Below are 56671 nucleotides of genomic sequence, written 5' to 3'. Positions count from 1 at the left end.
GCTTCGAGTGGTGCCGCGAGTACAGCGCGTAGATCACGAGGCCGATCACGAGCCAGATGCCGAACGCGGCCCACGTGACGGGCTGCAGGTTCAGCATCAGGAACAGGCACGACGCGACCGCGAGGATCGGCACCACGGGCACGCCCGGGCAGCGGAACGCGCGCGGCAGTTCGGGGTGCGTGCGGCGCAGCACGAGCACGGCGATCGACACCATCGAGAATGCCGCGAGCGTGCCGATGTTGATCAGCTCGGCGAGCACGTTGAGCGGCACGAGCGCGGCGATCAGCCCGAAGAACAGGCCGACCAGCCAGGTCGTCAGGAACGGCGTCGCAAAACGCGGATGCACGCGCGACAGCGCGGCCGGCAGCAGCCCGTCGCGCGACATCGCGAAGATCACGCGCGTCTGGCCGTAGCTCATCACGAGGATCACGGTCAGCATGCCGAGCACCGCGCCGAGATCGATGAAGCCCGCCACCCACTTCTCGCCGGCGACCTGCAGCGCGTACGAGATCGGATGCGAGATGTTCGCGTACTGGGCCGACGGCACGATGCCGGTCGCGACCGCGGCGACCGTCACGTACAGCACCGCGCACACCGCGAGCGATGCGATGATGCCGATCGGCAGGTCGCGCTTCGGATTCTTCACTTCCTCGGCCGCCGACGACACCGCGTCGAAGCCGATGAACGCGAAGAACATCACGGCCGCCGCGCCGAACACGCCGTTCCAGCCGTGCGGCATGAACGGCTTCCAGTTCGCGGGCGTCACGTGGAACACGCCGACCGCGATCACGAGCAGCACGACCGACACCTTGATGAACACCATGATGTTGTTGATGCGGGTCGACTCGCGGATGCCGATCGACAGCAGCGTCGTGATCACGATCATCACGAGGAACGCGGGCAGGTTGAACCACGTGGTGACGCCTGGCACCGCGCCGGGCGCGGCCGTCAGCACGGCCGGCAGCGACAGCCCGAAGCCCTGCAGCAGCGACTGCAGGTAGCCCGACCAGCCGACCGACACGGCCGACGACGCGAGGCCGTACTCGAGCATCAGATCCCAGCCGATGATCCACGCGACGAGCTCGCCGAGCGTCGCGTACGAATACGTGTAGATCGAGCCGGCGACGGGGATCGTCGAGGCGAACTCCGCGTACGACAGCGCGGCGAGGCCGCACGCGATCGCGGCGATCACGAACGACAGCATCAGCGCCGGGCCGGCCTGGACGGCGCCGGTGCCGGTCAGCACGAAGATGCCGGTGCCGATGATCGCGCCGATGCCGAGGAAGGTGAGGTCGATCGCGCCGAGCGCTTTCTTGAGCCCGGCGGCTTGCGCGCCGGCGATCATGCGATCGACGTTTTTCTTGCGGAAGAGGGACATTGCGGATGAATCGCCGGCACGCGCGGGCACGGCGCGCCAACTAAGTGAAAACCCATAATTTTAGCCGATTTGGCGTGCCAGCCCCGCGGCGGCGCAGCGGCGCGCGGCGCAATCGTCCGATAAAACAAGCGTTTGTGCGCGAAACGGGCGCGGCTGGGTGCGGCGCGGCGTGCGCTGCTACGCCGGATCGGACGAATTCGGGTTGGCTGGGGATCAGGCGCCGGCCGCGGGCGCCATGTCGACGAGCCGGTTGCTCATCACGTAGAACGTGAGTTCCGCGTTGTTCGACAGCCGCATCTTCTCGAGCAGCCGCGACCGGTACACGCTCACCGTCTTCACCGACAGCGACAGCGTGTTCGCGATATCGGTGAGCCGCTTGCCCGACGCGAGCATGCAGAGCGTCTGGTATTCGCGGTCCGACAGCTTCTCGTGCGGCAGCGGTTCGTTCTCGAACGACACGTATTCGGCGAGCGCCTCGGCCATCGCGGGGCTCACGTACTTGCGGCCGGCCGCGACCTGCTGGATCGCGCCGATCATCTGCGCGGCGTTGACCGTCTTCGACAGGTAGCCGGCCGCGCCGGCCTTCAGCGCGCGCACCGCGTACTGGTCCTCGCGGTACATCGAGAACATCAGCACGGGCGCGCGCGTCGGCTTGCGCTTGAGGCGCTTGAGCACCTCGATGCCGTTCGTGTCGGGCAGCGAGATGTCGAGCAGGATCACGTCGAATTCCTGCTTGTCGACGGCGGCCATCGCGTCGCCGCCGCACTCGGCCTCGGTCACGTCGCGCGCGACGCCGCGGTCGATCAGCAACTGGCGGATCCCTTGCCGGACGATCGCATGATCGTCCACGAGCAGGATGTTCAGGCTCATCGCGACCTCACGAAAGCGACGTGCGGCGTGCCGCGCCGGGCACCGCGAGCAGCGAAGCCCATGCGAAGCGCGCGGTGACGCGCGTGCCGCGGCCGGTTGCCGGCGTGGCCGTCTCGAAGCTGCCGCCGAACGCCTCGCAGCGGGCGCGCATGCCGGCCAGGCCGTAGCCGCTGCGGCGGCGCCGGGCGAAACCGGTCCCATCGTCGGCGACACTCAGCGACAGATATGTGCCGTCGGTGATGATCCGGACGTCGACCGACGTCGCGCGCGCATGTTTCGCGACGTTCGACAGCGCTTCCTGCGCGACGCGGAACACAGCGAGCGCGCTGGTGCCGGCGAGCTGGGTCAGGCGGGCGTCGGCCGCGCACACGAAGCTCGTGCGCAGGCCCGTGCGCGCCGCATGGGTGTCGATCCACGACGACAGCGCGCCGACCATGCCGCCATCGAGTGCCGGCGTGTCGCGCTCGTCGATGAGCCGGCGATTCGCGTCGGTCGCGGCGTCGAGCGCCTGCTGCGCCAGCGTCAGCGCGCGCAGGCAGGCTTCCGGCGCATCGGCCGGCAGCCACGTTTGAACGTTTGCGAGTGCGAAGCGGGCGGCGGTCAATTCGGCGCCGAGCCCGTCGTGCAGCTCGCCGGCCAAATGGCGGCGGGCCGCTTCGTCGGCGGCGAGAAGCTGGGCGGAAAGTGCCGCGATCCGGGCGGCGGACGCGTCGCGCTTCGACGCTTCGTCGGCCATGGGCGGAGTAGCAGCGCGGCCGGGCATGCGCTGCCGTGACGGGAACGGGGCGTGGGCGCCCAAGGGCGCGTTAAGCGACGTATCCATGACTCTCCCTGCTGTCAGAAAGCGGTTCAGACACCGGCTGGCTGCGTGGGCTGGCTGCCGTTTCGATGACGGTCGCCGCCAGAGAATCGTTCCATGCCGAAGTAACAAAAGTTACGTCTTGTAACACTTGCATCCGACCCTTCCATACTCATCGGAACGACGACCACGCGGGCCGAATAATATCTCAAAATTTCCGAAAAGGTCATGTCGGGCGGTCATTTAAGGGTAAATGTGAATAATCGGAATGAAGGTGTTGTAGGAAAAACACTGACACCCGAACACCCGGCGATGACGTATCAAAATGTAACTATTTGAGATGGAATGGTCCCAGTTTGTTACGAATTCGCCAAGTAGGGACGAAAAAAAACCGGAGCTTTTGCTCCGGTTCTTGATGATGCGCAAATTGGGGGATCGATCAGTCCACGAATGCGCGCTCGATCACGTAGTGGCCCGGCGCGCTGTTCTTGCCTTCGACGAGGCCGGCCTGCTTCAGCAGCTCGGTCGTGTCCTTCAGCATCGCGGTGCTGCCGCACAGCATCACGCGGTCGTTTTCCGGCGAGAACGCCGGCACGCCGAGATCCGTGAACAGCTTGCCCGTCGCGATCAGGTCGGTGATCCGGCCTTCGTTGTCGAACGCTTCGCGCGTGACCGTCGGGTAGTAGACGAGCTTTTCCTTGATGATGTCGCCCAGGTACTCGTGGCCCGGCAGGTCGTGCTTGATGTAGTCCATGTACGCGAGCTCGCCCTTCAGGCGGCACGTGTGGGTCAGGATCACCTTGTCGAAGCGGTCGTAGATGTCCGGATCGCGGATGATCGACATGAACGGCGCGAGGCCCGTGCCCGTCGACAGCATCCACAGCGTCTTGCCCGGCAGCAGGTTGTCGGCCACCAGCGTGCCCGTCGGCTTCTTGCCGATCAGCACCGTGTCGCCCACCTTCAGGTGTTGCAGGCGCGACGTCAGCGGGCCGTTCTGCACCTTGATGCTGAAGAATTCGAGATGCTCTTCGTAGTTCGGGCTGACGATCGAATAGGCACGCGCGAGCGGCTTGCCGTCGACTTCGAGGCCGACCATCGTGAATTCGCCGTTGTTGAAGCGCAGGCTCGCCTCACGGGTGCAGGTGAAGCTGAAAAGCGTGTCGGTCCAGTGATGGACGGATTGAACGGTGGCGGTGTCGTATTTGCTCATGGCTTTGAAAACGGACGCGCGTGGCGAACGCGTGTAACGGGCCCAAAAACGGGCAAAAAAAACCGAGTGCGACGGCCCGATCGCGGATCGGCCGGCCGGCGCGTCGGACACGCGCCTTCTCGATGACAGACGTTTGAGGAACTCGTTATTTTACCCTGTTGACGCGGATCGCGGGCTTGACCCCCGCGGCTGCGCGGATTTGGCGCAACATATCCTTGCAACGGGCTTTCGGCGATGGGCCGCCCGTTTCGCGCCGAGGCCCGGACGCTCCGACGGCGCCGTGACTGAGAGGGCGCGGCCGTCCGGCGGGTTACTGCGGATCGAGGCGCAGGCGCGCGATGTACGGCAGGTGGTCCGACAGCCACGCGGCTTCGCCGGACGGCGCGCGCCATTCGAGCGGCGTCAGGCCGCGCACGAACATCTTGTCGAGCGCGAGCGCCGGCGAGAACGCGGGGAACGTGCGGCCCGATTCGCCGAGCAGCGTCGCGACCTCGGACAGCCCGATCTCGCCGAACAGCGCGACCGAATCGTTGCGCCAGTCGTTGAAGTCGCCGGCGAGCATCAGCGGGCCGTCGCCCGCGTTGCGCTCGATCCAGTGCGCGATCCAGTGCATCTGGCGCAGCCGCGCGGCGCGCGTGAGCGCGAGGTGCGCGCACAGCAGCGTGACCGGGCGTGCGCCCGCCAGCGTCGCGCGCGCGACCAGCAGCCCGCGGCGCTCGAAGCGGTGCGCGGAGATGTCCCAGCGGCCGCCGAGGTCGAGCGGATGCGGCGACAGGATCGCGTTGCCGTGCCGCCACGACGGCTTGAACACGTTCGGCCCGAGCGCGATCTGCCAGTCGAGCGCCTGCGCGATCTCGGTGGCCTGGCAATGCCACACGTCGTCGACCGTGTCGTCCATCGGCGCGCCGAAACCCGGTGCGAGCATCGGGCGCGGCATGCGGCGCGCCATCGCTTCCTGCAGGAAATACACGTCGGCGTGCATCGACTGCATCCAGTTGCGCATCGCGTTCCACGCGGTGAAGCCGAGCGGCGAGCGGCCCTTGTGCAGGTTCCAGCTGACGGCGGTGATTTCGTCGGGCGCGGCGTGCGGTTCGGCGAACGGCAGGGAGAGGGCATCGGCGGACATGAGGTTCAGTCCTTCGAGACGTGCGCGCGCACGCGGTAGACGAGATGCGGATGCTGCTCGACGAGCGTCCAGTCGGTCCAGGCGTCGCCGCCGACCGACAGGCCGGGGTGGCTCGCGACGATTTGCCGCGGCGACGCGGGCAAGCACGGATCGCCGCGCGTCGCGTTTTCGTCGTCGAGCGTTTCCTGCACGTCGAGCCCGAGCGACACGGTGTTCGCGTTGGCGTCGACGGCGAGCGGGGCGACCGTCACCGAGCGTGAGCGCTCGGTCGGCACGACGCGCGCGGCATTGCCGCAGCCCACCGGCACGGCGGCCGGATAGCGATGGGTATCGGTGCGGGACTGGCCCACGGTGGTGTTTTGCTGGAACGTGTCGATCGTCTGACCGTCGCGCACCACCTGGATTTCCCATGCGACGACGGCCGGCGCGGGGCTCTGCGCATGGGCGGCGAGCACGACGCTCGCAAGCAGGACGGCCAGGCCGTGTTTCAGCATGAAACGTCTCCGGAAACGCGGGATAGCGGGGAACGGACGCACATCTTACGCCCGATCGATTTCGGTCGTGATGTGACGGGACGTGCCGCGACAGGTTCGCAGCACGATGCGGTCCTGCTCGGCAGGTAAGGCCGCGTCATGCGTTTTCAAGCGAAAAAGCGCGTGAACTCGGCGACCCTCGCGCGCTCGGTGACGAGACGGTTCTCGATCGCGTCGGGGTCGGCATGGCCGAGCGCCATCCCGCAGACGAACTGTTCGTTCGGCGGAATGCCGAGGTGTTCGGCGACGATCCGGTGAAACGGCACGAACGCGGCCTGCGGGCAGGTATCGAGGCCGCGGGCGCGCGCGGCCGTCATCACGCCTTGCAGGAACATCCCGCAATCGAGCCACGCGCCACGTGTCATGACCCGGTCCAGCGTGAAGAACAGCGCGACCGGCGCATCGAAGAAACGGAAATTGCGCCTGTGCTGCGCGTGCATGCGCGCCTTCTCGTCGCGGCGGATGTTCAACAGGCCGTACAGATCCCAGCCGACCTTGCGGCGCCGGTCGATATACGGCGACACCCATTCGCGCGGGTAGTAGTCGTATTCGGCGACGTATTTCTCGTCGCGCGCCGGATCGTCGTAGGCCGCGGTGAGCGCGGCGGCGAGTGCGTCGCGCGTGGCGCCCGTCGCGACGTACACGCGCCATGGCTGGATGTTGGTGCCCGACGGCGCACGGCTCGCGGCTTCGAGGATCGCCTCGATCGTGTCGCGCGGCACGGGCGTCGGCAGGAACGCCCGGACCGAACGACGCGACTTGAGCGCGGCGTCGACGGCATCGACGGAACGGATCGCGTCGGAGTCGACGCGCGGAGAAGCAGCGGGGACGGACATCGGCAACCCTTCGGGCGAGGCGTCAGGCGAGGTGCGCGGCCGCATGCGCGCGGCGCGCGGGCGCCATCGGCGAGCCCGGCGCGAGCCTTGTGAACTTTCGATCATACGCCGCGACGCACGAGCGTGCAGCGGGCGCGCGCTGTTAGCAGCAGACGCGCCTGGCTGCTTGCTTGCATGGCGATGCGGGATCGCTACACTGAATTCGTAAGGGTCTGATGAGTGTGTGACGGCAAGTGCAGCGAGGCAGGTATGACGACGGCGATGGTGAAACAGGAACTGGCGGTGGCGTCCTTCAGCACGGTGTACGACCTCGAGCAGGTCGAGACGGCGCTGAGCGACCTGAACGAGAGCGCGAGCGACGCCCTGCGCTCGACCTACGAGAGGATGCTCAAGACGGGGAATCTGCGCTTCTGCGTGAAGCCGAACCGGATGCCGTCGTTCGACGCGCTCGGCGAAGCGTTGCCGAATTTCGGCGAGCCGCTCGATGACGTACGCAAGCAGATCGCGCTGTGTCTCGAAACGGACGACCGGCTCGAACTGATGCCGATCCTGCTGCTCGGGCCGCCCGGGATCGGCAAGACGCATTTCGCGAAGGCGCTCGCGCACCTGCTCGGCACCGCGTACCACTACGTGCCGATGAGTTCGCTGACGGCCGGCTGGATCCTGTCGGGCGCGTCGTCGCAATGGAAGAACGCGAAGCCCGGCAAGGTGTTCGACGCGCTCGTGAACGGCAGCTATGCGAACCCGGTGATCGCGGTCGACGAGATCGACAAGGCCGGCAGCGATGCGCAATACGATCCGCTCGGTGCGCTGTATGCGTTGCTCGAGCACGACACGGCGCGCGCCTTCGTCGACGAATTCGCGGAAGTGCCGATCAACGCGGGCAACGTGATCTGGATCGCGACCGCGAACGATGCGCACGCGATTCCCGAGCCGCTGCTCAACCGGATGAACGTGTACGAGATCGCGCCGCCCGATGCGGCCGGCGCGCGCCGGATCGCGCAGACGATCTACGACGAGATCCGCACGTCGCATGCGTGGGGGCGGCGCTTTCCCGATACGCTCGGCGACGATGCGCTCGACGTGCTGGCCGCGACGCCGCCGCGCACGATGCGCCGCGCGCTGCTGCACGCGTTCGGCGCCGCGCGGCTCGACGGCCGCGACGCGATCGCGCCGGCCGACATCCGCGCCGACGAAGGCGCGGCGAAGCGCCGGCCGATCGGCTTCTGACGCGGCCACGCGCGCACGGCAGCGCGTGCGCGCGTGGCGTTCGTTGCGCGGTGGGCCGTATCGCACGCGACGCGATGCGCATGCGTTCGGCAAGCGGGCGAACCGGGACGTACAATTCTTCTCTCCCCCTTCGACGCGCGAGCAGCGCGAAAAGCCATGGAGCAGACGGATTGTGTCGTGATCGGCGCGGGTGTCGTCGGTCTGGCGATTGCGCGCGAGCTCGCCGCGCGCGGGCGTGAAACGATCGTGCTCGAGGCGGCCGACGCGATCGGCACGGGCACGAGTTCGCGCAACAGCGAGGTGATTCACGCGGGGCTCTACTATCCGCGCGGGTCGCTGAAGGCGGTGTCGTGCGTGCGCGGGCGCGACCTGCTGTACGAATTCTGCGACACGCATCACGTGCCGCACCGGCGCACGGGCAAGCTGCTCGTCGCGACGAGCGCCGCGCAGGTGAAGCAGTTGAAGGCGATCGCCGCGCGCGCGGCCGAAAACGGCGTGCTCGACCTGCTGCCGCTCACGCGTGCGGAAGCGCAGACGCTCGAGCCCGCGCTCGAATGCGTGGAGGCGCTGTTCTCGCCGTCGACGGGCATCGTCGACAGCCACCAGTTGATGCTCGCGCTGCTCGGCGATGCGGAACGCGACGGCGCCGTGTGCGCGCTGCAATCCCCGGTCGAAGCGATCGACGTACTGCGCGGCGGGCGCTTCATCGTGCGCACCGGCGGCGCCGCGCCGGCCGAGATCGACGCCACCTGCGTGATCAACAGCGCGGGCCTCGGTGCGCAGGCGCTCGCGCGCCGCACGCGCGGCCTCGATCCACGCTGGGTGCCGCCGCTCTATCTCGCGCGCGGCAATTATTTCAGCCTGTCGCGCCGTGCGCCCTTCTCGCACCTGATCTATCCGATGCCCGATCGAGCGGGGCTCGGCGTACACCTGACGCTCGATCTCGGCGGGCAGGCGCGCTTCGGCCCGGACGTCGAATGGTGCAATTCGCTACGCTACGAAGTCGATCCGGCGCGCGCGGCCGCGTTCTACGCGTCGATCCGCGCATTCTGGCCGGGCCTGCCCGACGATGCGCTGCAGCCGGCGTACGCGGGCATCCGGCCGAAGGTCGCGGGGCCCGGCGAGCCGCCGGCCGACTTCATCGTGCAGGGCGCCGCGCAGCACGGCGTGCGCGGGCTCGTGAACCTGTTCGGCATCGAGTCGCCGGGGCTCACCGCCGCACTTGCGCTCGCGCAGCGCGTCGGCGACATGGTGTCGCGCGCGTGACGCACGGGCCGGCGCCGTGCGGGCCGGCCGAAACCCGTGTGAAATCCCTTATCTCCGGCATTTCGGCGCGCACATTTGTCCGCTTGGGCGTTATTCTGTCGAACGCCGTCGCGAGAACGGCTTTCAAACCGATAACGTTGGAGCGAGTCCCCCATGAAAACATCCCGTCGGAGTTTCCTGATCACGAGCATTGGTGCCGTGTCCGCGCTGGCGCTGTCGCGCGAAGCGCTGGCCGATGCGCCGATGCTGTCGGAAACCGATCCGACCGCGGCGGCACTCGGCTACAAGGCCGATGCCACAAAGGTCGACAAGACGAAGTATCCGAAATACGCAGCGGGCCAGGATTGTGCGGCCTGCATGCTGTACCAGGGCAAGAAGGGCTCGGCTTCGGGCCCGTGCGGCGCGTTCCCCGGCAAGCAGGTGTCGGCGAAGGGCTGGTGCAGCGCTTTCTCGAAGATGGGTTGAGGCCCGTGCGGCGTCGTGCGATGCCGCATTGTGGCGAAAACCGCAACACGCTCGCTGTCGTTCGATGGCGGGCGTTTTTTATTGCTTGAAAACGGTTCCGTCGCTTTCTACACTCGCTGCACACCAGCGCGCCGCGGCACCCCGCGCGCCGAACTGCCCGACACGGCGAATCCACGAGGACGAGGCACGCATGGCGACGATTGCGAATTCAACGAAAACGGCCCGGCCCGAGCGTGCGCTGAACCGGCGCGCGGTGGTGGCCGCCGTGATCGGCAATGCGCTCGAGTGGTACGACTTCACGGTGTTCGGCTTCATGACGGTCGTGATCGCCGAGCTGTTCTTTCCCACCTCCAGCGAATACTCGTCGCTGCTGCTCACCACCGCGACGTTCGGCGTCGCGTTCTTCATGCGCCCGATCGGCGGCATCGTGTTCGGGCTGTACGCGGACCGCGCGGGCCGCAAGGCCGCGCTGTCGCTCGTCATCCTGCTGATGACGGCCGGCATCTTCCTGCTCGCGATCGCGCCGCCCTACGCGGCGATCGGCATCGGCGGCCCGATCCTGATCGTGCTCGGCCGGCTGCTGCAGGGCTTCTCCGCGGGCGGCGAATTCGGCAGCGCGACGGCGCTGCTGATCGAAGCGGCGCCGTTCTCGAAACGCGGCTTCTACGGCAGCTGGCAAATGGCGAGCCAGGCGGGCGCGCTGCTGATCGGCGCGCTGGTCGGCGCGGCCGTCACGCGCGGGCTGTCGCCCGATGCGCTGCGCAGCTGGGGCTGGCGCGTGCCGTTCATCCTCGGGCTCGTGATCGGTCCGATCGGTTTCTACATCCGCCGCAATCTCGACGATTCCGAAGCGTTCCTGCATGCGCAGCAGAGCGCGCGCCGAGCGACCCTCGGCGAAGTGTTCACGCGCCACCCGCGCGAGGTGCTGTGCGGGTTCGGCTCGGTGATCGCACTGACCGTGACGATCTACGCGCTGATCATCTATCTGCCGACCTTCGCGGTGAAGCAGCTGCATCTGCCGTACGCCGAATCGTTCTACGCGGGAATCGTCGGCAATCTGCTGCTCGTGGTGCTGTCGCCGGTCGCGGGCGCGTGGTCGGACCGCATCGGCCGCAAGGGGCTGTCGTTGTGGTCGCTCGTGCTGACGCTCGCGCTGATGTATCCGCTGTTCGCGTGGCTCGACGCGGCGCCGAGCATCGGGCGGCTGATCGCGGTACAGGCCGTGCTGTCGGTGACGCTCGCGGGCTACTACGGGCCGTTCGGCGCGATGATCGCCGAGCTGTTCCCGGCCAACGTGCGCTCGACCGGGCTGTCGATCGCGTACAACGTCGCGGTGATGCTGTTCGGCGGCTTCGGCCAGTTCATCGTCACGTGGCTGATCAAGGTCACGGGCACGCCGCTCGCGCCGACCTATTACGTGATGGCGGGGCTCGCGTTGTCGATCGTCGCGGTCGCGTTCGTGCCCGCGCGCAGCGCCGATCTCGACGCGCCGGCGTGAGCGCATGACGGCTCGAATGCCGTCATCGCATCGTTTCGCGAAATGCAACGATGGCCGGCCAACGATGAAAATCGCATGCCGAACCTTCGTGTTCGCGTCTGAATTGTTTAGTCGTCGAACGAAACATGCGCGAGATGAGCGGAACGGACGCTCGCGCGCGTCTTCGCATCTTTCATTCGCGGCAGACATCGGCAAAAACCCGTGCGCACGCGTCTAGAAGAGTTTTTTCTCCAGCTTGTTGCAAAATCGCTAGCTCAAGTAATATCCGCGTACGCCGGCTCCCTGGCGGGGCCGGTTCCGATCTGGAGACCTGGAGGAAACATGGAATACAACCGTCTGTTGCACACCCTGCGTGTTACCGCCATTGCAGGCGTGGCAGCGGCATCGCTCGGCGTCGCGGGCTCTGCATTCGCACAGATCCCGAACAAAACGCTCGTCTACTGCTCAGAAGGCAGCCCGGCGGGTTTCGATTCCGCGCAATTTACGACCGGCGTCGATTTCACCGCCGCCACGTTCACCGTCTACAACCGCCTCGTCGAATTCGAGCGCGGCGGCACGAAGGTCGAACCCGGCCTCGCCGAGAAGTGGGACGTGTCGTCCGACGGCAAGGTGTACACGTTCCACCTGCGCCACGGCGTGAAGTTCCACACGACCGACTTCTTCAAGCCGACGCGCGAGTTCAATGCGGACGACGTCGTGTTCTCGTTCGAGCGCATGCTCGATCCGAACAACGCGTTTCGCAAGGCGTACCCGGTGTCGTTCCCGTACTTCACCGACATGGGTCTCGACAAGCTGATCACGAAGATCGAGAAGGTCGATCCGTACACCGTGAAGTTCACGCTGGCCGAGCCGAACGCGCCGTTCATCCAGAACATGGCGATGGAATTCGCGTCGATCCTGTCGGCCGAATACGGCGACCAGCTGATGAAGGCCGGCAAGGCCGCCGACATCAACCAGAAGCCGATCGGCACGGGCCCGTTCATCTTCCGCAGCTACACGAAGGACGCGACGATCCGCTTCGACGGCAATCCTGATTACTGGAAGAAGGGTGCGGTGAAGCTGTCGAAGCTGATCTTCTCGATCACGCCGGATCCGGGCGTGCGCGTGCAGAAGATCAAGCGCAACGAATGCCAGGTGATGAGCTATCCGCGCCCGGCCGACATCGCGACGCTGAAGGCCGATTCGAACGTCGACATGCCGTCGCAGGCCGGCTTCAACCTCGGCTATCTCGCGTACAACGTCGAGCACAAGCCGGTCGACAAGCTCGAAGTGCGTCAGGCGCTCGACATGGCGATCAACAAGAAGGCGATCCTCGAGTCCGTCTACCAGGGCGCCGGCCAGGCCGCGACCGCGCCGATGCCGCCGACCCAATGGTCGTACGACAAGAACCTGAAGATGGCTGCCTACGACACCGCGAAGGCGAAGGCGCTGCTCGCGAAGGCAGGCTTCCCGAACGGTTTCGAGATCACGCTGTGGGCGATGCCCGTGCAGCGCGCGTACAACCCGAACGCCCGCCTGATGGCCGAGATGATCCAGGCCGACTGGGCGAAGATCGGCGTGAAGGCGAAGATCGTCACGTACGAGTGGGGCGAGTACATCAAGCGCGCGCACGCGGGCGAGCAGGACACGATGCTGATCGGCTGGACGGGCGACAACGGCGATCCGGACAACTGGCTCGGCACGCTGCTCGGCTGCGACGCGATCAAGGGCAACAACTTCTCGCACTGGTGCTACAAGCCGTTCGACGAGCTGGTCCAGAAGGGCCGCACGACGACGGGCCAGGACGCGCGCACGAAGCTCTACACGCAGGCGCAGCAGATCTTCGCGCAACAGCTGCCGTTCTCGCCGATCGCGAACTCGACGGTCTATCAACCGGTGCGCAAGAACGTGGTCGACATGCGTATCGAACCGCTCGGCTATGCCCGCTTCGACGGGGTTAGCGTGAAGTAACACGCCTGTCGTAAGCTGTCGCGAAGACCGGCTAACTCATCCGGCGGCGGGAGGCCAAAAGCTTCCCGTCGCCGGTCGCACATTTCCCACAAGAAAATACGAGACGCATCATGTTCACATTCGTGTTGCGCCGCGTGGGGATGGTGATCCCGACCTTCATCGGCATCACCATCCTGGCGTTTGCGCTGATTCACCTGATACCGGGCGACCCCATCGAAGTGATGATGGGCGAGCGCGGCGTCGATCCCGCGATGCACGCGGAGGCGATGAAACGCCTCGGGCTCGACGAGCCGCTGCCGCTGCAGTATCTCCACTACATCGGCCGGGCGCTGCACGGCGACCTCGGCACGTCGATCATCACCAACACGAGCGTCGCGGGCGAATTCTTCGCGCGCTTCCCGGCGACCGTCGAGCTGTCGCTGTGCGCGCTCGTGTTCGCGCTCGCGGTCGGGCTGCCGGCCGGCGTGATCGCCGCGCTGCGGCGCGGCTCGGTCGTCGATCACGGCGTGATGGGCACCGCGCTCACCGGCTACTCGATGCCGATCTTCTGGTGGGGGCTGATCCTCATCATGGTGTTCTCGTCGTACCTCGGCTGGACGCCCGTGTCGGGGCGCATCGCGGTCGAATACGACTTCCCGCATCCGACCGGCTTCATGCTGATCGACGCGCTGCTCGCGCCCGACGAAGGCTCGTTCAAGTCGGCGGTGAGCCACCTGATCCTGCCCGCGATCGTGCTCGGCACGATCCCGCTCGCGGTGATCGCGCGGATGACGCGCTCGTCGATGCTCGAGGTGCTGCGCGAGGACTACATCCGCACCGCCCGCGCGAAAGGGCTGTCGCCCGTGCGCGTGGTCGTCGTGCATGCGCTGCGCAATGCGCTGATCCCGGTCGTCACCGTGATCGGCCTGCAGATCGGCACGCTGCTTGCTGGCGCCGTGCTGACCGAGACGCTCTTTTCGTGGCCCGGCGTCGGCAAGTGGCTGATCGATGCGATCGGCCGCCGCGACTATCCGGTCGTCCAGGGCGGCATCCTGCTGATCGCGACGCTCGTGATCGTCGTGAACCTGGTCGTCGACCTGCTGTACGGCGTGCTGAATCCGCGCATCCGCCACACGAGGTAATCCCATGAGCAATCTGCAAAATACCCTGCCGAGCGAATCCGCGCCGGCCGGCGGCCGTGCGCTCGCGCTGCGCGAGTTCTGGGCCAACTTCTCGCGCAACCGCGGCGCCGTCGGCGCGGGCATCGTCGTGATCGTGCTGATCGTCGTCGCGCTGCTCGCGCCGCTGATCGCGCCGCACAGCCCGGTCGAGCAATACCGCGACTACGTGAAGATTCCGCCCGCGTGGCTCGCCGGCGGCAACTGGCAATTCGTCCTCGGCACCGACGAAGCGGGCCGCGACATTCTTTCGCGGCTGATGTTCGGCGCGCGGATGTCGTTCTGGATCGGCTTCGTGTCGGTCGTGCTCGCGCTGATTCCCGGCATCGTGCTCGGGCTCGTCGCCGCGTTCTTCCAGAAGTGGGCCGACACGCCGGTGATGCGCATCATGGACGTGCTGCTCGCGCTGCCGTCGCTGCTGCTCGCGGTCGCGGTCGTCGCGATCATCGGCCCCGGCCTCACCAACACGATGTTCGCGATCGCGATCGTCGCGCTGCCGGCCTACGTGCGCCTCACGCGCGCGTCGGCGCTCGGCGAGCTGCAGAAGGAATACGTGACCGCGTCGCGCGTGGCCGGCGCCGGCACGCTGCGCCTGATGTTCTCGCAGGTGCTGCCGAACTGCACGGCGCCGCTGATCGTGCAGGCGACGCTCGGCTTCTCGTCGGCGATCCTCGACGCGGCCGCGCTCGGCTTCCTCGGCCTCGGCGTGCAACCGCCGACCGCCGAGTGGGGCGCGATGCTCGCGTCCGCGCGCGACTACATCGACAACGCATGGTGGATCGTGACGATGCCCGGCCTGTCGATCCTGATTTCGGTGCTCGCGATCAACCTGCTCGGCGACGGGCTGCGCGACGCGCTCGATCCCAAACTGAAGCGGATGGCGTGATATGAAACGACCCCCACACTCTCTTCGTTCGTTGCCCCCCAAGGGGGCGGTCATCCTCCTTGGAGCGGCCCGGCGGAGGATGACATGAGCCAAGATCTACTGACTATCCGCAATCTCGCGGTGAACTTCAACGGCCTGCCCGCGGTCGACCGGATCCATCTGTCGGTCGCGCCGGGCGAGGTCGTGGGCGTCGTCGGCGAATCGGGCTCGGGCAAGAGCGTGACGATGATGGCGCTGATGGGCCTGATCGACGCGCCCGGCAAGGTGACGGCCGACGAGGTGACGTTCAACGGCGTCGATCTGCTGAAGGCGTCGCCGAAGGCGCGCCGCAAGATCGTCGGCAAGGACATCGCGATGGTGTTCCAGGACGCGCTGACGAGCCTGAACCCGAGCTACACGGTCGGCTACCAGATCAAGGAGGTGCTGAAGCTGCACGAAGGCCTGCGCGGCGACGCGCTGCACCGGCGCGCGCTCGAACTGCTCGACCAGGTCGGCATTCCCGATGCGAAGAACCGCATCGCGTCGTTCCCGCACCAGATGTCGGGCGGGATGAACCAGCGCGTGATGATCGCGATGGCGGTGGCGTGCAACCCGAAGCTCCTGATCGCCGACGAGCCGACCACCGCGCTCGACGTGACGATCCAGGCGCAGATCATGGATCTGCTCGTGAAGCTGCAGAAGGAACGCGGGATGGCGCTCGTGCTGATCTCGCACGATCTGGCCGTGGTGTCCGAGGTCGCGCATCGCGTCGCGGTGATGTACGCGGGCGAGATCATCGAGACCAACCGCGTGCCCGACATCTTCCGCGCGCCGCATCATCCGTACACCGAAGCGCTGCTCGCGGCGATTCCCGAGCACAATCAGGGGGCGCGTCGCCTTGCCGCATTGCCCGGCATGGTGCCGGGCCGCGATGATCGCCCGTCCGGGTGCCTGTTCGCGCCGCGCTGCAAGTACGTCGTCGACGATTGCCGCAAGGCGCGGCCGGCGCTCGACACGCTGGTGTCGGGCAACGATGCGATGCGTGCGCGCTGCATCAAGCCGCTCAATGTTTCCAATCTCGACCTGACGCGAGGCGCACGATGAATGCTGTCAATGAAACGCCTCGCGCATCGCACGACGAGGAAGCTGTGCTGGTGGCCGATGGCCTCGCGAAACACTATTCGGTGAAGCGCGGGATGTTCGGCCAGGGCACGGTCAAGGCGCTGAACGGCGTGTCGTTCTCGCTGAAGCGCGGCAAGACGCTCGCCGTCGTCGGCGAATCGGGCTGCGGGAAGTCGACGCTCGCGCGCCAGCTCACGATGATCGAGACGCCCACGGCGGGCAGCCTGACGATCGACGGCAAGAACGTGGCCGGCGCGAGCCGCGACACGGTCGCCGACCTGCGCCGCCGCGTGCAGATGGTGTTCCAGAACCCGTTCGCGTCGCTGAACCCGCGCAAGACCGTCGAGCAGACGCTCTCCGAGCCGCTCGAGATCAACGCGAACCTGACGGCCGCCGAGCGCGCCGCGCGCATCGCGCAGATCATGCGCACGGTCGGCCTGCGGCCCGAGCACGCGAAGCGCTATCCGCACATGTTCTCGGGCGGCCAGCGCCAGCGGGTCGCGATCGCGCGCGCGATGATCCTCGATCCGCGTATCGTCGTCGCCGACGAGCCGGTGTCCGCGCTCGACGTGTCGATCCAGGCGCAGATCCTGAACCTGTTCATGGATCTGCAGGAGCAGTTCAAGACGAGCTACGTGTTCATCTCGCACAACCTGTCGGTGGTCGAGCACGTCGCGGACGACGTGATGGTGATGTACTTCGGCAGCGTCGCCGAGCTCGGCGACAAGGCGACGATCTACGCACGGCCGCGCCATCCGTACACGCGGGCGCTGATGTCGGCGACGCCGGCGATCTTCGAGGAAGACCGCCGCGTGCAGATCAAGCTGCAGGGCGAGCTGCCGTCGCCGCTCAATCCGCCGTCGGGCTGCGCGTTCCACCAGCGCTGCCCGTACGCGGTCGAGCGGTGCCGCGTCGAGGAGCCGCAATTGCGCGAAGTGGACGGCCGGCGCGTGGCCTGCCATCGCGCCGAGGAGGTCGGGGAGGCGAATGCCTGAAGCGTTGGCGGCGCGCGTGTCCGGTGTGCGCCGTGCGGGAACAGGCGGCGCGCGCGCGATGCGCGCGTACCGCTACGCGCGGCGCTGGAGCGTGCGTACCGTCACGGGCGCGGCGCTGGCCGGCGCGTGCGTGGCGGCCAGCGTCGTGGTGCCCGTCGAACCGGCGCGCGCCGAAGGGCGTGCGCCGGCGACTTCGCCGATTCATCCGGCGCAGGTTCCGCCGCCGGGCATGAGCCTGCCGGGCTTCCATGCGCCGTCCGTGTCGGACGGCACGGTGTCGAGCGGCGCCGTGCGCGTGCAGCCGGCGCGCATGCCGTTCTACGTCGCGACCAAGGGCAAGGTCACGCTCTACGTGCTCGGCACGCTGCATACGGGCGACCCGTCCGATTATCCGAGCATGCAGCCGTTCCGGCCGCGGATCCTCGCGGCGCTCGCCGCGTCGCCGACGCTCGCGCTCGAGCTGTCGCCCGACGATCTGCTCGAATCGCAGGACGACGTGTCGAAGTACGGCGTGTGCCGCTACCCGTGCCTGCAGCGCCTGCTGCCCGAGCCGCTGTGGCAGCGGCTCGCGGCGCGCCTGCGCGGCAACCCGGCCGCGCTCGCCGAGATCCGCAAGATGCGGCCGTGGCTCGCGGCGCTCGTCGTCGAGACCTACGATTCGCTGTCGGCGGGCCTGCAGACCGAATACGGCACCGAGGCGCAACTGCAGAACGTGTTCCTGAAGAAGAAGGGCGGCCGCGTGATCGGGCTCGAGACGCTCGCCGAACAGATGCGCGCGTTCACCGGGCTGACGCTCGCCGAGCAGCGCGAGATGCTCGCGCAGGACATGGTGCAGACGCCCGCGCAGAACGCCGACGACATCAAGGCGCTGCACCGACTGTGGCGAATTGGCGACGCCGATGCGATCTCCGCATGGGCCGTCGCGAAGAGCGAGCGGCTCGCGCGTTCGAAGGCGTTGTCGGCGTCGCTCGACAACAAGATCGTGTACGAGCGCAACCGGCGCTTCGTTGCACGGATGACGGCAATCGCGGCGCCGAACCGGCCGCTGTTCGTCGCGATCGGCGCGCTGCATCTGGGCGGCCCGCGCGGCGTGCTCGAATTGTTGCGCCAGCAAGGATACCGGGTCGACGCGAACTGATCGCGCGCGGCTCCGATGCACCGATCTCCCCCTGTTTGATCGACGCCGTGCGCACGCGGCGAGGCGCCTGCATGGCGGCGGCAATCGATAAGGAAAACCCTTGAATCGTCGGAAAATAGCGTTTAAAACGATTGACATCCCGTTCGGCCAATATCTATTCTTCACTCCACAAGTTGAAAAAATGAAAAGAATAGATAAGTTCTACGGGGTAGCAGAAATAAAGCGCGGGGTGAGCGTCGCCGGCACGTGAAGCGCGTGCCGGCCGCGGAGAGTCTGCATGCACGGCGGGGCCAATCATCGTCGAACAACACATGCATGCAGGCCGACTTGCACATAAGCGACGTTCCGTCGTCTGACCGGGGAAGGCAGTGATCGGGCGGCGGCGGACGTTTTTTAATCCGGAATATTTTTCCGGTCACCGTCGAAAGACGGTTTCGGGGGGTGAATCGACAGACGGCGAAGCCGCAGCGATTGCGCCAACGGAAAAGCGCCACGAGGGCGCTTTTTTCTTTGGTGCGACGAAAACGTGCAACGCGCGGGCGACGCACCGAATGCTTCGTTACGCGCCTTCGTCCGCCTGCAATGCCCCCGGCGCCACCACATCGACACCCGCGGCCTCGAGCGCCGCGCGGATCCGCTTCGCGAACGCCAGCGCGTGCGGCCCGTCGCCATGCAGGCAGACGGTCTGCGCATTGAGCGGCACCCATTCGCCGCTCAGCGCGCGCACCTGCCGGTTGCGCACCATGTCGAGCGTGCGCGCGAGCACCGCGTCTTCATCGTCGATCAGCGCGCCGGGCAGGCTGCGCGGCACGAGCGAGCCGTCCGCGCGGTAGCCGCGATCGGCGAACACTTCCTCCACCGCCGAGAGCCCCGCATGCCGCGCTGCCGCGACGAACACGCTGTTCGCGAGCCCGAACACCGCGAGTGACGGATCGAAGTCGTGGATCGCGGACACCACCGCGTCGGCGATCATCGGATCGCGCGCGGCCTGGTTGTACAGCGCGCCGTGCGGTTTCACGTGCGCGATGCGGCCGCCCTCGGCCTGCGCGATCGCCGACAGCGCGCCGAGCTGGTACAGCACGCCCGCATAGATGTCGCCGGCCGGCAGCTGCATTTCCTTGCGGCCGAAATTCTCCGGATCGTGAAAACTCGGATGCGCGCCGATCGACACGCCTTTCTGCACGGCCCAGCGCACGCAGTCGCGCATCGCATTCGCGCCGCCTGCATGCCATCCGCATGCGATGTTCGCCGACGTGACGAGGTCGAGCAGCGCCTCGTCCGATCCGCATCCTTCGCCGAGATCGGCATTCAGATCGATTTCCATGATGTTCCTCGTCCACTGATTGCGTGGCGCGTCCTCCGTGCTGCTTCCATCATTGTCACGCCGCGCGCGATTGGGCACGGCGGCGCGCTTCCTCGCGCATCTCGATCGCGACGTCGATCTGCCGCAGGTACGCCCGTTCCGCGACGAGGGCGGCGCGCGCGGCGTCGAGGGTCGTGCGTACGAAGCGGATCGGCAGGTTGAGCCGCGCCTGCGCGAGCTTCCACAGGTCGGCGCGGATCACCGTGCCGATCTTCGGGTAGCCGCCGGTGGTCTGCGCGTCGTGCATCAGCACGATCGGCTGGCCATTCGGCGGCACCTGGATCGTGCCGGGCAACACCGCGTGCGACAACAGCTCGACCGGCCGCTCGCGCACGAGCTCGGCGCCGGCGAGCCGATAGCCCATCCGGTTGCTGTTCGCGGTGACGAGCCATTCCTCGTCCCACAACGCCTGCTGCGAATCGGCCGCGAACGACGCGTAGTCGGGGCCCGGCAGCACGCGCACGGGCATCGCCCACGGCGCATGCGCGGGGCGGTGACGGCGCGGCGGTTCGTCGACGCGCACGAACGCGCACCAGGCCGGCGCCTTCACGCCGAATTCGGGCGCATCGGCCGCGAGGCAGCTCGCGCCGGCCGGCGGCACGCCGACCGGGAGGCGGTCGCCGTCGCGCAGCGTGCGGCCGCCGAGGCCGCCGAAGCGCGACGCGAGATCGGTGCTGCGCGAGCCGAGCATCGGCAGCACGTCGATGCCGCCCGCGATGCACAGGTAGCCGCGCATCCCGCGTTTCGCGGCCGGCAGCACGAGCGTCTGCCCGGCGTCGACCGGCAGGCTCCACCACGAATGCACGCGCCGGCCGTCGAGCGTCGCGCCGAACTCGGTACCGGTGATCGCGATGCGCGTGGCGCGCGTGAAGCGGAACGTGGCGGGGCCGATCGTGATTTCGACGGCCGCCGCGTCGGGGCGGTTGCCGACGAGCCGGTTGCCGACTTCGAGCGCGAGGCCGTCGAGCGCGCCGCCCTGCGCGACGCCGAGATGGCGCGTGCCGCGGCGCCCGAGATCCTGCACGGTCGACAGCGGGCCGGCCCGCACGACCTCGATGGTGCCCGGTGCGTTGCTCTGGGTCATCGTGCGTCGACTCCCGCAATGGTGAAGCGTACGCGGTCGCCGGGCAGCAGCAGCGTCGGCTGCGGCCGCGCCGGGTCGAACAGCAGCTGCGACGTGCGACCGATCAGTTGCCAGCCGCCGGGCGACGTGGCCGGGTAGATGCCCGTCTGCGCGCCGCCGATGCCGACCGAGCCGGCCGGCACCTCGAGGCGCGGCGCCGCGCGGCGCGGCGTGTGCAGTGACGCGTCGAGGCCGCCGAGATACGCGAAGCCCGGCTGAAATCCGACGAAGAACACGACGTAGGCGCCGGCCGCGTGGCGCGCGACGACCTCGTCGGCCGACAGCCCCGTGTGGGCGGCGACGGCCGCCAGGTCGGGGCCGGCGGCACCGCCGTACTCGACCGGGATCTCGACCTCGCGGCCGTCCGCGTGCTCGACGTCGGCCGTCTCCCACGCGTCGCGCAGCGCGGGCGTGAGCGAGTCGGCCGTCGCGGCGAGCGAGTCGAACACGATGGTCAGGTTGTTCATGCCGGGGACGACGTCGATCACGTCGGGCCACGCGCGCGCGGCCGCGGCCACGGCCCAGACGCGGCGCTGACAATCGAGCGTGGCGGGCGGCGGCGCCTCGCAGACGAGGGCGGCATCGCCGAGCGGATAAATGCGGGGTTGCGTCATCGGACTGGCACGGTTCGGACGGCAATGTTAGCGCACATTGTCGATAAAATATCGACAACTTCTCAATAAGCGTTTTCGCCTAGCTCGTATGTCGGGGCTTCTGGCGTACACTCGGGCACATCCTGTCATCCGGCTTGCGCCGCCTTTCCATGAAGCGTCCTGCGACCAAGATCGTGTCATCCGAACACCTCGTTTCCGATTCGAGCGCGGAGCTGTCGGAGCTCGAATACGGGCTCATCATGGCCGGCAACGCGTTCAACCGCTGGATGGTGCGCTGCATGTCGGCGGCGGGCGCGAAGGACATGACGGCGGTCGAGGTCTCGCTGCTGCATCACGTCAGCCATCGCGAACGCAAGAAGAAGCTCGCCGACATCTGCTTCGTGCTCAATATCGAGGATACGCACGTCGCGACCTATGCGCTGAAAAAACTGATCGCCCGTGGCTATGTGAAGAGCGAGAAGAGCGGCAAGGAAGTGTTCTTCTTCGCGACCGACGCGGGCCGCGACCTGTGCCTGAAGTACCGCGAGGTGCGCGAGCACTGCCTGATCGAGACGCTGAAGGACAGCGGCCTCACCAACGAGCAGATCGGCGACGCGGCGCAGTTGCTGCGCCACGCATCGGGCCTCTACGACACGGCCGCGCGCGCGGCGGCATCGCTGTAAACGACGGCGGAAACGGTCGGGCGCGGCGACGCGCTCGCGGGCCGGCGGCGCCGATCGCGGCGCCGCGCGCGGCATCATCCGGCGGCCGGGTAAAGCGCACCGTCGGTGACGATCCAGCGCAGTGCGAGGTCGTGCGCTTCGGCCGGCAGCGCATCGACGCGGCACGCTTCGTATGCGATGCCGACCGTCACGGGCAGCGCGTCGCCCGGCCACGCGGCGAGCGTGCGGTCGTAGTAGCCGCCGCCGTAGCCGAGCCGGTAGCGCTGCGGATCGAATCCCACGCAGGGAATCAGCAAAAGATCGGGCACGACGACGATTCCCGACGCCGGTTCGGGAATCCGGTGATGACCTTCGCGCATCGGCGTGTGCGCGTCCCACGCATGGAACGCGAGCGGCGTGTGACGCTCGCCGATCACCGGCAACGCGGCGCACCGGCCGGCACCCGCCGCGCACCACGCGAGCACCGCGTCGCGCGCATCGAATTCGCCGGGCAGCGGCCAGTAGAACCCGACCGTGCGCGGCGCCAGGCGCTCGAGCAGCGTGCGCAGCCGCGCGTCGAGCGCGGCGTTCGCGGCGGGCTGCGACGCGGCGTCGCGACGGGCGCCGGACAGCATTTTGCGCAGCGCAACCTTCGGGTTCGGCACAGGGTTGCGTGCTATGCTTTCGCTCACTTCGTGCTCCATTCAAAACGATGTCGAACAGCCTTTTCCGAGTATATCGCGCGGTCGCGCTCGCACTTTCCGCCGCCGCGCTCGTCGCGGGCACGGCCGCGTGCGCCGCACCGAACGACGACACGCTCCCCGGGGATGACCAGATCTTCGTGCAGCTTCGCGAAGCCGCACGCCGCAACGACGCCGCGAAGGCCGCGCAGCTCGCGTCGATGATCCCGAACTATCCGGTTCCGTCCTACGTCGAGTATTTCCAGATCAAGCCGCAGTTGTTCGATTCGACGGGCCGCGCGCGCGTCGATGCGCCGGACGCGCCCGTGCAGTCGTTCCTGCAGCGCTACGATGGCCAGGCGATCGCCGATCGCCTGCGCAACGACTACCTGCTCGTACTCGGCGCGCGCCACGACTGGCGCAATTTCGACGACCAGTACAAGCGCTTCGTGCTCGACGACGACACGCAGGTCAAGTGCTATGCGCTCGAATCGCGCGCGGCGCGCAACGAGAACGTCGCCGAGGCGGCGCGCGCGCTGCTGGTCGAGCCGAAGAACTACGGCGATGCGTGCGTCGACCTGATCACCGCGCTCGCCGTCAACCAGCAGTTCACGAGCGACGACGTGTGGCAGCAGGCGCGCCTCGCGTACGAGCAGAACTACACGACGCTCGGCGGCAAGATCGTCGATGCGCTCGGCCCGCGCCCGGCCGGTTTCGACCAGGCGACGAGCGCGCCGCCGCTGTACCTCGCGCGCGGCGTCGGCCCCGATGCCGCGTCGCATCAGCTCGCGCTGATCGCGCTCAGCCGGATGGCGCGCAACGATCCGGACGCCGCCGCCGGGATGCTGACGACGGTCGCGCCTTCGCTCACCAAGCAGGAACAGGCGATCGCGTGGGGCGCGATCGGCTACCAGGGTGCGATCAAGCGCTCGCCGATGGCATCGGTCTGGTACGCGAAATCGGCGAACGCGCCGCTGTCGAACGCGGGCTATGAGTGGCGCACGCGCGCCGCGCTGCTCGCCGGCAACTGGCCGATGGTGCGCTGGTCGATCGATCAGATGCCGCCGTCGCTGCGTAACGATCCGGCGTGGATCTACTGGCATGCGCGCGCGCTCAAGCAGAGCGGCGACACGCTGCAGGCGAACCAGGAATTCGAGCAGGTCGCCGGCCAGTTCAACTTCTACGGGCAGTTGGCCGGCGAGGAGCTCGGCCAGCGCACGACGATCCCGCCGCGCACGAAGGTGAGCGACGCCGAGATCGATGCGATGGGCAAGATCCCGGGCTTCGCGCTCGCGCAGCGTTTTTACGCGCTGAATCTGCGCCTCGAAGGCAATCGCGAATGGAACTGGCCGCTGCGCGGGATGACCGATCGCCAGCTGCTCGCGGCCGCCGAATACGGCAAGCGCGTCGAGCTGCTCGACCGCACGGTCAACACGGCCGACCGCACGAAGGCCGAGCACGACTTCACGCTGCGCTACCCGTCGCCGTACCGCACCACCGTCGAGCGCTATGCGCAGTCGACGGGCCTCGACATCGAGTGGGCGTACGGGCTGATCCGCCAGGAATCGCGCTTCATCATCAGCGCGCGTTCGTCGGTCGGCGCGGGCGGCCTGATGCAACTGATGCCGGCGACGGCGCAGATGGTCGCGAAGAAGCTCGGCATGGGGTCGATCTCGCGTGCGCAGATGCACGACATCGACACCAACATCCAGCTCGGTACCTGGTATCTGGCGGACATCTACAACAACTTCGACAGCTCGCCGGTGCTCGCCACCGCCGGTTACAACGCGGGCCCGGGCCGGCCGCGCCAGTGGCGCCAGGTGTTGACGCAGCCGGTCGAAGGCGCGATCTTCGCGGAGACGATTCCGTTCAACGAGACGCGCGACTACGTGAAGAACGTGCTGTCGAACACCGTCTACTACGCGGCGCTCTTCGAGGGCAAACCGCAGTCGTTGAAGAAACGTCTAGGCATGATCTCGCCCTGATATACGAACTGCCGCGCGAGACGCGGCAGTGTTTAAGGGGCTGTTCACGCTAATAACGGGCCAGCCCCATTCATGATTTTTCCAAGTCAGGGGAACGAGCCTGGCCGGCCGCATCGCGGCGTCGCGCGTCGCTTGTTTGGCTCGGCCAAACGGCGCTCCTTGCTTCTTGCACTGCAACCGGCCAGGCTCGTTCGCAAGCCCGTTATTAGCGTGAACAGCCCCTCGGAGGCTCCGAACATGGATCGCCAGACCGTCGCGCTGCTGGGCGGCACCGGCTTCATCGGCACCCGGCTCGTCAATGCGCTGATCGACGCGGGCAAGCAGGTGCGGATCGGCACGCGCCGGCGCGACCACGCGCGCCACCTGCAGATGCTGCCGGTCGACATCGTCGAACTCGACGCGCTCGATACGCGCACGCTCGCGCGCTTCGTCGCCGGCGCGCAGGCGGCGATCAACCTGATCGGCGTGCTGCACGGCGGCCGCGGCACGCCGTACGGGCCGGGCTTCGCGCGCGCGCACGTCGCGCTGCCGGCCGCGCTGGCCGCCGCGTGCGTGGAGGCCGGCGTGCGGCGCGTACTGCACATGAGCGCGCTCGGCGCCGATTCGCACGGCGCGAGCATGTACCAGCGCTCGAAGGGTGACGGCGAAGCCGCGCTGCATGCGGTCGCGGCCACCGATTCGCTCGCGCTGACGATCTTCCGTCCGTCGGTCGTGTTCGGCCCGGGCGATGCATTCCTCAACACGTTCGCGAACCTGCAGCGCACGGTGCCCGTGCTCCCGCTCGCGATGCCCGATGCGCGCTTCCAGCCGGTGTTCGTCGGCGATGTCGTGCGCGCGTTCGTCAACACGCTCGATCTCGCGGCCGCGCACGGCAAGACCTACGAAATCGGCGGCCCGACCGTCTACACGCTCGAGCAACTGGTGCGCTATTGCGGCACGCTGGTCGGCCGGCAGGCACGCATCGTGCGGCTGCCCGACGCGCTTGCGCGGCTGCAGGCGAGCGTGTTCGAATGCCTGCCCGGCGAGCCGATGCTCACGCGCGACAATCTCGCGACGATGTCGGTGCCCAACGTGCTGTCGGGGCCGCTCGCGCCGGAACTCGGGATCTCGCCCGCGAGTCTCGAAAGCATTGCGCCCGCGTATCTCGGCGAAGCGACCGGGCGCTCGCGGTTCGACTGGTTCCGCTCGCGTCGCTAGCGCCCGCGTGGGGCGCCGCGGGTCGGCCCTTTTCTTTTCCTTTTTCGCGTTTTCCGGAACCCCGTCATGAAACTCGTCATTGGAGACAAGAACTACTCGTCGTGGTCGATGCGCCCGTGGGTGCTGCTCACGCATTTCGGCATCCCGTTCGACGAGATCGCGATCGAACTGCGCCGCGACGACACGGCCGCGCGCATCCTCGCGTATTCGCCGTCCGGCAAGGTGCCATGCCTGGTCGACGATCACGGCTTGGCGATCTGGGATTCGCTCGCGATCGCCGAGACGCTCGCCGAGCGCTATCCGCACTTGCCGATGTGGCCGGCCGACCCGCTCGCGCGTGCGCATGCGCGCTGCGTATCCGCCGAGATGCATTCGGGCTTCGCGGCGCTGCGCACGCAGATGGGCATGAACATCCGTCAGTCGATGCCGGGGCGCGGCGCGACGCCCGATGCGCTCGCCGATGTCGCGCGCATCGACGCGCTGTGGAGCGAATGCATCGAGGCATCGGGCGGGCCGTTCCTGTTCGGCGAATTCGGGATCGCCGATGCGATGTATGCGCCCGTCGTGATGCGCTTCAACACGTATGCGCCGGCGCTGTCGTCGGAGGCGGCCGGCTATGCGGCGCGCGTGACGGCGCTGCCGGCGGTGCAGCGGTGGATCGATGCCGCGCGCCGTGAAACCAACGTGATCGCCGAATACGAACCTCAGCCATGAACATCTACGCAGTAGGCGGAGCGATCCGCGACGAATTGCTCGGCGTGCCGGTGCAGGACCGCGATTACGTGGTGGTCGGCGCGACGCCCGAGCAGATGACCGCGCAGGGCTTCCGGCCGGTCGGCAAGGATTTCCCGGTGTTCCTGCATCCGCAGACGCAGGAGGAATACGCGCTGGCGCGTACCGAGCGCAAGACGGCGGCCGGCTATCACGGCTTCCAGTTCCATTACGCGCCGGACGTGACGCTCGACGAGGATCTCGCGCGGCGCGACCTGACGATCAACGCGATGGCGCGCGAGGTGAGCCCGGAGGGCGCGCTGGTCGGTCCGGTGATCGATCCGTTCGACGGGCAGGCCGACCTGCGCGCGCGTGTGTTCCGGCACGTGAGCGACGCGTTCGTCGAGGATCCGGTGCGGATCCTGCGCATCGCGCGCTTCGCCGCGCGGTTCGCGGATTTCACGGTCGCCGACGAAACGCTCGCGCTGATGCGGCGGATGGTCGACGCGGGCGAGGTCGACGCGCTCGTGCCCGAACGCGTGTGGCAGGAAATCGCGCGCGGGCTGATGGAGGCGAAGCCGTCGCGGATGTTCGCGGTGCTGCGCGAATGCGGCGCGCTCGCGCGCATCCTGCCCGAGGTGAACGCGTTGTGGGGCGTGCCGCAGCGCGCCGACTACCACCCGGAAGTCGATACCGGCGTGCACGTGATGATGGTCGTCGACTACGCGGCGAAGCAGGGCTATTCGCTGGCGGTGCGCTTCGCGGCGCTCACGCACGATCTCGGCAAGGGGACGACGCCCGCGGACGTGCTGCCGCGCCACGTCGGCCACGAAAGCCGCAGCGTCGAGCTGCTCAAGCCGTTGTGCGAACGGCTGCGCGTGCCGAACGAATGCCGCGATCTCGCGCTGGTGGTCGCGCGCGAGCATGGCAACCTGCATCGCGTGATGGAGATGGGCGCGGCCGCGCTGGTGCGGCTCTTCGAGCGCAGCGACGCGCTGCGCAAGCCGGCGCGCTTCGCCGAATTGCTGCAGGCGTGCGAATCGGATGCGCGCGGCCGGCTCGGGCTCGATGCGCAGCCGTATCCGCAGGCCGAGCGGCTGCGCGTCGCGCTCGTGGCGGCGCGCAGCGTCGATGCCGGCGCGATCGCGCGCGGCATCGGCACCGACACGGAGAAGATCAAGGACGCCGTGCATCGCGCGCGGATCCAGGCCGTCGCGCAGGCGCTCGCGATCGGCGAGTAGGCGCGGAATGGCGCGCACGGCGTGCGCGCCCGCCAACCGTCACGGTTTCTTCGTGCGCTTCGACGTGGCGGCCGCCGGGCGTTTGCCGGCGGCGGCGCGCGGCTTCGCCGACACCTTCTTTTCGGCCGCGCCAAGCGTGGACGGCCGCGCCGCGGCGGCGTCGCGGTCATCCCGTTCGGGCGCCGGCGCGCGGCGGCTCGCGCGCGGCTCGCCGGGCTTCGACTGCCCGATTGCCGTCGTCGTCGACACGAATTCCGCACAACTGTCGTCGAACAGCGGCAGCGTGCTGACTGCGATCAGCTCGGCCGGCCCGTCGCCGACGTTGGCCACGCGATGCCGCTTGCGCGCGTCGAAGTGCAGCGAGTCGCCGGGCGTCAGCGGGTAATCCTTCTTGCCGACCGTGTAGCAGATGCGGCCGGTCAGCACGTACACGAATTCGTCGCCGCCGTGCGCGACCCATTCCGACCGGTAGCCTTCCATCATCTGCACCTTGAGCGCGTTGATCTGGCTGCCGTCGAACGTGGTGGACAGCCGCTCGTACCACTGCGACGCGGCGTCGAGCGCATACGGCTTGCGGCTGCCCTCGTGCGAATCGGGCTGCGCCTGGCGCGGCTGGTCGATCAGCGCGCCGAGCGGCACGCCCAGCGCCTTCGCGACGTTGACGAGCGACGACAGCGAGATGCCCGTCAGATGGCGTTCGACCTGCGACAGGAATCCGACCGACAGCTTCGCCTCGGTCGCGACTTCCAGCAGCGTCTTCTTCGCTTCCCGGCGCAGGCGGCGAATGCGCTGGCCGATACGCATGAGGTCTGAATCCATGAATCTCTTTCGTGGCAACGAGCCGGGGCGCGGGCGCAGCGGCGGTGCGGTCGCCGGGGCGGCGAGGCCGGCGCATTGTACCGCGCGGTGTCGCCGCGCGAATTGGCGCTGTGCCGGGATCCGCAGGCAGCACGCCGATTTTAGTCCTACGAAAATTTTGGCTTGACCTCAATTTCCCCGTGCTCTAGATTCTGTCGCGCATCAAACAAAGTTAAGTGAGACGAAAATTCCCCCCGAGGGCTGCCGCCGGAACGGCGTCGCGCCATGCGCGACCGGCGCCGCGGCGACCTGTCGTGTCAGGCAGGCACGACGCCGCGACACGCCGCCGGCCGCCGCCGACAATGAATAACGGGCATCCGATGATCGATCGACTGAAATACAGCTTCTCCGGCCTTCCCCCGTACGACGCGTCCGTCGCCGACACGCAGGCGGCCCTGTCGCGCCTGCTCGATGCCGCGCGACTCGACGCGGTGCTGATCACGTCGCAGGACGAATACGTGACCGAGTATCTGCCGCGCAGCAACAACCCGCGCTATGCGGTGTCCGGCTTCGACGGCTCGGCCGGCTGCGGGATCTTCCTGAGCGCGGCGACCGCGCAGGCGCTCGGCGTGCCGCCGTTCGTGCTGTTCGTCGACGGCCGCTATCACTTCCAGGCCGACGAGCAGTGCGATCCGGCGCGGGTGCGCATCGAGAAGCTCGGCATGAACGTGACGATCTGGCAGGCGATGGCCGAGTGGCTGGTCGCGCACGCGAGCCGGCTCGCGCGGGTCGGCTACGACGCGCGGCGGATCAGCGTTGCCCAGCGCGACCGGCTGTTCGAGCAGACGCAGGCCGCGTCGCTCGACTGGTCGAGCCTCGCCGACCGCGAGATCGACCGCGCGATCGCGCTGCCGGGCTGGAACGTCGAGCGACCGATCTTCGAGATCCCGGCCGCGATGACCGGCCTGAGCGTCGCGCAAAACCTCGACGCGCTGAACCGCCGGCTCGCCGCGCATACCGGCGCGGCCGACGGCAGGACGGCGTTCTTCACCTGCGCATCGGACGATCTCGCATATCTGCTGAACAGCCGCGGCTATCACATCCCGAACGCGTCGTCGCACCTCGGCTTCCTGTTCGCGATCGGCGGCCAGGTGGCGCTGTTTTTACCGGAAGGCTGCGACGGCTGCGAGGTCGCGCTCGATTCGTATCCGGCGCTGCACGTGATCCGCCGCGACGTCGCGGCGCTCGAGCGCTTTCTCGCGCCGTTCGCGGTCGAGCACGTGTGCTACGGCTTCGAATCGGTGAACTGCGCGCTCGTCGACACGGTGAAGCGCGTGTGGCCGCACGCGCGGCATGCCGATTTCAACCCGGTCGAGGCGATGCGGGCGAGCAAGACGCCGGCGGTGCTCGAGCGCTTTCGCGACGCGTTCGCGCGCAGCTCCGCGGCCATCGCCGAGACGATGCGCTGGGCGAAGACCGGCGAGCCGGGCGTGCGCCACACCGAGTACGACCTCGCACGCACGATCAACGACGCGTACGGCGCGCGCTCGGCGCTCGCGCTGTCGTTTCCGTCGATCGCGGCGAACGGCGCGAACAGCGCCTTCGCGCATTACACGGCGGCGAGCGCCGAGGTCGAACTGACCGAAGGCGAACTCGTGCTGCTCGACAGCGGCGCGTACTACGAAGCCGGCTTCGCGACGGACTGCACGCGCGTCGTGCTGCGCCGCACGCGGGCGGACACGGTCGCGCAGCCGTGGCAGCGCGAGATTTACACGGTCGCGCTGAAGGCCTGCATCAAGGGGCTCGTCACGCGCTTTCCGGCCACCGCGAAAGGCGGCGACGTCGATGCGCTGGTGCGGCAGGTGTGTCGCGATCACGGCTACGATTTCGGCCACGGCACGGGGCACGGCGTCGGGATTCACGTACACGAGGGCGGCGTGCGGTTCGCGCCGGGCGCGCGGTACGGGCTGGTGCCGAATGCGGTGATTTCGGTCGAGCCGGGCATCTACCTGCCGGGCAAGGGCGGCGTGCGGATCGAGAACATCGTGATCGTGCGGCCGGACGATGTGCAGCCCGACACCGTGACGTTCGAGAACATCGTGACGGTGGGCTACGACTGGGATCTGATCGATCTCGACCTGCTGGACGACGCCGAGCGCGCGTATCTGCGCGACTACGAGCGGCTGTGCGTGGAACGCGGCACGCAGGTCACCGCGTGTCCGCTGTTGTAACGACGGGGAAGGCAGGGGCGCGGCCGCCGGGCGGCCGCGCGGCGCGACGTCAGCGCGTCAGCGCCGAGACGCGTCCGTCCGGGCCGTAGACGCCGGCCGGCGCGGGCGCCGAGCGCAGCACCGCGAGCGCGCGCTCGTTGTAGTCCATCCGGATGCGGATCAGCATCCCGTTGTTCGCGTTGGCCTGGCGCGCGCGTTCGGCGGCCTGTTGCAGCAGTTGCCAGCGGCCCGCGAGGCGCGCATCGCGCTCGGCGGCCTGGTCCATGCCTTTCTTGCCGGCCGGAAAGCCGAGCGCGCAAAGCTGCGTGTCGCGCGTGCGTTCGAGCTGCGCGAGCCGGTCGATCAGTTCGCTCTTCTTCTCGACGATCCCGGGCAGCATCTCGAGCGGCTCGGCCGTCGTCAGCGCCTTTTCCTCGTAGACGAGCAGGGACGCGAACGCTTCGACCGTCGCGTGTTCGTCGTTGACCGTGGCCAGCAGCTCTTCTCTCATCGCGTCATGCTCGTCACGCCGGTGCGCACAGTGCTGTGCGCGCCGGCAAACCGGGTGACCCGGCCACGAGGCCGGGATTAGCTGCCCTGCGGGCGCTGCTGCTGCAGCAGTTCGCGGGCGGTGTTCAATACGCCGTCGGCAATCTTGTTCGCGTCGATTGTCAGCGTGCCGTTGTTCAGCGCGTCCTTGATCGACTGGACCAGGCCCGTGTCGATATCGGCGTCGCCCGACGCGGATACCGAACGCAGCTGGCCCGACAGACCCGACAGGTTCACGGTCGTGTCGCCGCCGGTCGATCCTGCGTCGGCTGCCTGCCCGGACGACTGGGCCGTGCCGGACTGCGCACGGGCCGCGCCGGTGCCGGTCGGCGCGAGGGGGCTCGGTTTCGGAGTGGAATCGATCTTCACGATGGGTTTCCTGTACGGTTTGACCCAGATAACGGCCGGGTCGGCCCGAACTTTAGCATCGCGAGCCCGAATGGCTCCGAATAAACAATTCTTTACATTCTTGCGGCGGATCCGTCCCTACAGCGGAATTTCGACGGTGCCGGCGTCCTTGACGATCGCCGTGACGATCTGCCCGGCCGCCATCCGCACCCGCACCGACTGGCCCGGCGCCGCATTCGCGAGCACGCTGCCCTCGGCCGAGATCGTGAAGCCGGGGCCGGCCGCGACGACCCGCACCGTCTGGCCGGCCGACACCGACGCCGCGCTCTTCAGCATGTCCTGCCGCAGCGGCAGCCCGGCCGAGATGCGCGCGAGCGCGGTCGCGCCGATCGCCTGCGCCGGATCGGTGATCACCGCGAGCGGCAGCACCGTCAGATCGCCGTCGCGCGCGACCAGGTCGGCCGCGGAGAGCGGCTCGCCGGGCGCGATCTGGCGCGCGGCGACGTAATAGGTGGCCTGCACGGCGACCTTCGCCTGCAGGTAGACCGTCCATGGCCGTTCGCCCGCGCAGCGCACGCCGACCGTCGTGCGGCCCCAGAGCCGCGCGCCGGTCGGCAAGAACGGTTCGAGCGTCGTGCACGTGGCGAGCCCGCGCGGAAAGGCGGTCGTGACGGTCGCGGTGGTCTTGCCGGGCAGGCCGGCGATCTGCTGCTGCAGGAACGCGAGCGCCGCGCGCCGGATCGTTTCGGGGTCTTGCTGGCCGGGCGGCGTCGCGGGCTGGGCGGCGGCGGCGGCCGGGGCCGGGTTGGCCGAAGCCGCCGAAGCCGCAGCAGCAGCCGTGCGCGGCGCCGCCGCGACCGACGCGGTGCGGGCCGCCGCCAGCCGGGCGGCCATTGCCTGCTGCGGCGTCGGCCGCGCGGACATCGATGCAGGTTCGGCCGTGCCGGCGACGACCGTCGCGATGGCGGCGGGGTCCGCCGCGCGCGGCGACGCGCCGTAACCGGCGTTCGCGCGGGCGGCTGCGTGGATCGGGGCCGGCGCGGGGACCGGTGCGGTGGCCGGCGGCGGGACGCTCGTCACGACCATCGGGCCGGGTGGTTGCGCCGCGTAGCCGGCGCCGGCCGCCCACTGCGCGCCCGAAGCCGAAGCGACACCCGCATTCCCGCCGAACTGCCCGCCGCTCGCCGCATTGGCGTGGGCGAGCGCGGTTTCGGCCGTCTCGCCGCGCCCGGGAATCACGATCATCCCGTCGTCGGCGTGCACGGTAGGCGCGGCGATCCACAGCGCCGCGGCGAGCGCGAACGCACGCCGGACGTGCATGAGCCGCCCGCTCCTGTCGCGAAGTGCGCCGCCAGTCATCGCCGTGTCCTCGATCCGTTGATCCGCTTCGCATTCTAGGGAGCGGGGACGTCGCGCAAACGATGAATAGAGGGGGGCTTTGCCGCGTTATTCGTCCGATTGCCGGTTGCGTCCCGCGCCTACCATCGCTGTCATGGAAAAAAGCCTCTCGGGTCGCCATCCGGTGCGAGGGGCGTGCAGCGCTTCATACGGAGAGACGCACACATGCTGGACAAACTCGATGCGGAATTCGCGTTCGGCCGACAGGCGCTCGACGTGCGCGCCTACCGGCAGGAACTGCTGTCGTCGAACATCGCGAACGCCGACACGCCCGGCTACCAGGCCCGCGACGTCGATTTCGCGTCGACGCTCGCGCGCTCGCTGAAGCAGACGAGCGGCGGCCTTGCGCCGAGCAACGCGGCGCAACTGCCGATGGCGCAGCCGGCCGGCGTGACGAGCGGCATGTCGATGGTGTCGACGGCGCCGGGCCACATGGCCGGCACCGCGAAGCTGATCCCGACGGGCGGCCCGTCGGACGACTACGGCCGCGCGCAATACCGGATGCCGCTGCAGCCGTCGCTCGACGGCAACACGGTCGATCTCGACGTCGAGCGCGTGCAGTTCGCGAACAACGCGTTGCACTACGAAACCGGGATGACCGTGATGACCCAGCAGATCAAGGCGATGATCGCCGCGATCACGACCAACTCGTAAGCGCCGCTTCCGAATCCGGACCCCAGCACAAGGAGCCTCCATGCCCTCGTTGATGAACATCTTCGGCGTCGCCGGTTCGGCGCTGTCCGCGCAATCGCAGCGCCTGAACGTCACCGCGTCGAACCTCGCGAACGCCGACAGCGCGACCGGCCCCGACGGCAAGCCGTACAAGGCCAAGCAGGTCGTGTTCGCGACCGACCCGCTCGGCGGCGCGCGCAGCGCGTCCGGCCAGGGCGTGGGCGGCGTGCGCGTGACCAAGGTGATGGACGACCCGTCGCCGATGAAATCGACCTACGACCCGGCGAACCCGGCCGCCGACGCGAACGGCTACGTGCAGATGCCGAACGTCGATCCGGTGCAGGAGATGGTGAACATGATCTCGGCGTCGCGCTCGTACCAGGCCAACGTCGAGACGCTGAACACCGCGAAGACGCTGATGCTCAAGACGCTGACGATCGGCTCGTAAGCCGCCGTCGCCCGACCTTACCGACCCGACAGTTCCGACAGAAGGCCACCCAGGATGACATCCTCCAACACGACGATCGGCGGCAACGGCACCAGCGTGTCGACGCTGCCGACCGACACGATGAACACCAACAACGTGTCGTCGACCAACGGCACGTCGGCGAGCGACCTGCAGGCGACGTTCCTGAAGCTGCTCGTCACGCAGCTGCAGAACCAGGATCCGACCAGCCCGGTGGACAGCTCGCAGATGACGTCGCAGCTCGCGCAGATCAACACGGTGAGCGGCATCGCGCAACTGAACACGTCGCTCACGTCGCTGTCGACGCAGCTCGCGGCCGGCCAGCAGACGCAGGCCGCGCTGCTGATCGGCACGAACGTGCTCGCGCCGGGCAATAGCGTCGCGGTGAAGAGCGGCGCGGCGTCGCCGTTCGGGGTGTCGCTCGCGAGTTCGGTGTCGAACCTGACGATCACCGTGAAGAACTCGGCGGGCGCCGTCGTGAACACGATCAACGCGGGCGCGCAGTCGGCCGGCACCGTGCCGTTCAACTGGACGCCGACCGACGCGGCCGGCAACGCGCTGCCGGACGGCAAGTACACGGTCAGCGCGTCGTACACCAACAGTGCCGGCACGCCGCAGGCGGCCACGACGCTCGCGGCCTCGCAGGTGCAGAGCGTGATCAAGCAGGCGGACGGCACCGCGGGGCTCGTGCTGTCGAACGGCACGACGGTGGGGCTCACCCAGGTTGCGTCGATCTTCCCGAACACCAAGTCGTCCTCGTCCGGCGACACCACCACCAACTGATCGAGCTTTCTCGTAACGGAGACCGAAATGGGTTATCAACAGGGACTGAGCGGCCTCGCCGGCGCATCGAACGCGCTCGACGTGATCGGCAACAACATCGCGAACGCGAACACGGTCGGCTTCAAGTCGAGCACCGCGCAGTTCGCCGACATGTACGCGAACTCGGTCGCGACGTCGGTCAACACGCAGATCGGCATCGGCACGTCGCTGAACGCGGTGCAGCAGAACTTCGGGCAGGGCACGATCAATACGACGAATTCCTCGCTCGACGTCGCGATCAACGGCAACGGCTTCTTCCAGATGTCGAACAACGGCGTGACGACGTACTCGCGCGACGGCACGTTCCAGCGCGACAAGAACGGCTTCATCGTCGACGCGCAGGGCCGTAACCTGATGGGCTACGCGGCCAACGCGGGCGGCGTGATCAACACTGCGCAGACCGTGCCGCTGCAGGCGCCGACCAGCAACATCGCGCCGACCGCGACGACCAAGATCACCGGCCAGTTCAACCTGAACTCGCAGGACACGGTGCCGACCAAGACGCCGTTCAGCGCGACCGACAACACGACGTACAACTACTCGACCGCGATCCAGGTGTACGACTCGCTCGGCGGCTCGCAGGCCGTCAACATGTACTTCGTGAAGTCGGCGGCCGGCACGTGGGAAGCGTACGCGGGCGTGCAGGGCGGCGCGACGACCGATCTCGGCACGATCACGTTCGATACGTCGGGCGTGATCAAGAGCACGACGACCGGCACGCCGGCCGCGCCGACCGCGTCGCTTGGCCAGTTCCAGTTCACCGTGCCGAACACCGACGGCTCGGCGACGCCGCAGGCACTGACGCTCGACCTGACCGGCACGACGCAGTACGGCGGCAAGGACGGCGTGAACAACCTCGCGCAGGACGGCTACGCGAGCGGCACGCTGACGACCTACTCGATCGGCACCGACGGCAAGCTGACCGGCAACTACTCGAACGGCCAGACCGCCGTGCTCGGCCAGATCGCGCTCGCGAACTTCAACAACCCGAACGGGCTGGTGAACCTCGGCGGCAACCAGTACGCGGAATCCGCCGCGTCGGGCGTGCCGCAGGTCTCTGCGCCGGGCAGCACGAACCACGGCACGCTGCAGGGCAGCGCGCTCGAGAACTCGAACGTCGACCTCACGTCGCAGCTCGTCAACCTGATCACCGCGCAGCGCAACTACCAGGCGAACGCGCAGACGATCAAGACGCAGCAGACCGTCGACCAGACGCTCATCAACCTGTAAGCGCGGATAACCGGCAGCCATGGACCGACTGATCTATACGGCGATGACGGGCGCGTCGCAGTCGCTCGACCAGCAGGCGATCGTCGCGAACAACCTCGCGAACGCATCGACGACGGGTTTTCGCGCGCAGCTCGCGACGTATCGCGCGGTGCCGATGAATTTCGGCGACGGCAGCAACATCGATCCGACGACGACGCGTACCTACGTGCTGTCGTCCACGCCCGGCGCCGATTACGCGCCGGGTCCGATCACGCGCACCGGCAATCCGCTCGACGTCGCCGTGCAGGGCGCCGGCTGGCTGTCGGTGCAGACGGCCGACGGCAGCGAGGCGTACACGCGCGCCGGCAATCTGCACGTCGACGAAAACGGCCAGCTCGTCAACGCGAGCAACCTGCCGGTGGTCGGCAACGGCGGCCCGATCTCGGTGCCGCCGAACGCGGAAGTGACGATCGGCAAGGACGGCACGGTGTCCGCGCTGATGCCGGGCGACCCGCCGACGGCGGTCGCGATCGTCGACCAGATGAAGCTCGTCAATCCCGATCCGGCCACGCTCACGCGCGGCAACGACGGGTTGTTCCGCACCGCCGACGGCAATCCGGCCGATACCGACCCGAACGTGGTCGTCACGCCGAATTCGCTCGAAGGCAGCAACGTCAACCCGGTGACCGCGATGGTCGCGATGATCGACAACGCACGCGCGTTCCAGCTGCAGTCGAAGCTGATCCAGACGGCCGACCAGAACGAGCAGACGGCGAACCAGCTGCTCAATTTCAGCTGAGCGCCCGCGCCACCCTACGCAGGAGACCTGACAAATGAATCGTTCGCTCTACATCGCCGCCACCGGCATGAATGCGCAGCAGGCGCAGATGGACGTGATTTCGAACAACCTCGCGAACACCAGCACGAACGGCTTCAAGGCGTCGCGCGCGGTGTTCGAGGATCTGCTGTACCAGACCATCCGCCAGCCCGGTGCGAATTCGACGCAGCAGACCGAGCTGCCGTCGGGCCTGCAGCTCGGCACCGGCGTGCAGCAGGTCGCGACCGAGCGCCTGTACACGCAGGGCGGCCTCACGCAGACCGGCAACTCGAAGGACGTCGCGATCAACGGCGCGGGCTTCTTCCAGGTGCTGATGCCGGACGGCACCAACGCGTACACGCGCGACGGTTCGTTCCAGACCAACGCGCAGGGCCAGCTCGTCACGTCGAGCGGCTACCAGGTCCTGCCGGCGATCACCGTGCCGCAGAACGCGCAGTCGCTGACGATCGGCAAGGACGGCGTCGTGTCGGTCACGCAGCCGGGCTCGGGCAACGCGGTCCAGATCGGCTCGCTGCAGATCGCGACCTTCATCAACCCGACCGGCCTCGAGGCGAAGGGCGAGAACCTGTTCGCGGAAACGACGTCGTCGGGCGCGCCGAACGTGTCGCAGCCGGGGCTGAACGGCGCGGGCGTGCTCAACCAGGGCTACGTCGAGGCGTCGAACGTGAACGTCGTGCAGGAACTCGTCAACATGATCCAGACGCAGCGTGCCTACGAGATCAACAGCAAGGCCGTGACGACGTCCGACCAGATGCTGCAGACCGTCACGCAGATGAAGACCTAACCGGAACGTCCCGTCGTCGCCATGAAGCAGGTTCGCCTCCCCTCGTCAGCCACCGTCCGCGCCGCCTGCGCGGTCGCGGTGGCGGCGCTCGCCGGTTGCGCGCAGATTCCGCGCGATCCGATCATCCAGCAGCCGATGACGGCGCAGCCGCCGATGCCGATGTCGATGCAGGCGCCCGGCTCGATCTACAACCCCGGCTACGCCGGGCGACCGCTGTTCGAGGATCAGCGGCCGCGCAACATCGGCGACATCCTGACGATCATGATCGCGGAGAACATCAACGCGACCAAATCGTCGGGCGCGAACACGAACCGGCAGGGCAATACCGACTTCAACGTGCCGACGGTCGGCTTCCTCGGCGGGCTGTTCGCGAAGGCGAACCTGTCGGCGACCGGCGCGAACAAGTTCGCGGCCACCGGCGGCGCGAGCGCGGCGAACACGTTCAACGGCACGATCACGGTGACCGTCACCAACGTGCTGCCGAACGGCAACCTCGTGGTGAGCGGCGAGAAGCAGATGCTGATCAACCAGGGCAACGAATTCGTGCGCTTCTCGGGCGTCGTCAACCCGAACACGATCTCGGGCGCGAACTCGGTCTATTCGACCCAGGTCGCCGACGCGAAGATCGAATACTCGTCGAAGGGCTACATCAACGAAGCCGAGACGATGGGCTGGCTGCAGCGCTTCTTCCTCAACATCGCGCCGTGGTGATGACGATGCAGACGACCCTGTTCAGCCGCCTGTCGGCCCGCGCGCATGCCGCCGCGCGGCTCGCCGTCGCGTTCGCGGCCGTGGCCGCCTGCGTGCTCGGCGCCACGCCCGCGCACGCGGAGCGCCTGAAGGATCTCGCGCAGATCCAGGGCGTGCGCGACAACCCGCTGATCGGCTATGGCCTCGTCGTCGGCCTCGACGGCACGGGCGACCAGACGATGCAGACGCCGTTTACGACGCAGACGCTCGCGAACATGCTCGCGAACCTCGGCATCTCGATCAACAACGGTTCGGCCAACGGCGGCCCGTCGTCGCTGAACAACATGCAGTTGAAGAACGTCGCGGCCGTGATGGTGACGGCCACGCTGCCGCCGTTCGCACGGCCGGGCGAGGCGCTCGACGTGACCGTGTCGTCGCTCGGCAATGCGAAGAGCCTGCGCGGCGGCACGCTGCTGCTCACGCCGCTGAAGGGCGCGGACGGCCAGGTGTATGCGCTTGCGCAGGGCAACATGGCGGTCGGCGGCGCGGGCGCCAGCGCGAACGGCAGCCGCGTGCAGGTGAACCAGCTCGCGGCCGGCCGGATCGTCGGCGGCGCGATCGTCGAGCGCGCAGTGCCCAACGCGATCGCGCAGATGAACGGCGTGCTGCAACTGCAACTGAACGACATGGATTACGGCACCGCGCAGCGGATCGTGTCCGCGGTCAACTCGAGCTTCGGCCCGGGCACCGCGACGGCGCTCGACGGCCGCACGATCCAGCTCGCGGCGCCGGCCGACTCCGCGCAGCAGGTCGCGTTCATGGCGCGGCTGCAGAACCTCGACGTGAGCCCGGACAAGGCCGCCGCCAAGGTGATCCTGAACGCGCGCACCGGCTCGATCGTGATGAACCAGATGGTCACGCTGCAAAGCTGCGCGGTCGCGCACGGCAACCTGTCGGTGGTTGTCAACACGCAGCCGGTGGTGTCGCAGCCGGGGCCGTTCTCGAACGGGCAGACGGTGGTGGCGCAGCAGTCGCAGATCCAGCTCAAGCAGGACAACGGCGCGCTGAAGATGGTGACGGCCGGCGCGAATCTCGCCGACGTCGTGAAGGCGCTGAACACGCTCGGCGCGACGCCCGCGGACCTGATGTCGATCCTGCAGGCGATGAAGGCGGCCGGCGCGCTGCGCGCCGACCTGGAGGTGATCTAAATGGCGGCGAATCTCCCCAACGCGAATGACCTCACGCAGCGCTTCGCGCTCGACGTGCAGGGTTTCGATGCGCTGCGCGCGCAGGCGAAGCAGTCGCCGCAGGCCGGCGCGAAGGCGGTGGCCGGCCAGTTCGACGCGATGTTCACGCAGATGATGCTCAAGAGCATGCGCGACGCGTCGCCCGACGGCGGGCTGTTCGATTCGCATACGTCGAAGATGTACACGTCGATGCTCGATCAGCAGCTCGCGCAGCAGATGTCGAAGCACGGGATCGGCGTCGCCGACGCGCTGATGAAGCAGTTGCTGCGCAATGCGGGCGTCGGCGCGGGCAGCGACACGGCGGCCGACGTCGGTGCAAGCGGCATGGGCGGCATGGGCGCCGGCGGCCCCGGCACGGCCGGCAACGAAGGCAGCCTCGCCGCGATGAACGCGATGGCGAAGGCCTATGCGAACGCGGCGAACAACGGCGGGCTTGCCGGCGCGCGCGGCTATTCGGCCGGCAGCGCGCTGACGCCGCCGCTGAAGGGCGCGAGCGGCGTGCAGAACGCGGACGCGTTCGTCGACCGGCTCGCGGCCCCCGCGCAGGCGGCCAGTGCGACGACCGGCATCCCGGCGCGTTTCATCGTCGGCCAGGCCGCGCTCGAATCGGGCTGGGGCAAGCGCGAGATCCGTGCGGCGGACGGCTCGACCAGCTACAACGTGTTCGGCATCAAGGCGAACAAGAGCTGGACCGGCCGCACCGTGTCGGCGCTGACCACCGAATACGTGAACGGCACGCCGCGCCGCGTGGTCGCGAAGTTCCGCGCGTACGACTCGTACGAGCACGCGATGACCGATTACGCGAACCTGCTGAAGAACAATCCGCGCTACGCGGGCGTGCTGAGCGCGAGCCGCAGCGTCGAAGGCTTCGCGCACGGCATGCAGAAAGCCGGCTACGCAACCGACCCGAATTACGCGAAGAAGCTGATCTCGATCATGCAGCAGATCGGCTGACGGGCCCGCCCGGCGCCGCTGTGGCATCCCTTCGGACCGCGCCCGGCATCCCGCCGCGCGCGGTTTCAACGTTTGCGCGAAATAAATCACCGTTTCGATCTAAACTTTCGGTCAGCACTGCCGCTAAGTGTGAGAGACCTGCGGCCGGGCCGGTGTTCTGGCCCGGTTTTACTGCGCACCGGTTGTCCGGGCGCCCATGACAAGACAAGAAAGACCGGCTAGCCATGAATATCGAAACGTCGATGGACCCCAGCCTGGATTCAGGCCACTCCGGGCCCGACTATGCCCGCCGCAACCCGCTGGAAATCGGCGTGCAGCTGCGCAACCTCGTGAACCGGGGCGATTTCCTGACCGTCCAGTACCCGGGCGGCCAGCTCGTCACGCGCCTGCTCGAGGTCGACGTCGGCGAACGGACGTTCACGTTCGACTGGGGCGCGCTGTCCGAGCAGAACGCCGGCATCCTCGGCGCGTCGCACTGCACGTTCGCGGCCGCGCCGGAGGGCGTGCGCGTCGAATTCACCACGGGCACGCCGCGCGAGACGCGCTACGAGGGGCTGCCCGCGTTCGTCGCCGATTTTCCCGACGTGCTGGTCTGCATCCAGCGCCGCGAATATTTCCGCGTCGACGCGCCGATCGTCGATCCGTTCCTCTGCCGCGGCAAGCTGCCGGACGGTGAAAGCTTCCTGTTCGAGGTGCACAACCTGTCGCTCGGCGGCGTGGGGCTGCGCACGGCCGACGAGCGCGTCGAGGCGCTCGAGGTCGGCACGCTGCTGCCGGACGTCGAGCTCGAGCTGACCGGCCACGGCAAGCTGTCGCTCGACCTGCAACTGGTGTCGCAGCGTTCGACGCAGCTGCCGAACGGCTCGCGGCGCTACCAGCTCGGCTTCCGCTACATGTCGCTGCCGGGCAGCGCGGAGAACACGCTGCAGCGGCTGATCACGCAGCTCGAAATGAAGCGCCGCTCGCTCGCGCGGGCCTGACGCGCACCCGGCGGCCGGCCCCGCACGGGCCGCCCGCACAGCCCCGCCGGCACGCCCGCCGGCCGCTTCGACCGGCGACGCACGCCCGTGCGCCGCGCACGCATTTTTTCCTCAATTTTTTCGATCCGCGGCCGTTATACCGGGAGTCACGCAACCCGGCGGCCGCAGCGCGGCCGGCTCATCAGGATCGCGCATGTCCAACTCACTCATGAACCTCGGCGTCAGCGGCCTGAATGCCGCGCTCTGGGGCCTCACGACGACCGGCCAGAACATCAGCAACGCCGCGACGCCCGGCTATTCGGTCGAGCGGCCCGTCTATGCCGAGGCGAGCGGCCAGTACACCAGCAGCGGCTACATGCCCCAGGGCGTGAACACCGTCACCGTGCAGCGGCAGTACAGCCAGTACCTGAGCGACCAGCTGAACGGCGCGCAGACGCAGGGCGGCGCGCTGTCGACGTGGTATTCGCTCGTCGCGCAGCTGAACAACTACGTCGGCAGCCCGACGGCCGGCATCTCGACCGCGATCACGAGCTACTTCACCGGGCTGCAGAACGTCGCGAACAATGCGTCCGATCCGTCGGTGCGGCAGACCGCGATCAGCAACGCGCAGATTCTCGGCGACCAGCTGAAGGCGGCGGGCCAGCAATACGACGCGTTGCGCCAGAGCGTGAACACGCAGCTCACCAGCACCGTGTCGCAGATCAACACGTACACCGCGCAGATCGCGCAGCTGAACCAGCAGATCTCGGCGGCGAGCAGCCAGGGGCAGCCGCCGAACCAGCTGATGGACCAGCGCGACCTCGCGGTGTCGAACCTGTCGAGCCTCGCCGGCGTGCAGGTCGTGCGCAACGACAGCGGCTACAGCGTATTCCTCGCGGGCGGCCAGCCGCTCGTCGTCGCCGACAAGAGCTACCAGCTTGCGACCGTCACGTCGTCGTCCGATCCGAGCGAGCTGACTGTCGTGTCGCAGGGCATCGCCGGCGCGAATCCGCAGGGGCCGAACCAGGCGCTGCCGGATGCGTCGCTGTCGGGCGGCACGCTCGGCGGCCTGCTCGCGTTCCGCCGTCAGACGCTCGACCCGGCGCAGGCGCAACTCGGCGCGCTCGCGACCAGCTTCGCCGCGCAGGTCAACGCGCAGAACGCGCTCGGCGTCGATCTGGCGGGCAAGCCGGGCGGCAACCTGTTCACGGTGACGAACCCGACCGTCTATTCGAATCAGGGCAACACCGGCAACGCGTCGCTGTCCGTGTCGTTCGCCAATGCGTCGCAGCCGACGACGAGCGACTACACGCTGTCGTACGACGGCACGAACTACACGCTGACCGACCGCGCGAGCGGGTCGGTGGTCGACCAGAAGGCGGGTCCGATGCCGGTCTCGCTCGGCGGGCTGAACTTCTCGTTCTCGTCCGGCGCGATGAATGCCGGCGACCAGTTCACCGTGCTGCCGACGCGCGGCGCGCTGACCGGCTTCGGCCTCGCGACCACGAGCGGCTCGGCGATCGCGGCCGCGTCGCCGGTGGTCGCTGCGGCATCGAAAACCAACATCGGCACGGCAAAGATCACGCAGGGCGCGGTGAGCGCCGGCTATCAGGTGCCGACGACGCCGACCAAGCTGACCTACGACGCGGCGTCGCAGTCGCTGTCGGGCTTCCCGGCCGGCACCACGGTGACGATCGCGGGCACCCCGCCGACCTCGGTGACGATCACGAGCCCGACCGACAGCGTGCCGTACAACGCGACGGCCGGCGCGAAGCTGACGATCAACAGCACCACGCAGCCGGCTCCGGCGGGCGTGATGAACGGCGTGACCGTCACGCTGTCCGGCGCGCCGTCGGATGGCGACACGTTCACGATCGGACCGTACGCGGGCGGCACGAGCGACGGCTCCAACGCACAAGCGCTGTCGCAGCTCGTCACCGCGAAGGCGCTCGGCGGCGGCACGACGACGCTGACCGGCGCGTATGCGAACTACGTGAACGCGATCGGCAACACGGCGAGCCAGCTGAAGTCGTCGAGCGCCGCGCAGACCTCGCTCGTCGGCCAGATCACGACCGCGCAGCAGTCGGTGTCGGGCGTGAACCAGAACGAGGAAGCGGCGAACCTGATGCAGTACCAGCAGCTTTACCAGGCGAACGCGAAAGTGATCCAGACGGCGGCGACGCTGTTCCAGACCGTGCTCGGCCTGTTCAACTGACCGGATTCGAGGGATAGAAGCGATGCGAATTTCCAGCGCCCAGTTCTTCCAGCTGAACGTTTCACAGATGAACGATCAGCAGGCGCAGCTCGCGCAGCTGTACCAGCAGATTTCGAGCGGCACGAGCCTGCAGACGCCGGCCGACAACCCGGTCGGCGCGGCGCAGGCCGTGCAGCTGTCGATGACGTCGGCGACGCTGTCGCAGTATGCGACCAACCAGACCACCGCGCTCGCGTCGCTGCAGGCCGAGGACCAGGCGCTGCAGAGCGTGAGCAGCGTGCTGACCGGCGTGCAGACGCTGATCGTGCGTGCCGGCGACGGCTCGCTGGCCGACAGCGACCGCTCGGCGCTCGCGACGCAGCTGCAAGGCTATCGCGACCAGCTGGTGACGCTCGCGAACTCGAACGACGGTGCCGGCAATTACCTGTTCGCCGGCCTGAACAATTCGACGGCGCCGTTCACGGCCAGCCCGAACGGCAGCATCAGCTACGTCGGCGACTCGGGCACGCGCCAGGTGCAGATCGCCGATTCGAGCAGCGTGTCGCAGGGCGACACCGGTTCGGCGGTGTTCATGTCCGTGCCGTCGCTCGGCAGCGCGCAGGTTCCGTCGGCCGGCGCCGGCAACGTCGGCACCGGCGCGATCGGCGCGGTGACGGTGACGGACCCGTCCGCCGCGACCAACGATCACCATTTCGCGATCACGTTCGGCGGCACGCCCGCCGCGCCGACCTACACGGTGACCGACAGCTCGGCCAAGCCGCCGACCACGACGCCCGCGCAGGCCTACACGTCGGGTGCGTCGATCGCGCTCGGCAGCGGGATGACGGTGGCCGTATCGGGCACGCCGAGCAGCGGCGATACGTTCGCCGTGACGCCCGGCCCGCAGGCGAGCGGCGGCGCCGACATCTTCTCGACGCTCGACTCGATGATCGCGGCGCTGAAGACGCCGGTGACCGGCAACCCTGTCGCGGCCGTGTCGCTGAAGAACGCGCTGATGACCGGGTCGATCAAGGTCGGCAACACGATGCGCAACGTGACGACGATCCAGGCATCCGTCGGCGGCCGCGAGCAGGAAGTGAAGGCGATGCAGGCCGTCACCCAGACCGCGTCGCTGCAGACGACCAGCAACCTGACGGACCTGACCAGCACCAACATGGTCACGACGATCAGCCAGTACCTGCAGGTGCAGAACGCGCTGACCGGCGCGCAGAAGGCGTACGTGCAACTGCAGAACCTGTCGCTGTTCCAGTACATCAACCCGTGAGGAACGCGGCGCCGGCTTCGATGTGAGCGCATGCTTACTTCGCGGCCGACGCTTGCCGCCGCCAGCCGCGCATCATGCGCGGACGGGCGCTTCGCCGGGCCGCGCGGTCGCGCACCGGTTCTCTCGCGCGGCCTGCCGCGTTCTCGTCTGGCCGGCCCTGCCTACCGGGTCGCTTGCCAGCCCCCATTCCGCTCCGTAAACTCGCGCCAGATTCCAGACCGGCGCATCCTTCGCAGCCGGCGACCGACGACCGACAGGAGCGCTTTCCCCATGTCCGATTCCTACTTCCCGCGCTGGCGGGTCCAACCGACCGGCGCGGCCTCGCGCGTGGTCGGCCCCGACGAGCGCCTCGCGTGGCCGCAGATGATCGCGATGGGCGTGCAGCACGTCGTCGCGATGTTCGGTTCGACCGTGCTCGCGCCGCTGCTGATGGGCTTCGACCCGAACCTGTGCATCTTCATGTCGGGCATCGGCACGCTGCTGTTCTTCGTGCTGGTCGGCGGGCGCGTGCCGAGCTATCTCGGCTCGAGCTTCGCGTTCATCGGCTTGGTGATCGCGGTGACGGGCTACGGCGGCAGCGGGCCCAACCCGAACATTCCGGTCGCGCTCGGCGGGATCGTCGCGTGCGGCGTCGTGTACGTCGCGCTCGGCGCGCTGGTGCAGGCGATCGGCACGCGCTGGATCGAGACGCTGATGCCGCCGGTCGTGACCGGCGCGGTGGTCGCGGTGATCGGGCTGAACCTCGCGCCGATCGCGGTCAAGGGCGTGTCGGCCTCGACCTTCGAATCGGTGATGGCGCTCGTCACGGTGCTGTGCGTCGGCGGCGTCGCGGTGTTCGCGCGCGGGATGATGCAGCGCCTGTTGATCCTCGTCGGGCTCGTGATCGCCTACGTGATCTACGCGATCGCGACCAACGGGATGGGTCTCGGCAAGCCGATCGATTTCGCGATCGTCGCGCATGCCGCGTGGTTCGGCGTGCCGAGCTTCCGCGCGCCGGTGTTCGATCCGCACGCGATGCTGATGCTCGCGCCGATCGCGGTGATCCTGGTCGCGGAGAACCTCGGCCACATCAAGGCCGTCAGCGCGATGACGGGCACCAGCCTCGACCGCTACGTCGGCCGCGCGTTCATCGGCGACGGGCTCGCGACGATCGTCTCGGGCAGCGTCGGCGGCACGGGCGTGACCACCTACGCGGAGAACATCGGCGTGATGGCCGTCACGCGGATCTACTCGACGCTCGTGTTCGCGCTCGCCGCGCTGATCGCGATCGGGCTCGGCTTCTCGCCGAAGTTCGGCGCGGTGATCCAGACGATCCCGGGCCCCGTGCTCGGCGGCGTGTCGATCGTCGTGTTCGGGCTGATCGCGGTGACGGGCGCGCGGATCTGGGTCGTCAACAAGGTCGACTTCTCCGACAACCGCAACCTGATCGTCGCGGCCGTCACGCTGGTGCTCGGCGCCGGCGACTTCTCGCTGAAGATCGGCGGCTTCGGGCTCGGCGGGATCGGCACCGCGACCTTCGGCGCGATCATCCTGTACGCGATCCTGCGCAAGGAAAAGGAACCGGGCCCGGTGGTGTGAGCCGCGGCGCCGATCACGACTGCCGGCCTCGCCCTCGGCCCCGGCGATCGTCGGACGTCACGGGTTGGGCTGCACCGAGAACGTAACCGGCCAGGCGAAGGTCCCGTCCTTCGCCTTCGGCGCGAACACGAAACGATAGGTCACTGTGAAGGTCGTGTTGAGCGCCGTATACGGCACGGCGATCTTGCCGCCCGTCGCCGGCAGCACGACCTTGCCGCCGATGCCGCCGATCTCGATCGAGCTGAACTGCGACTGGCTGGCGGCGGCGATCTGCACCAGCACCGTGTACCCGGCCCGGTCGTTGGTCTGGACCGCAAGCGTCGTCCCGGCGGGGTTGTTGACGTTCGGCACGCTCAGGGAGCCGACGCTCGTGTCCTTGTTCGCGATCACGAGCTGGACCGGACTGGTCGCCTTGAGCCGCGCGTACGGCTGGACCGTCGCGCCGACCTGCACCGACCGGGTGGCCTGCTTCGCATCGGCCGGGCCCGGCCCGGCGCCGAACGACACGATCGATAGCGCGGCCATCGCGGCCAGCATCCGTTTCGCGTGGCGAGCGGCCCGTATCGGCGCGGATTGGGATGCGCCGCGCCGTCCGCACTGCCTGCGCCGCGATGCGGCGGCACGCGCTGTCTCGATTCGATTCATGATCTGCACCCGTTGTCTGAGTCCATGGTGGCGATCGACGCGGCGGCGGGATCGTGCGCGCGCCGCCGCTTCGCCTAGTAGTTGAACATGATCGTGATGTTCTGGTCCGCGTAGCCGCCCGGCACGACGTTCTGGCCGCCGCGGATCAAGCCGTACACGGTCGAGCTGAAGTTGGCGGCGCCGTTGGTCTTGCCCCACGAAATCGTGGACGTGCCGCTCGTGCCGTCGCCCCAGATCGTCGTGTGCGCGCTGTCGAGATACATGTTGTAGCCCAACGTCTGCGCGCCGCCGGTCCGGGTCATCAGGCGATTCGCGTAGGTGCCGCCGCCCATGCTTGCCGACACCGTCGGCGTGGCGGTACCGCTGCCGGTGCAGTTGACCGAGATCGTGACCGCGGAGGTGGCGGCATTGATCGTGTCGTACGTGCCGAACACCATCGACGACGGCGCGTTCATCGTGCAGGTCGTCGCCGCGAGCGCGGGCAGTGCGTGCAGCACGGCCGCGCCGGCCGCGAGCGCCGCCGCGGCGGCGCGAACGCGCGTCAGCCGGTCGCGCCGCCCGGCATGCTTGCGATGTCTCATGGTGTGACTCCCTTGCAAAGATGGGTGCCCAGGTCCGGCAGCGGATCGTCGCCGGCGGGAAAGCGGACGGTCAGGTCGCACTGCTGGTCGCGCCACGTCGCGCGCAGGCGGTTCTGCTCCGACAGTCCGGTGAGATAGACGACGCCGTCGTGGCCGACCGGGAAGGCTTCCTTCTGCCCCGCGACCGTGACGACCGCGCCTGCCGGCAAGTGCGCGCCGTTCTCGAGATCGAGCGTGAGCACCGCGCCGCGCGAACGCGAGATCGGAAACTCGAGCGCCATGCCGCTGCGGAAATAGGGCACCGCGTCGAGCTTCAGCGTGCCGATCTTCGCGTCGAACGGCAGGTCGGCCTGCTCGATCGAGATCGGATTGCTTTCATAGGCGCGCAGCCGCGGCAGCAGCGCGACGCCGTTGGCGTCGGTGTGAGCGACGAGCTGGTTGTCCGCGAGGATGCCGACGTTGGCGAAGCCCGGCACCTTGACGAGCGCGAAGCTGTCGGTGATCTGGCGCGACAGGCGCGCCGTGCCGTCGACGAACGCGACGCCGCCCGATGCGTTGGCCCTGACGCCGGCCCGGCCGCGATAGGACGCGGCCTCGACGCTGTAGGTGCCGGTGCGCGTCTGCAGCGTCGCGCTCGCATCCTGCGTGTTGTTGCCCGCCTGAACCGAGTAGCCGAATCCTTCGCCGACCGGCAGGCTGCGCTGCACTTGCGCGAGCATGTCGGTCGCGCCCTGCTGGTGCGTCGTCACGAAGGACGCGCTCGTGCGGTTGTCGATCGGTATCGTCCACGCGACGCCGACGCTGGTCGCGCCCGATCCGCCCAGCGGCTTGCTGACGCTGACGTTCGCGAAGCCGAAACGGCCGAGCTGAACGCTGTAGCTGAGCGACAGCAGCTGAACCTTGTAGCCGCCGCGATCGTCGACGAACACGTGCGCGAGCCCGAGCGAGCCGAAGCGGCCCATCCCGACGCCGATGTTGAAGCTCGTCAGCAGCTTCGGCGCGGGCGTGCCCGGCTCGAGCCCGATCTGCGCGAAATGCGGCGTGGCCCATTGCGCGTGCGCGCCGATGTCGACGAGGCCCGACTGGCTCTCCACGCCGATCACCGCAAGTGCGCCGGGGCCGTCGGCGCTGCGGCTCGCCGCCGCGGCCGCATTGACGACGCCGAGCGGGCCGGCCAGCAACACGCCGCCGACGCCGAGGTTCTGCCGGGATGCTTCGGCTTCGGCGTGGATCTCGCCGGTGAACCGGTCGGTCACGCCGATCCGGTGCGTCGCGCTGGCGAACCATCGTCCGTAGTCGTTGCTTGCCAGGCCGAAATCCCGCCGCTCCTTGCCGACCTCGTACGAGAAGTCCTGCATGCCTTGCTTGAGGAGATTCGCGCTCGCGTAGAACGACTGGGTGATCACCTGTTCGCGGCCCATGACGTCGCGCACCACGACCCGCACGTCGCCCTGGCCGGTCACCACGGGCACGTTGTTGATCGCGAACGGGCCGGGCGCGACGTCGCGCGTCGACGTGAGCGCGTTGTTGACGTAGACGTCGACGGTCGAAGGCAGCACGGCCTGCCCGCTCACGCCCTGGAGCGGAATCGTGACGAGCCCGGGCTGCGTCGCGAAATTGGTCGCGTACTGAATGCCGCCGAAGCGGATCGCGCGGCCCCACATGCCGGGGCGGCTGATCGCGTCGCCGATGCGCAGGCTGGCGAGCTTGCCGGGGCGATCGGTCGTCCACGTGGTTTCGAGGCGCGTCAGCCGGCGGGTGGGGCCCGACTCGTCCGCGAGGAACGTGCCGACGCCGACGCCGAAACGATTGAAGAAGCCGAGCTCGAACAGGCCCGAGCCATGCGTGCGGCCCGCGGCCTGCTCGGCGAGCAGGTCGTAATTGAAGAAGCCGCCGATGCCCGGTTCGACCGCGGGCCGGCGATTCCGCTCCGTCTCGTCGAACGACGCGCCGACGAACGCATCGGCAGGCACGCTGATCGACATCGTCAGATTTTTCTCGTCGACCGTGCAGGCGAGCCCCGCGATCGACTTCAGCGGGTAGAACGGCGCGTCGGCGCCGGCCAGCGGCCGGACGTCCGGCAACTTGAGCCGCCAGCGCTTCAGGTCGTCGGCCGACACGTAGAATTCGCCGTCGGCCGCCTTGATCAGCAACGCGGTTTCGTCGAGCCCCTGCCGGTTGATGTCGACCTGATACAGCAGCTCGGCGGCGCCGCCCGCCGCGGCGTGCGCCGCCGGTGCCGCCGGTGCCGCGACCGGACGTTCTTCCGCGAATGTCATCCGTGTGCTCATGATGATCGCGATCAGGATCGCCGCCTTAGCGGTCGTTCGGCGCGATCGTGGAGTCGATGTTGCCCGCATCGGAGTAGCCGACCAAATGCAATCCGGAAGCAACGGCCGGTACGGCGCCGGAGCCGGGTTTGAACATCAGCTGCCGCGACTGGCCCGGCAGAATGTAGGCGAACTCCGCATGCGTGGCGACCGGCCGGTCGCTGCCCGGCGCGAGCAGCTCGAGGTTCGCCACCTGCGCATGCGCGGTGCCTTCGTTGGTCACGCGCAGCGCGAGCATGCCGGCGCCGCTCGGACGCGGGGCCGCTGCCCAGCGCAGGCGAGGGGCGGTGTCGGTCTTCGGCCTCACGAAGATCGGCAGGCTCATTTCGAGCGCGATCTGCACGCCGGCGAATCCCGGCTTCGGCGTGGGCGGCACTTCGCGCAGATACAGCCGGTAGCCGATTTCCTGATCCGCGCTCGGCGCGTGTCGCAGGCCGACCCGCACGACCTGCGAACCGCCGGGCGGGATCGTGAAAATGGGCGGAGCGGCAATCAGGTCGCCGGTGGACGCATAGACGTCGTCGCCCGCGTTTTGCGACCACGCGGCGGTACCCAGCTGGACGATCACGGGTTCGTCGGCCGACTCGTTCCTGACCGTGAGCGCGACGCTCGTGTGCGCCGCGGACAGTTCGACGCGAACGGGCGACACCGTGAAATTCGTTGCATGACTGTCGACGCATGCCGCGGCAAGCGTTGCGGCCGCGATCCACTTCGCGAGTTGGCACGTGTTCGGTTTCATCGCAGATCTACCCCTGTGAGATTCGCTTCGCCATGCGCGGCGCTGCGCGCGACGGGCGCGGTGGCGGCCGGTGGGGAGGGCGCGCGCATGCGGGATGCGACGGGCCCTCCCGCGCCGCGCTAAAACGTCACGGTGACGGTCACCGTGTCGGCGTAGTTGCCCGGCACGGCGTTGGGCTGGTCCGGCACCTTGCCGTAGACGGTCTTGGTGATTGCCTGGGCCATCGCCATGCCGGCGCCCGTGCCGTTGACGGTGTCGGTCGGCGGCGTGTTGCCCCAGACGACCGTGCGGTTCGAATCCTGGTACAGCGTGTAATTGAGCTGATTCGAACCGCTCGTCATGATGCGGCTCGCGACCGTGGCGCCCGACGTGGTGCCCGCATTCAGGCCGATGTTGAAATTCGTCCCGTTCGTGCAGCGGACCGTGATCGCCGACTGGGCCGTCTGATCGCCGGTGCCCGGCGTGTAGGCGGGGAAGGTCAGCGCGCTCGCCGAGTCGATCAGGCAGGTTGCGTTGACGGTGGCGGACACGCCGAACGTCGAGCTGGCCTGGCCGGCCGATGCCGCGACGGCCACGCAAGCGAGCGATGCGGCCAGCGCCGCCTTGGTCAGTACGGATTGCGTCATGATGGGTTTCTCCCTTGAAAGCTGGAACGTGCGGCCGGTGCGACGAGAGGGTCGTTCGGGACGGGATCTCGATCGTCCGGATGCGCAATGGGTCTTCTGGTTGGGTCGGAATGGGTCGTTTGCTGGGTGGGCGCCTCCTTCGTGTCGGTATGCGCCGGCCGGACAGGCGCGGCGCTTGGGGCTCGGGAGGCCCGGCCTCGGCGCTGCGGGGCGTACGACATCTCGCGGCCGTCGCCGCCGGCGCGCTTGCTTCGCGCGCGGAGCGGTCGTCGGCGGCAATGCCCGCGCGAACGGCGCGGATCGTCGTCGTGGCGCATGCGCCCGGCTGGGACTTCCCGGGGCTTGCCTATCGAATCGAGGCGTCGTGACGTCGGGTGACGATGCGGACCGTGTCGGCGTATCGGATGTCGGCGGCGCGAAGTCGCGCCGCCGGCATCAGGCGATGCCAGGCAGGAGCAGTGACAGGAGCAGTGATGCGAGACAGCAGCCGTGTGACGGCCGATATGATTTTCGACATGATTTCCCCGACCTGCTTGATGATTGTTTGTCGTCTGCATCGAACCGTCCGGCCGTGCAGTCGTCGTTGTCTGCACGGCTGTATCAGCAAGCAGTGGGCCAGCGCGCGGAAAGCCGCGCGGACAGGGGCTGAGCGGTCGGCGTTTGCCGCCGTGCGCCGTTTCGGAGGGGGCGATGTTTCAGGCGTGAAACCTGCTGCGGCGGCGCGGGCCGGCGGCGCGCCAGACCCGGTGCGGAAAGGCCGGAATGACGGGGGATCGCATGTGCGGCGCGACCGCGAATCCGCAGGGGAAACGGACGCGACGCGTGCGAATGGTTTCAGTCTTGCAACGTGTGTGGGGCGGGCGGCAGCGCGGCGCCTGCGTGGCGATCAGGTGTCGGGTGCGTAGCGCGTCATGCGTTTGCGTTCGCCTGCGCGTCGAGCCACGCGCAGAACTGCGCGACGAGCGGATCGTCGGCCGGTGCGCCCGGCGCGATCCACCAGTAGCTGCGCGTGGCGATGCGTGGGCCGTCGAGCGGCATCACCAGGCGCCCGCTCGCGAGTTCGTCGTCGATCAGCGGCAACGGGCCGAGCGCGACACCGAGCCCGTCGACGGCCGCCTGCAGCGCCAGGTAGAAGTGGTCGAACGACTGCCGCTTGCGCCCCTTCATCGCGACGCCGGCCGCCGCGAACCAGTCGCGCCAGCCTTCCGGCCGCGTATCCGAATGCAGCAGCACGTGCCGCGCGAGATCGTCCGCGCGGGCGATCGGCGCGCGCTTGAGCAGTGCCGGGCTGCACACCGGAATCACGCTTTCGTCGAGGAAGTGGCCGCTCGTGCAGTTCGGCCAGTGGCCGGGGCCGCGGCGGATCGCGACGTCGAAGCCGTTCAGCGCGTCGAGCGGCGCATTCGACGTCGACAGCTTCAGCTCGACGTTCGGCACGTCGCGCTGGAACCGCGACAGCCGCGGCAGCAGCCATTTCATCGCGAAGGTCGGCAGCGCGTTGATGCGCAGGACGCGCGCCGCGCCGGTATTGCGCAACTGCTCGGTCGCGTGCGCGATGCTGTCGAACGCCGCGCGCACGGTGTCCAGGTAGCGGCGGCCTTCGTCGGTGAGCTTCACGCGCTTGCCGTAGCGGTGGAACACCGGCTTGCCGAGCCACGCCTCGAACCCGGCAATCTGCCGGCTGATGGCACCGTGAGTCACATGCAGCTCGTCGCCGGCGGCGCTGAAGCTTTCATGTCGTGCCGCGGCTTCAAAGGCCCGAAGCGCGGAAAAGGGCGGGAGATCGCGTGCCATGCTTGTGATTCTAGATCACAAGGACTCGCCGATAAAATCGTTTTGCCGGAATCCTGAACGGCGGTAATCTCGATTCACCGTTTGATGAGGAGCCCCATGCAATCCGCTTTGCCGCCCGCCTCCCCGCCGCCTGCCGCGTCCCGCCGCGGCGTCGGCCTCACCGAGCTGTTCACCGGTTTCCTGTCGCTCGGCCTGATGTCGTTCGGCGGCGCATTGCCGTTCGCGCGGCGCACGATCGTCGACGAGCGCAAATGGCTCTCCGCCGACGAATTCACCGATCTGCTCGGCCTGTGCCAGTTCCTGCCGGGCGGCAACGTGATCAACCTGTCGGTCGCCGTCGGCATGCGCTTTCGCGGCGTCGCCGGCGCGTTCGCCGGCATTCTCGGGCTGATCGCGGGCCCGACGCTCGTCGTCGTCGCGCTCGGCGTGCTGTACGCGAAGACCCAGAGCGATCCGCGCGTGCAGCACCTGTTCGCGGGGCTCGCCGCGGCGGCGGCCGGCCTGCTCGTCGCGATGGCCGTGAAGGTGGCGAAGCCGCTGCTCCGGGCGCCGCGCACGGCGGCTGCGATCGCGGTGTGCGCGCTCGTCGCGATCGCGGTGCTGCGCATGCCGCTGCTGACCACGATGCTCGTGCTGACGCCCGTCAGCATCTGGCTCGCGTCGCGCCGCCGCGACGCGGGCACGTCGGCGCCGGCCGCCGCGTCCGGCACGCCCGACTCGCAACGGGAGGGGCGGCCATGAGCGACACGCTGATCGCCATCGCGACGATCTTCAGCCAACTGTCGCTGCTCGCGTTCGGCGGCGGCAACACGATCCTGCCGGAGATGCAGCGGCAGGTCGTGGACGTGCATCACTGGATGAGCGCGCACGAGTTCACCGCGCTGTTCGCGCTGGCCCAGGCGGCGCCCGGGCCGAACATGATGATCGTGTCGCTGGTCGGCTGGCACGTGGCCGGCTGGGCCGGCCTGCTCGTCGCGTCGCTCGCGAAGTTCGGGCCGTCGTCGATCGTCACCGTGCTCGCGCTGCATGCGTGGGAGCGCTTTCGCGACCGGCCGTGGCGCCGCTACGTGCAGCAGGGGATGATGCCGGTGACGGCCGGGCTCGTCGCGGCGAGCGCGGTGCTGATTTCCGAGGCGTCGAACCGCACCGCGATCCAGTGGGGCATCACGGCCGCATGCGCGGTGCTGGCGTGGCGCACGCGCATCCATCCGCTGTGGCTGCTCGGGGGCGGCGCGCTGATCGGGCTCACGGGCATCGGGCAGTGAGCGGCGTATCGTGCCGTTCGCCGTTCGCCGTTCGCCGTTCGCCGTTCGCCGTTCGCCGCTCGCCGCTCGCCGCTCGCCGCTGCTCACTGCTCACTGCTGCTCACTGCTCACTGCTCACTGCTCACTGCCCGCTGCCCGCTGCCCGCTACCCGCTGCCCACTGCCCACTGCCCACTGCCCGCGGCGGCCGCAGGCTACCGCGATGACGGCAGGTCGCCGTTCACGAGGCCGAGCAGCCGGCCGCGCTCGCCGCGGACGTCGTCCGTCGGGGCCGGCCAATCAACCACGAACCCCGCGTCGAGCGCGTCGCGCATGATCGTGCCGTAATCGGCCTTCGCAAGCCTGCCGCCGCGCAACGCGTCGGCCACCTCGTGCTTCAGCTTCGGCGTGAACGACGGATACGCGGCCACCAGCGCCGCGTACTGGCGCGCATCGATCTCGCCCGATTCGCGGTTGAATGCCCAGACGGCCACCAGCACGATCGCGGCGAACGGGATGACCGTGTAGCGCAGGAAGAACTTCGCAAGTGTCATTCGAAGGCCCGGTGAAGCGGGGCGGCGCGCGTGGCCACGGCCGGCGCGGCCGGCCCGTTATACTCGGCCGGACTTGCGGCGGTGAAAATCGCGTAGTCGACACGCTTCGGCCGGCTGCGATGTGCGGCGCCCGCGCGTTCCCCGACGGCAAACATTATATTGACGCGCGGCCCGAGGCGAAGCCCGGCCGCGCAGTGCCGGTGGCGCGCCTGCCGGCACGACCGACATTCGCATCGCCCGCCGCGCGCGGCCGGGCGGCGCGCACCACGGAGGATCGATGGATCTCGACGGCGCCAGCCGCAATCTCACTGTCGCCGCATTGCTGACGCTGTCCGGCGGCTATCTCGACGCGTACACGTACGTCGGCCACGGCCACGTGTTCGCGAACACGATGACCGGCAACGTCGCGCTCCTCGGCATCAACCTGTCGGCCGGCGAATGGGCCGCCGCGCTGCATCACGTGCCGCCGCTCGGCGGCTTCGTGATCGCGGTGTTCGTCGCGCACCTGCTCGGCCTCGCCGCGCGGCGCGGCTGGATGCGGCATACGGCGTTCGTGAGCCTGATCGTCGAAATCGCGTTTCTCGGCGTCGCCGCGAGCGGCCTCGTCGGCGCGTCGAGCGCATGGCTGATTCCGGGCATCTCGTTCGTCGCGACGCTGCAGACGCTGTCGTTCACCCATCTCGAGGAACTGTCGTACACGTCGGTGATGACGACCGGCAACCTGCGGCGCGCCGCGCAGAAGCTGTTCGTCGGGCTGATTCCGCGCTACGACGCGGGGGCGCTGCACGATTCGGCGCTGCTCGCGACGATCAGCTTCTGTTTCCTGGCCGGCGCGGTGGTCGGCGGCCTCGTGACGCGGCTCGTGCCGGACATCGCGCTGTGGGGCGCCGTGCTGCTGCTCGTCGGTGCATTCGCGGAGATCGTGCGGCGTGCATGGCGCCGCGCAGGGAACGGCGGGGCGGGCGACGCGGGCGGCAACGGCGACGCGGGTGATGGCAGCGGCGCGGCGACGCAAACGGCCTGACGGCAAACGGCCTGACGGCAAACGGCAAACGGCAAACGGCAAACGGCAAACGGCAAACGGCAAACGGCAAACGGCAAACGGCAGGCCGCCGCACCGACTGCACCGACTGCACCGACTGCACCGACTGCACCGACTGCACCG

General features: G+C 68.4%; 54 protein-coding genes (1 of these 54 cut by a window edge). 32 read left to right on the top strand and 22 right to left on the bottom strand.

Annotated elements, in window-relative coordinates:
• The 7 genes from HWX09_RS10540 to HWX09_RS10510 all read right to left on the bottom strand — a co-directional run.
• Nucleotides 1–1378, bottom strand: the 5' portion of a protein-coding gene (locus HWX09_RS10540) for an amino acid permease (RefSeq protein WP_027785704.1). It extends 29 nt beyond the left edge of the window; the window shows 1378 of its 1407 coding nt (coding positions 1–1378); its start codon is at nt 1376–1378; its stop codon lies off the left edge, out of view.
• 213 nt (nt 1379–1591) lie between these two features.
• Nucleotides 1592–2248 carry a response regulator transcription factor RqpR gene (rqpR, locus tag HWX09_RS10535; protein ID WP_027785703.1) on the bottom strand — a complete coding sequence of 219 codons (657 nt, stop codon included), beginning with the start codon at nt 2246–2248 and terminating at the stop codon, nt 1592–1594.
• Between the two features lie 7 nt (nt 2249–2255).
• Entirely contained in the window at nt 2256–3071 is an 816-nt protein-coding gene (gene rqpS, locus HWX09_RS10530) for a quorum system sensor histidine kinase RqpS (protein ID WP_027785702.1), read from the bottom strand.
• Between the two features lie 415 nt (nt 3072–3486).
• Entirely contained in the window at nt 3487–4257 is a 771-nt protein-coding gene (locus HWX09_RS10525) for a ferredoxin--NADP reductase (RefSeq protein ID WP_027785701.1), read from the bottom strand.
• A gap of 310 nt (nt 4258–4567) precedes the next feature.
• Nucleotides 4568–5383 carry an endonuclease/exonuclease/phosphatase family protein gene (locus HWX09_RS10520; RefSeq protein WP_027785700.1) on the bottom strand — a complete coding sequence of 272 codons (816 nt, stop codon included), beginning with the start codon at nt 5381–5383 and terminating at the stop codon, nt 4568–4570.
• Between the two features lie 5 nt (nt 5384–5388).
• Nucleotides 5389–5877: a hypothetical protein gene (locus HWX09_RS10515; RefSeq protein ID WP_027785699.1), complete on the bottom strand. Its 489-nt coding sequence runs from the start codon at nt 5875–5877 to the stop codon at nt 5389–5391.
• Nucleotides 5878–6023: 146 nt separating this feature from the next.
• Complete coding sequence (locus HWX09_RS10510) at nt 6024–6752, bottom strand: nitroreductase (protein WP_027785698.1); 729 nt, start codon at nt 6750–6752, stop codon at nt 6024–6026.
• A gap of 249 nt (nt 6753–7001) precedes the next feature.
• Here HWX09_RS10510 and HWX09_RS10505 point away from each other — a divergent pair, with 249 nt between their 5' ends.
• The 10 genes from HWX09_RS10505 to HWX09_RS10460 all read left to right on the top strand — a co-directional run bounded on the left by HWX09_RS10505 (nt 7002) and on the right by HWX09_RS10460 (nt 18438).
• Entirely contained in the window at nt 7002–7982 is a 981-nt protein-coding gene (locus HWX09_RS10505) for an AAA family ATPase (protein WP_027785697.1), read from the top strand.
• 156 nt (nt 7983–8138) lie between these two features.
• On the top strand, nt 8139–9248 hold the full coding sequence (locus HWX09_RS10500) for an NAD(P)/FAD-dependent oxidoreductase (protein WP_027785696.1): 1110 nt from the start codon (nt 8139–8141) through the stop codon (nt 9246–9248).
• 153 nt (nt 9249–9401) lie between these two features.
• Nucleotides 9402–9713 carry a high-potential iron-sulfur protein gene (locus tag HWX09_RS10495; RefSeq protein WP_027785695.1) on the top strand — a complete coding sequence of 104 codons (312 nt, stop codon included), beginning with the start codon at nt 9402–9404 and terminating at the stop codon, nt 9711–9713.
• A gap of 190 nt (nt 9714–9903) precedes the next feature.
• A complete protein-coding gene (locus HWX09_RS10490; RefSeq protein ID WP_027785694.1) occupies nt 9904–11211 on the top strand; it encodes an MFS transporter in 1308 nt (435 codons plus the stop codon).
• Nucleotides 11212–11532: 321 nt separating this feature from the next.
• Nucleotides 11533–13161, top strand: a complete 1629-nt coding sequence (locus tag HWX09_RS10485) for an ABC transporter substrate-binding protein (RefSeq protein ID WP_027785693.1) — start codon at nt 11533–11535, stop codon at nt 13159–13161.
• A 110-nt stretch (nt 13162–13271) separates the two neighbouring features.
• The gene (locus tag HWX09_RS10480; protein ID WP_027785692.1) at nt 13272–14282 is read left to right on the top strand and encodes an ABC transporter permease subunit; all 1011 of its coding nucleotides are present in this window, start codon (nt 13272–13274) and stop codon (nt 14280–14282) included.
• Between the two features lie 4 nt (nt 14283–14286).
• The gene (locus HWX09_RS10475; protein ID WP_027785691.1) at nt 14287–15204 is read left to right on the top strand and encodes an ABC transporter permease subunit; all 918 of its coding nucleotides are present in this window, start codon (nt 14287–14289) and stop codon (nt 15202–15204) included.
• Nucleotides 15205–15288: 84 nt separating this feature from the next.
• Nucleotides 15289–16287, top strand: a complete 999-nt coding sequence (locus HWX09_RS10470; RefSeq protein WP_027785690.1) for an ABC transporter ATP-binding protein — start codon at nt 15289–15291, stop codon at nt 16285–16287.
• Nucleotides 16284–17300, top strand: a complete 1017-nt coding sequence (locus HWX09_RS10465; protein ID WP_027785689.1) for a peptide ABC transporter ATP-binding protein — start codon at nt 16284–16286, stop codon at nt 17298–17300. Before HWX09_RS10470 ends, HWX09_RS10465 begins: the two co-directional genes overlap by 4 nt.
• Nucleotides 17293–18438: a TraB/GumN family protein gene (locus tag HWX09_RS10460; RefSeq protein ID WP_027785688.1), complete on the top strand. Its 1146-nt coding sequence runs from the start codon at nt 17293–17295 to the stop codon at nt 18436–18438. Before HWX09_RS10465 ends, HWX09_RS10460 begins: the two co-directional genes overlap by 8 nt.
• 559 nt (nt 18439–18997) lie before the next feature.
• Here HWX09_RS10460 and pxpA read toward each other — a convergent pair.
• The 3 genes from pxpA to pxpB are packed head-to-tail and all read right to left on the bottom strand — an operon-like array spanning nt 18998 to nt 21538.
• Nucleotides 18998–19762, bottom strand: a complete 765-nt coding sequence (gene pxpA / locus HWX09_RS10455; RefSeq protein WP_027785687.1) for a 5-oxoprolinase subunit PxpA — start codon at nt 19760–19762, stop codon at nt 18998–19000.
• Between the two features lie 55 nt (nt 19763–19817).
• Complete coding sequence (locus HWX09_RS10450; protein WP_027785686.1) at nt 19818–20885, bottom strand: biotin-dependent carboxyltransferase family protein; 1068 nt, start codon at nt 20883–20885, stop codon at nt 19818–19820.
• On the bottom strand, nt 20882–21538 hold the full coding sequence (pxpB, locus tag HWX09_RS10445) for a 5-oxoprolinase subunit PxpB (protein WP_027785685.1): 657 nt from the start codon (nt 21536–21538) through the stop codon (nt 20882–20884). Before pxpB ends, HWX09_RS10450 begins: the two co-directional genes overlap by 4 nt.
• Nucleotides 21539–21687: 149 nt before the next feature.
• Between pxpB and HWX09_RS10440 the strand changes: the two genes are divergently transcribed.
• A complete protein-coding gene (locus HWX09_RS10440; RefSeq protein ID WP_011546427.1) occupies nt 21688–22200 on the top strand; it encodes a winged helix DNA-binding protein in 513 nt (170 codons plus the stop codon).
• A 74-nt stretch (nt 22201–22274) separates the two neighbouring features.
• On the opposite strand, the gene HWX09_RS10435 is transcribed toward HWX09_RS10440, so the two are convergent.
• The gene (locus HWX09_RS10435; protein ID WP_051421410.1) at nt 22275–22883 is read right to left on the bottom strand and encodes a 5-formyltetrahydrofolate cyclo-ligase; all 609 of its coding nucleotides are present in this window, start codon (nt 22881–22883) and stop codon (nt 22275–22277) included.
• A gap of 8 nt (nt 22884–22891) precedes the next feature.
• On the opposite strand from HWX09_RS10435, the gene HWX09_RS10430 reads away from it, so the two are divergent.
• From HWX09_RS10430 to HWX09_RS10415, 4 genes are all read left to right on the top strand, one after another.
• Complete coding sequence (locus tag HWX09_RS10430) at nt 22892–24844, top strand: lytic transglycosylase domain-containing protein (protein WP_027785683.1); 1953 nt, start codon at nt 22892–22894, stop codon at nt 24842–24844.
• A gap of 237 nt (nt 24845–25081) precedes the next feature.
• Nucleotides 25082–26041, top strand: a complete 960-nt coding sequence (locus HWX09_RS10425) for a complex I NDUFA9 subunit family protein (protein WP_027785682.1) — start codon at nt 25082–25084, stop codon at nt 26039–26041.
• A 66-nt stretch (nt 26042–26107) separates the two neighbouring features.
• Nucleotides 26108–26755 carry a glutathione S-transferase family protein gene (locus HWX09_RS10420; RefSeq protein ID WP_027785681.1) on the top strand — a complete coding sequence of 216 codons (648 nt, stop codon included), beginning with the start codon at nt 26108–26110 and terminating at the stop codon, nt 26753–26755.
• On the top strand, nt 26752–27993 hold the full coding sequence (locus tag HWX09_RS10415; protein WP_027785680.1) for a multifunctional CCA addition/repair protein: 1242 nt from the start codon (nt 26752–26754) through the stop codon (nt 27991–27993). Before HWX09_RS10420 ends, HWX09_RS10415 begins: the two co-directional genes overlap by 4 nt.
• Nucleotides 27994–28032: 39 nt before the next feature.
• Here HWX09_RS10415 and HWX09_RS10410 read toward each other — a convergent pair whose 3' ends face one another.
• Nucleotides 28033–28812 (bottom strand): XRE family transcriptional regulator, encoded by a 780-nt coding sequence (locus HWX09_RS10410; RefSeq protein ID WP_027785679.1) that lies wholly within the window; start codon nt 28810–28812, stop codon nt 28033–28035.
• Nucleotides 28813–29171: 359 nt separating this feature from the next.
• Between HWX09_RS10410 and HWX09_RS10405 the strand changes: the two genes are divergently transcribed.
• On the top strand, nt 29172–31022 hold the full coding sequence (locus HWX09_RS10405; RefSeq protein WP_027785678.1) for a M24 family metallopeptidase: 1851 nt from the start codon (nt 29172–29174) through the stop codon (nt 31020–31022).
• 49 nt (nt 31023–31071) lie between these two features.
• On the opposite strand, the gene HWX09_RS10400 is transcribed toward HWX09_RS10405, so the two are convergent.
• From HWX09_RS10400 to flgA, 3 genes are all read right to left on the bottom strand, one after another.
• Nucleotides 31072–31512, bottom strand: a complete 441-nt coding sequence (locus HWX09_RS10400) for a flagellar protein FlgN (protein ID WP_027785677.1) — start codon at nt 31510–31512, stop codon at nt 31072–31074.
• A 77-nt stretch (nt 31513–31589) separates the two neighbouring features.
• Complete coding sequence (gene flgM, locus HWX09_RS10395; protein WP_027785676.1) at nt 31590–31919, bottom strand: flagellar biosynthesis anti-sigma factor FlgM; 330 nt, start codon at nt 31917–31919, stop codon at nt 31590–31592.
• 117 nt (nt 31920–32036) lie between these two features.
• Complete coding sequence (flgA, locus tag HWX09_RS10390; protein ID WP_027785675.1) at nt 32037–33257, bottom strand: flagellar basal body P-ring formation chaperone FlgA; 1221 nt, start codon at nt 33255–33257, stop codon at nt 32037–32039.
• A 204-nt stretch (nt 33258–33461) separates the two neighbouring features.
• Here flgA and flgB point away from each other — a divergent pair, with 204 nt between their 5' ends.
• The 13 genes from flgB to HWX09_RS10325 all read left to right on the top strand — a co-directional run bounded on the left by flgB (nt 33462) and on the right by HWX09_RS10325 (nt 46994).
• Entirely contained in the window at nt 33462–33950 is a 489-nt protein-coding gene (gene flgB / locus HWX09_RS10385; RefSeq protein WP_027785674.1) for a flagellar basal body rod protein FlgB, read from the top strand.
• Between the two features lie 40 nt (nt 33951–33990).
• Nucleotides 33991–34416 (top strand): flagellar basal body rod protein FlgC, encoded by a 426-nt coding sequence (gene flgC, locus HWX09_RS10380; RefSeq protein WP_027785673.1) that lies wholly within the window; start codon nt 33991–33993, stop codon nt 34414–34416.
• 54 nt (nt 34417–34470) lie between these two features.
• Complete coding sequence (locus HWX09_RS10375; RefSeq protein WP_027785672.1) at nt 34471–35217, top strand: flagellar hook assembly protein FlgD; 747 nt, start codon at nt 34471–34473, stop codon at nt 35215–35217.
• Between the two features lie 27 nt (nt 35218–35244).
• Complete coding sequence (gene flgE / locus HWX09_RS10370) at nt 35245–36486, top strand: flagellar hook protein FlgE (RefSeq protein WP_027785671.1); 1242 nt, start codon at nt 35245–35247, stop codon at nt 36484–36486.
• A gap of 19 nt (nt 36487–36505) precedes the next feature.
• Nucleotides 36506–37264 carry a flagellar basal-body rod protein FlgF gene (flgF, locus tag HWX09_RS10365; RefSeq protein ID WP_027785670.1) on the top strand — a complete coding sequence of 253 codons (759 nt, stop codon included), beginning with the start codon at nt 36506–36508 and terminating at the stop codon, nt 37262–37264.
• A gap of 34 nt (nt 37265–37298) precedes the next feature.
• Nucleotides 37299–38087 (top strand): flagellar basal-body rod protein FlgG, encoded by a 789-nt coding sequence (flgG, locus tag HWX09_RS10360; RefSeq protein ID WP_027785669.1) that lies wholly within the window; start codon nt 37299–37301, stop codon nt 38085–38087.
• 21 nt (nt 38088–38108) lie between these two features.
• Nucleotides 38109–38798, top strand: coding sequence for a flagellar basal body L-ring protein FlgH (flgH, locus tag HWX09_RS10355; RefSeq protein ID WP_027785668.1), 690 nt, complete (start codon nt 38109–38111; stop codon nt 38796–38798).
• 5 nt (nt 38799–38803) lie between these two features.
• A complete protein-coding gene (locus HWX09_RS10350; protein ID WP_027785667.1) occupies nt 38804–39985 on the top strand; it encodes a flagellar basal body P-ring protein FlgI in 1182 nt (393 codons plus the stop codon).
• Nucleotides 39986–40978, top strand: coding sequence for a flagellar assembly peptidoglycan hydrolase FlgJ (gene flgJ, locus HWX09_RS10345; RefSeq protein WP_027785666.1), 993 nt, complete (start codon nt 39986–39988; stop codon nt 40976–40978). It abuts the gene before it with no gap.
• Between the two features lie 224 nt (nt 40979–41202).
• Nucleotides 41203–41958 (top strand): flagellar brake protein, encoded by a 756-nt coding sequence (locus tag HWX09_RS10340; RefSeq protein ID WP_027785665.1) that lies wholly within the window; start codon nt 41203–41205, stop codon nt 41956–41958.
• A gap of 193 nt (nt 41959–42151) precedes the next feature.
• Entirely contained in the window at nt 42152–44152 is a 2001-nt protein-coding gene (gene flgK / locus HWX09_RS10335) for a flagellar hook-associated protein FlgK (RefSeq protein ID WP_027785664.1), read from the top strand.
• A gap of 22 nt (nt 44153–44174) precedes the next feature.
• Nucleotides 44175–45416 (top strand): flagellar hook-associated protein FlgL, encoded by a 1242-nt coding sequence (flgL, locus tag HWX09_RS10330; protein WP_027785663.1) that lies wholly within the window; start codon nt 44175–44177, stop codon nt 45414–45416.
• Nucleotides 45417–45686: 270 nt separating this feature from the next.
• Nucleotides 45687–46994 (top strand): solute carrier family 23 protein, encoded by a 1308-nt coding sequence (locus HWX09_RS10325; protein ID WP_027785662.1) that lies wholly within the window; start codon nt 45687–45689, stop codon nt 46992–46994.
• 57 nt (nt 46995–47051) lie between these two features.
• Here HWX09_RS10325 and HWX09_RS10320 read toward each other — a convergent pair whose 3' ends face one another.
• From HWX09_RS10320 to HWX09_RS10295, 6 genes are all read right to left on the bottom strand, one after another.
• The gene (locus HWX09_RS10320) at nt 47052–47531 is read right to left on the bottom strand and encodes a hypothetical protein (protein ID WP_027785661.1); all 480 of its coding nucleotides are present in this window, start codon (nt 47529–47531) and stop codon (nt 47052–47054) included.
• A gap of 182 nt (nt 47532–47713) precedes the next feature.
• A complete protein-coding gene (locus tag HWX09_RS10315) occupies nt 47714–48220 on the bottom strand; it encodes a spore coat U domain-containing protein (RefSeq protein ID WP_063831210.1) in 507 nt (168 codons plus the stop codon).
• Nucleotides 48217–50499, bottom strand: coding sequence for a fimbria/pilus outer membrane usher protein (locus HWX09_RS10310; protein WP_027785659.1), 2283 nt, complete (start codon nt 50497–50499; stop codon nt 48217–48219). Before HWX09_RS10310 ends, HWX09_RS10315 begins: the two co-directional genes overlap by 4 nt.
• Before the next feature lie 37 nt (nt 50500–50536).
• A complete protein-coding gene (locus HWX09_RS10305) occupies nt 50537–51289 on the bottom strand; it encodes a molecular chaperone (protein ID WP_027785658.1) in 753 nt (250 codons plus the stop codon).
• A 119-nt stretch (nt 51290–51408) separates the two neighbouring features.
• Entirely contained in the window at nt 51409–51915 is a 507-nt protein-coding gene (locus HWX09_RS10300) for a spore coat U domain-containing protein (RefSeq protein ID WP_027785657.1), read from the bottom strand.
• Nucleotides 51916–52824: 909 nt separating this feature from the next.
• Nucleotides 52825–53709 carry a transcriptional regulator GcvA gene (locus HWX09_RS10295; RefSeq protein WP_027785656.1) on the bottom strand — a complete coding sequence of 295 codons (885 nt, stop codon included), beginning with the start codon at nt 53707–53709 and terminating at the stop codon, nt 52825–52827.
• Nucleotides 53710–53805: 96 nt separating this feature from the next.
• Here HWX09_RS10295 and HWX09_RS10290 point away from each other — a divergent pair, with 96 nt between their 5' ends.
• Both HWX09_RS10290 and HWX09_RS10285 read left to right on the top strand, forming a co-directional pair.
• Nucleotides 53806–54450, top strand: a complete 645-nt coding sequence (locus tag HWX09_RS10290; protein WP_034185448.1) for a chromate transporter — start codon at nt 53806–53808, stop codon at nt 54448–54450.
• Nucleotides 54447–54974: a chromate transporter gene (locus tag HWX09_RS10285; protein ID WP_027785654.1), complete on the top strand. Its 528-nt coding sequence runs from the start codon at nt 54447–54449 to the stop codon at nt 54972–54974. Before HWX09_RS10290 ends, HWX09_RS10285 begins: the two co-directional genes overlap by 4 nt.
• Before the next feature lie 193 nt (nt 54975–55167).
• Here the strand turns inward: HWX09_RS10285 and HWX09_RS10280 are convergent, their stop codons facing one another.
• Entirely contained in the window at nt 55168–55506 is a 339-nt protein-coding gene (locus HWX09_RS10280) for a hypothetical protein (RefSeq protein ID WP_027785653.1), read from the bottom strand.
• Nucleotides 55507–55783: 277 nt separating this feature from the next.
• On the opposite strand from HWX09_RS10280, the gene HWX09_RS10275 reads away from it, so the two are divergent.
• A complete protein-coding gene (locus HWX09_RS10275; protein ID WP_027785652.1) occupies nt 55784–56530 on the top strand; it encodes a YoaK family protein in 747 nt (248 codons plus the stop codon).
• The last annotated feature ends 141 nt before the right edge of the window (nt 56531–56671 follow it).

The sequence above is a fragment of the Burkholderia sp. BCC1208 genome, assembly GCF_902833095.1.
Taxonomy (GTDB): domain Bacteria; phylum Pseudomonadota; class Gammaproteobacteria; order Burkholderiales; family Burkholderiaceae; genus Burkholderia.
Note: the sequence above shows the minus strand (reverse complement) of the source record. Positions and strands in the feature narration are given on the sequence as shown.

Coding starts and splice junctions, on each gene's coding strand:
- HWX09_RS10505 (WP_027785697.1), top strand. CDS start 7,002: ATGACGACGGCGATGGTGAAACAGGAACTGGCGGTGGCGTCCTTCAGC.
- HWX09_RS10525 (WP_027785701.1), bottom strand. CDS start 4,257: ATGAGCAAATACGACACCGCCACCGTTCAATCCGTCCATCACTGGACC.
- HWX09_RS10520 (WP_027785700.1), bottom strand. CDS start 5,383: ATGTCCGCCGATGCCCTCTCCCTGCCGTTCGCCGAACCGCACGCCGCG.
- HWX09_RS10435 (WP_051421410.1), bottom strand. CDS start 22,883: ATGGAGCACGAAGTGAGCGAAAGCATAGCACGCAACCCTGTGCCGAAC.
- flgG (WP_027785669.1), top strand. CDS start 37,299: ATGAATCGTTCGCTCTACATCGCCGCCACCGGCATGAATGCGCAGCAG.
- HWX09_RS10440 (WP_011546427.1), top strand. CDS start 21,688: ATGAAGCGTCCTGCGACCAAGATCGTGTCATCCGAACACCTCGTTTCC.
- HWX09_RS10450 (WP_027785686.1), bottom strand. CDS start 20,885: ATGACCCAGAGCAACGCACCGGGCACCATCGAGGTCGTGCGGGCCGGC.
- HWX09_RS10515 (WP_027785699.1), bottom strand. CDS start 5,877: ATGCTGAAACACGGCCTGGCCGTCCTGCTTGCGAGCGTCGTGCTCGCC.
- HWX09_RS10420 (WP_027785681.1), top strand. CDS start 26,108: ATGAAACTCGTCATTGGAGACAAGAACTACTCGTCGTGGTCGATGCGC.
- HWX09_RS10375 (WP_027785672.1), top strand. CDS start 34,471: ATGACATCCTCCAACACGACGATCGGCGGCAACGGCACCAGCGTGTCG.
- HWX09_RS10410 (WP_027785679.1), bottom strand. CDS start 28,812: ATGGATTCAGACCTCATGCGTATCGGCCAGCGCATTCGCCGCCTGCGC.
- flgC (WP_027785673.1), top strand. CDS start 33,991: ATGCCCTCGTTGATGAACATCTTCGGCGTCGCCGGTTCGGCGCTGTCC.
- HWX09_RS10285 (WP_027785654.1), top strand. CDS start 54,447: ATGAGCGACACGCTGATCGCCATCGCGACGATCTTCAGCCAACTGTCG.
- flgH (WP_027785668.1), top strand. CDS start 38,109: ATGAAGCAGGTTCGCCTCCCCTCGTCAGCCACCGTCCGCGCCGCCTGC.
- HWX09_RS10405 (WP_027785678.1), top strand. CDS start 29,172: ATGATCGATCGACTGAAATACAGCTTCTCCGGCCTTCCCCCGTACGAC.
- HWX09_RS10325 (WP_027785662.1), top strand. CDS start 45,687: ATGTCCGATTCCTACTTCCCGCGCTGGCGGGTCCAACCGACCGGCGCG.
- HWX09_RS10490 (WP_027785694.1), top strand. CDS start 9,904: ATGGCGACGATTGCGAATTCAACGAAAACGGCCCGGCCCGAGCGTGCG.
- HWX09_RS10470 (WP_027785690.1), top strand. CDS start 15,289: ATGAGCCAAGATCTACTGACTATCCGCAATCTCGCGGTGAACTTCAAC.
- pxpA (WP_027785687.1), bottom strand. CDS start 19,762: ATGGAAATCGATCTGAATGCCGATCTCGGCGAAGGATGCGGATCGGAC.
- HWX09_RS10350 (WP_027785667.1), top strand. CDS start 38,804: ATGCAGACGACCCTGTTCAGCCGCCTGTCGGCCCGCGCGCATGCCGCC.
- HWX09_RS10480 (WP_027785692.1), top strand. CDS start 13,272: ATGTTCACATTCGTGTTGCGCCGCGTGGGGATGGTGATCCCGACCTTC.
- flgL (WP_027785663.1), top strand. CDS start 44,175: ATGCGAATTTCCAGCGCCCAGTTCTTCCAGCTGAACGTTTCACAGATG.
- HWX09_RS10425 (WP_027785682.1), top strand. CDS start 25,082: ATGGATCGCCAGACCGTCGCGCTGCTGGGCGGCACCGGCTTCATCGGC.
- HWX09_RS10500 (WP_027785696.1), top strand. CDS start 8,139: ATGGAGCAGACGGATTGTGTCGTGATCGGCGCGGGTGTCGTCGGTCTG.
- flgA (WP_027785675.1), bottom strand. CDS start 33,257: ATGACTGGCGGCGCACTTCGCGACAGGAGCGGGCGGCTCATGCACGTC.
- HWX09_RS10315 (WP_063831210.1), bottom strand. CDS start 48,220: ATGAGACATCGCAAGCATGCCGGGCGGCGCGACCGGCTGACGCGCGTT.
- HWX09_RS10305 (WP_027785658.1), bottom strand. CDS start 51,289: ATGAAACCGAACACGTGCCAACTCGCGAAGTGGATCGCGGCCGCAACG.
- flgE (WP_027785671.1), top strand. CDS start 35,245: ATGGGTTATCAACAGGGACTGAGCGGCCTCGCCGGCGCATCGAACGCG.
- HWX09_RS10300 (WP_027785657.1), bottom strand. CDS start 51,915: ATGACGCAATCCGTACTGACCAAGGCGGCGCTGGCCGCATCGCTCGCT.
- HWX09_RS10460 (WP_027785688.1), top strand. CDS start 17,293: ATGCCTGAAGCGTTGGCGGCGCGCGTGTCCGGTGTGCGCCGTGCGGGA.
- HWX09_RS10295 (WP_027785656.1), bottom strand. CDS start 53,709: ATGGCACGCGATCTCCCGCCCTTTTCCGCGCTTCGGGCCTTTGAAGCC.
- rqpS (WP_027785702.1), bottom strand. CDS start 3,071: ATGGATACGTCGCTTAACGCGCCCTTGGGCGCCCACGCCCCGTTCCCG.
- HWX09_RS10320 (WP_027785661.1), bottom strand. CDS start 47,531: ATGCTGGCCGCGATGGCCGCGCTATCGATCGTGTCGTTCGGCGCCGGG.
- HWX09_RS10290 (WP_034185448.1), top strand. CDS start 53,806: ATGCAATCCGCTTTGCCGCCCGCCTCCCCGCCGCCTGCCGCGTCCCGC.
- pxpB (WP_027785685.1), bottom strand. CDS start 21,538: ATGACGCAACCCCGCATTTATCCGCTCGGCGATGCCGCCCTCGTCTGC.
- HWX09_RS10495 (WP_027785695.1), top strand. CDS start 9,402: ATGAAAACATCCCGTCGGAGTTTCCTGATCACGAGCATTGGTGCCGTG.
- HWX09_RS10280 (WP_027785653.1), bottom strand. CDS start 55,506: ATGACACTTGCGAAGTTCTTCCTGCGCTACACGGTCATCCCGTTCGCC.
- HWX09_RS10510 (WP_027785698.1), bottom strand. CDS start 6,752: ATGTCCGTCCCCGCTGCTTCTCCGCGCGTCGACTCCGACGCGATCCGT.
- HWX09_RS10430 (WP_027785683.1), top strand. CDS start 22,892: ATGTCGAACAGCCTTTTCCGAGTATATCGCGCGGTCGCGCTCGCACTT.
- HWX09_RS10275 (WP_027785652.1), top strand. CDS start 55,784: ATGGATCTCGACGGCGCCAGCCGCAATCTCACTGTCGCCGCATTGCTG.
- HWX09_RS10415 (WP_027785680.1), top strand. CDS start 26,752: ATGAACATCTACGCAGTAGGCGGAGCGATCCGCGACGAATTGCTCGGC.
- HWX09_RS10340 (WP_027785665.1), top strand. CDS start 41,203: ATGAATATCGAAACGTCGATGGACCCCAGCCTGGATTCAGGCCACTCC.
- flgJ (WP_027785666.1), top strand. CDS start 39,986: ATGGCGGCGAATCTCCCCAACGCGAATGACCTCACGCAGCGCTTCGCG.
- HWX09_RS10310 (WP_027785659.1), bottom strand. CDS start 50,499: ATGACATTCGCGGAAGAACGTCCGGTCGCGGCACCGGCGGCACCGGCG.
- HWX09_RS10465 (WP_027785689.1), top strand. CDS start 16,284: ATGAATGCTGTCAATGAAACGCCTCGCGCATCGCACGACGAGGAAGCT.
- flgF (WP_027785670.1), top strand. CDS start 36,506: ATGGACCGACTGATCTATACGGCGATGACGGGCGCGTCGCAGTCGCTC.
- rqpR (WP_027785703.1), bottom strand. CDS start 2,248: ATGAGCCTGAACATCCTGCTCGTGGACGATCATGCGATCGTCCGGCAA.
- HWX09_RS10400 (WP_027785677.1), bottom strand. CDS start 31,512: ATGAGAGAAGAGCTGCTGGCCACGGTCAACGACGAACACGCGACGGTC.
- HWX09_RS10475 (WP_027785691.1), top strand. CDS start 14,287: ATGAGCAATCTGCAAAATACCCTGCCGAGCGAATCCGCGCCGGCCGGC.
- flgK (WP_027785664.1), top strand. CDS start 42,152: ATGTCCAACTCACTCATGAACCTCGGCGTCAGCGGCCTGAATGCCGCG.
- HWX09_RS10485 (WP_027785693.1), top strand. CDS start 11,533: ATGGAATACAACCGTCTGTTGCACACCCTGCGTGTTACCGCCATTGCA.
- flgB (WP_027785674.1), top strand. CDS start 33,462: ATGCTGGACAAACTCGATGCGGAATTCGCGTTCGGCCGACAGGCGCTC.